Genomic DNA, 53,378 nt, shown 5'->3' with positions numbered 1-53,378 from the left:
TTTCAGGATGCGGTCTGCGAGTCGCTTTGTGCCTTACCGTTCGAATAAGCGCGGTAGCGGGCGGGCGACATGCCTACATGCGCTTTCACGTACTTGCCGAAGAATGACTGGTTGGGGAAGTTGAACATCTCGGCAATCTCCTTGACAGACTTGTCCGAGTGCTTCAACTGATATTTTATCTGTTCGATGGCGTATTCGTTGATCCATTCGGTAGGTGTGCGTCCGCTGACCTCTTTGATAGCGCTGGAGATGTATTTGGGCGAGTAGCACAACCGGTCGGCATAGTGGCTCACGGAGCGGTGTATTCCGCCGTCTTCTGCCACTTCCTCCATAAATTGTTTGAAAATCCGTTTGCTGCGGTCGGCTTCCATTCCGGTTTCTTCGATTGTATCGGAATGTTTTTGGATGCCTACCAGCATTTCGTAGAACAGGGCAGAGAAGAGATGTTCCAGAATTTCCTGCCGGTAGCGGTGCGAAGTATCGCTTATTTTGTCCATGATCAATTGGGAGTACTGGCTGAAAGTACGGCTGTTTTTGGTCTTTTCTTCCGATGCTTTGGCAAAGACGGGGTTTTTATAGATGTAATACAGCGCCTTTTCGGTCGCTCTTCCCCGCTTTATGGTCTGCTGCAGAAATTTGGTAGAGAAGCCTATCATGCCGACCTTGTGCTGGGGGCTGAGCAGCATATTACTTACAATCATGGTGGGGAGGCATATAAATGTTTCTCCTTCCTGCAGCTGATAATCCTTTCCGTTGACGGTTAGCTGCATTTTTCCCTCGATGCAGGTTACGATGATGAACAGGTTCAGTCTTATCATCCGGTTGGAGTTGGGCAGGTTGTCTATGTTCCGTGCCACAATGACGTTGTCATCTACGTAGTCTACATATTCTCCTTGCATTTCTTCTTTGTATTTTTTGAAGTCGTCAATGTCTACTGCGATAATCGTTTCTTCTTTCGTATACATATTCTATATGAATTATTTAAGTTCCGTTTTTTGTTTTAGTAGTCAGGCTGATGTTCTGGATTCAGCCGGACACTGCGCTGGCAGATGTGTTCTTTTCTTCCGCTGCAAAGGTGTAGAATATTGGGAAATATAGACTGTTCTATTTCTCATAAAAGTTGTTCTTTATGTAATATTTTTTAAGAAAATATGCCTATTCGTGGGAAATATAAAACATCCATTCAGGCATATAGATAACATCCGGATTGTTCTATTCGTCTATCTTTGCGCCAATTTCTAAACAAACAAATTGAATATGAAAAAGGTACAAAGTAAACAGATACGACTGATGACAATTGTCGGTTGTACGTTTTTGGGATTGGTATCGTGCAAGCAGGCACCAAATGCCGCTATGCAATCTTCTTCTTACGAGACTATGACGGTGGCTACCGCCGATAAAGAACTTTCCACCTCCTATTCCGCCACTATCCGCGGACGGCAGGACATTGACATCTATCCGCAAGTATCGGGTACGATTGTACGGCTCTGCGTGACCGAAGGTGAAGCCGTGCGTCAAGGTCAGTTACTTTTCATTATCGATCAGGTTCCGTATAAAGCAGCCCTGAAGACGGCCGAGGCCAATGTAGCGACAGCCCGTGCCTCTTTGGCTACAGCCGAGCTGAACTATGGTAGCCAGAAGGAACTGTATGCGCAGAAAGTCGTATCAGAGTTCAGTCTGAAGACGGCTCAGAACAATTACCTCACTGCCAAGGCACAACTGGCACAGGCCGAGGCACAGGAAGTGAATGCCCGTAATAACCTCTCATATACCGAAGTAAAGAGTCCCAGCAACGGCGTTGTGGGTGCTTTGCCTTATCGTGTAGGTGCATTGGTCAGCTCGGCCATGGCACAACCTCTTACTACGGTGAGCGACAATAGCACGATGTACGTCTATTTCTCCATGACCGAAAATCAGTTGCTCTCCCTCACCCGTCAGTACGGTTCGATGGACGAGGCACTGAAGAACATGCCCGAAGTAACGCTGACCCTGAACGATAACTCCGTATATGCCGAGAAGGGAAAGATCGAATCCATCAGTGGTGTCATCGACCGCCAGACGGGTACGGTCATTGCACGTGCCGTTTTCCCCAACGAATCACATCTGCTGCACAGTGGAGCCTCCGGCAGTGTATCTATCCCCAGTGTCTACAAGGATTGTATTGTCATCCCGCAGGGAGCAGCCGTACAGATGCAGGACAAATATCTGGTGTATAAGGTAGTGGACGGAAAGGCCGCTTCTACACTGGTTTCGGTAGCACCGATAAACAACGGTCGCGAATTTGTAGTAATGGACGGCCTGAAGCCGGGCGAGGAAATCGTGGCGAAAGGAGCCGGATTGTTGAGAGAGGGAATGCAGATAAAATAACCTAAGTTTTGCTTTCGGCAAAACCTGCAGGAGCTGAAGGAGTTGAAGGGAACCGTTCCCGGACTTCTTGACTCCCATAAACAACGAACATTATGAAAGGAAACATATTCATTAAACGGCCGGTGATGGCCATCTCCATCTCCGTCCTTATTTTTGCTATCGGCCTGATTTCGCTGTTCACGTTGCCTGTGGAACAATATCCTGATATTGCACCACCTACAGTATACGTATCAGCCACTTATACGGGTGCCGATGCAGATGCCGTGATGAACGGCGTTATCATGCCGTTGGAGGAGAGTATCAACGGTGTGGAAAACATGATTTACATGACCTCGACGGCTACCAATAACGGTTCAGCTACCATACAGGTCTACTTCAAGCAAGGTACCGACCCCGATATGGCGGCAGTGAACGTGCAGAACCGTGTGACGCAGGCACAAGGATTGTTGCCTGCCGAGGTAACACAAATCGGTGTGACCACGCAGAAACGTCAGACCAGCTTTCTGCAAATCAATTCACTGGTCTGCACCAACGGGCGTTACGACCAGGCATTTATCGGAAACTACCTTGACATCAATGTTGTGCCCCAGATCAAGCGTATTGCCGGTGTGGGCGACGTGATGGCGATGAACGCCCCTTACAGTATCCGTATCTGGATGAAACCTGACCGAATGGCGCAGTATGGGCTGGTACCTTCGGACATCAGTGCAGTATTGGCTATGCAGAACCTGGAGGCACCTACGGGCTCATTGGGCGAGAATTCGGATAATGTATACCAGCTCACCATGAAGTATCGTGGCCGTCTGAAAGAAGTATCTGACTTTGAGAACATCGTCGTACGTGCACAGGAAGACGGTTCTGTTCTTCGTCTGAAGGATGTAGCCGAAGTAGAGCTGGGTGCATTGAGCTATAGTTACCAGGGCGAGATGGACGGTAAGACAGCCATTGCCTTCATGGCCTTCCAGACAGCAGGATCGAACGCTACTGCCGTGAATGCCGAAATCTCGGCTTTGCTCGATGAGTTGTCGAAAGATCTGCCCGAAGGATTGGAGTTTGTCAATCTGATGAGTTCTAATGACTTCCTGTATGCTTCGATTTACAGTATTGTAGAGACGTTGGTGATTGCCATTATTCTGGTTATCCTGGTGGTATACTTCTTCCTGCAGGATTTCAAGAGTACGCTTATTCCTTCTATATCTATCATCGTTTCTCTGGTAGGTACGTTTGCCTGCCTGATTGCCGCAGGCTTCAGTCTGAACATTCTGACCATGTTTGCGTTGGTGTTGGCCATCGGTACGGTGGTGGATGATGCCATCGTGGTGGTTGAGGCGGTGCAGGAGAAGTTCGACTCTGGCTACAAGTCGCCTTACCTTGCTACCAAAGATGCGATGGGCGATGTGACGATGGCCATCATTTCCTGTACTTGTGTGTTCATGGCCGTGTTTATTCCTGTGACTTTCATGGGTGGTACGTCCGGTGTTTTCTACACACAGTTCGGTATTACTATGGCTACTTCCGTAGGTCTCTCCATGATATGTGCCCTGACACTGTGTCCGGCATTGTGCGCCTTGCTGATGCGTCCGGCATCGGGTACGAAGAGTGCCAAGAGTATTAATGGTCGTGTCCGTGCCGCTTACAATGTTTCTTATACCGCTTTGTTGGGTAAATATAAGAAAGGTGTGATGTTTGCCATCCACCATCGTTGGATGTGTTGGGCAGCTCTGGTTGCTGCTGTTGTGCTGCTGGTATTCTTTATGAACACCACCAAAACAGGACTTGTACCGCAGGAAGACCAGGGTACCATCATGGCCAATGTCAGCACTGCTCCGGGTAGCACACTGAAGGAGACCACTCAGGTGCTGGATAAAGTAGATGCCATTCTGACCAATACTCCCGAAGTAGCCCACTTCCAGCGTGTAGCCGGTTACGGTTTCCTTTCTGGACAGGGTACGTCGTATGGTATGATTATCATCCGTCTGAAAGACTGGAGCGAACGTAGTGGTAGTGAACATTCGGCAGAAGCCGTGATGGGTCGCCTCAATGCTCAGTTTGCCCAGATAAAGGATGCACAGATATTCTGCTTCCAGACGCCTATGATTCCGGGCTACGGTATGGGTAACTCGGTAGAATTGAACATGCAGGACAAGACGGGTGGTGACATGACCACTTTCTATCACGCTGTGCTGCAATATCTCGGTGCGCTGAACCAACGTCCGGAGGTGGCAATGGCTTATACGACCTATGCCGAGAACTTCCCGCAGATTTCGGTAGATGTAGACGCTGCCAAGTGTATGCGTGCCGGCATTTCACCCAACGAAGTACTGAGCGTATTGGGTAGCTATTGCGGTGGTTCGTATGTGTCCAACTACAATAAGTTTGGCAAGATGTACCGCGTGATGCTTCAGGCCGATCCAAAATATCGTTTGGACCAGATGGATCTGAGCAATATGTTTGTGCGCAACGGTACGGAGATGGCTCCTCTCAGCCAGTTCGTTACGTTGAGCAAGACCGAAGGTGCCGAAATCAAGAACCGTTTCAACCTGTTCAGCTCTATCTCTGTCAACGTGAATGTGGCCGAAGGATATTCTACCGGTGAGGTACAGAAAGCGATTGCCGAAGTGGCCGAACAGATGTTACCTTCGGGCTACAGTTACGAGTACGGTGGCATTTCGCGTGAGGAGGCCAATACCAGCCAGTTCCAGACAGTGTTTATCTACAGTATTTGTGTCTTCCTGATTTACCTGATTCTGGCCTGTCTTTACGAGAGCTTCCTGGTACCGTTTGCCGTTATCCTCTCTGTGCCGTTCGGTATGTTCGGATCGTTCCTGTTTGCCAAGCTCTTCGGACTGGAGAACAACATTTATATGCAGACAGGTATGATTATGCTGATCGGTCTGTTAGCCAAGACAGCCATCCTGATTACGGAGTTTGCCATCGAGCGTCGGCGCAAGGGTATGGGTATTATTGAGTCGGCCTATGCAGCTGCCCAGGTACGTTTCCGTCCTATCCTGATGACGGTGCTTACCATGATATTCGGTATGCTTCCGCTGATGTTCTCCAGTGGTGCGGGTGCCAACGGTAACTCGTCATTGGGTACTACCGTCGTGGGTGGTATGCTGATCGGAACCCTTGCATTGTTGTTCGTTGTGCCGGTATTCTACATTATCTTCGAATATATGCAGGAGAAGATTCGTCCGCACCAGGAACTGGAAGCCGATGCTCAAGTGTTGTTGGAGCGCGAAAGAAGCCTGGCAGAACGTAGTGGGTTTAATGAGGAGAAATAATCATTCTTAAAAAATTAATCCATCAACTAATATGAAGAAACTTATTTTATTGTCAACCGCCGCTGCTCTGCTGAGCAGCTGCGGCATATATACCAAATATAAGCCGGCCGAAAGCGTGCCCGACAACCTTTATGGGGAAGAGTTCAGCACTGAAGACACTACCAGTCTCGGCAGCATGGACTGGCACGAGCTTTTTACCGATCCGCAGCTGCAGGCCTATATCGAACAAGGTTTGCAGAACAATACCGATTATCTGTCCGCACAGCTTCGTATCGAGGAGGCCGAGGCTACCTTGCTTTCCTCCAAGCTTGCATTTCTGCCCTCGTTTGCATTGGCTCCTCAGGGGACGGTAAGCAGCTTCGATGGCGGAAAAGCTACACAGACCTATTCGCTGCCCGTTACTGCCAGTTGGGAACTGGATATTTTCGGTAAGATGCGAAACAGCAAACGGCAGGCACAGGCTCTTTATGCCCAAAGTAAGGATTATAAGCAGGCTGTACGTACACAGCTTATTGCCGGTATAGCCAATACCTATTATACTTTGCTGATGCTCGACGACCAGCTTGCCTGTGCGCAGGATATGGCCCGGTCGTGGGAAGAAACCGTTCGCTCTACCCGTGCCCTGATGAATGCAGGACAGGCCAACGAGGCTGCCGTATCGCAGATGGAAGCCGCCTGTTACGAGGTACAGGCATCTGTGCTCGACCTGAAAGAGCAAATCAACCAGGCAGAAAACAGCTTTGCATTGCTGCTGGCCGAGACACCCCGTTCCTACGAACGCGGCACACTGGCTGGCGTGCAGATGCCCGATGAGTTATCTGTAGGCATCCCCATGCAGATGCTTGCCAATCGGCCCGACGTACGCATGGCCGAACGGTCGTTGGAGTCGGCCTTCTATGCCACCAATGCGGCACGCTCGGCTTTCTATCCCTCCATTACGTTGAGTGGCAGTGCAGGCTGGACCAACTCGGCCGGATCCATGATTATTAATCCTGCCAAGTTCTTGGCTTCGGCCGTAGGTTCGCTCACCCAGCCGCTCTTTGCACGCGGACAGCTGTTGGGACAGCTTAAGATCAGTAAGGCGCAACAGGAAGAAGCCGCCCTTTCTTTCCAACAGACTCTGCTGAATGCAGGCAGCGAAGTGAACGACGCACTGACGGCCTGGCAGACCAGCCGCGACAAGAGCCTGTTGCTGGACAAGCAGGTAGCTTCGTTGCAGAAAGCCGTGAAGAGTACTTCCTTGCTTATGGAGCATGGCACTACGACTTACCTGGATGTGCTTACGGCCAAACAGAACCTGCTGAGTGCCCAACTTACGCAGACCGCCAACCGCTTCAGCGAAATACAGAGTGTAATCAGTCTTTATTGCGCATTGGGTGGAGGACAGGAATAAATACTAATCTCTCTTTATACTCTTTTTTATAAGAAGACGAGCCATCCCGGGAAGTGATTTCCAGGGATGGCTTTTTATATAGAAACAAGGGATAAAGAAGATGGATTTCGTAGCATCCACTTCTTTATCCCTTGTCGTTTATTCGCTTATCAACAGGTTATGTCCCGTTGGAGAATGTCTGTTAATACTGTGACCAGTCAACGTTGCGCATGTCGCCACTCTTAGCCAACTCGGTATGCATACCCAGGGCAGCACGGATGGCGTGCGGAGTCTGTGACTTGCCGTCGGTCAGTTTCAGGTAATCCCACATGATGTTCTTGTAGTCGGGGTGAACACAGTTCTCGATGATAGTCTGTGCACGTTCCTTCGGGCTCTTGCCGCGGAGGTCGGCCACACCTTGCTCGGTAACGATGATGTTGACGTCGTGTTCGCTGTGGTCGGCGTGCGATACCATCGGAACGATGGCGCTGATCTTGCCTTCCTTGGCTACAGACGGGCAGGTGAAGATAGAGATGTAGGCATTGCGTGTGAAGTCGCCGCTGCCGCCAATACCGTTCATCATCTTCGTTCCGCCGATGTGGGTAGAGTTTACATTACCGTAGATGTCGGCTTCGATGGCAGTATTGATAGAGATAACGCCAAGACGACGGATAACTTCGGGGCTGTTGGAGATTTCCGACGGACGGAGTACCAGTTTGTCGCGGAAGAAGTCCATGTCCTGATATACACCGTTCAGACAGTCGTTGGTAACGGTGAGCGAACAGCCTGAAGCAAACTTCACGCGGCCGTCGCGGATCAGGCCGATAACGGAGTTCTGGATAACTTCGGTATATACGTCGAAGGCGGGGATTGTGGTGTCGCGTCCCAGTGCGCCGAGTACGGCGTTGGCAATGTTACCCACACCACTCTGCAGCGGCAGGAAGCTTTGCGGAATGATGCCACGTCTCATGTCGTGTACCAGGAAGTCGGCAACGTTCTGTCCGATCTTGTCGGTTACGGGGTCGGCAGCAGCAAACGAACGTGCTTCGTCTGGCCAATTGGTCTCTACTACGCCTACAATCTTCTTCGGATCTACCTGGATGTAGGGCAAGCCGATGCGGTCGTTGGGCTTGGTAATGGGTATTTCGCGGCGGTAAGGCGGGTCAAGGGGTTCGTACACGTCGTGCAGGCCCATAGCAGCCTTGCTGTGTGCAGCGTTCAGCTCGACGATGATCATGTCGGCCAAGCGGCATACGGTAGGAGCGATACCACCGGCAGCAGTCAGATAGATTTTACCGTCTTCGGTCAGCTCGCAGGCTTCGATGATGGCTACGTTTACTTTGCCCATGAAGCCATAACGCAGTTCCTGTGCCATTTGCGAAAGGTGGATGTCGTTGTAGGCAATCTCACCGTTGTTTACGGCTTTGCGGAAGTCGGGGTTGGTGGTGTAGGGAGCACGGTAGCGGATGGCTTTGGCGCGCGACAGGATACCGTCGCAGGCATCACCTGTAGAGGCTCCGGTGAAGATACCGATCTGGAAGGGATTGCCCTTTGCATGTTCTTCTTCTGCGATGGCAGCCAAAGCATGTGTAACGGCTTTGGCAGTTCCTGCGGGAGTAAATCCGCTCAGACCAATGTTGTAGCCATGTTTGATGAGGCTTGCAGCTTCTTCTGCTGAAATGTAATTAAATGCCATAATTGTTCTTTTATATTTTTGATGTTAAAGATTTCAGGGTCAAGTCTGTCCGTTCGTGAGTCTTTTAGCCGTTCAGTTGAAGAAAGGTAATATCTTGCCAACTTGCAAACGTAAAAGCGAAGGAACCGAATGCTTATGTACCGACAGCAGGTTTCAGTATTTCCTGTTCAGTATTTCTGCCCAAAGGATGCCTCGCCGTACTTCCTCTATCGACTGCAGGTCGAAGTCGGTTGCAGCGTGGTCTGTTTCTTGCCCGGCAGGGGCCGGAGGGGCGGTCGGTTGCGAAGTCGGGCTAATCCGGTGCGATGATGTCTGCCGGTCTCTTCGCGGGATGAAAGGTTCGGGTCTGGAAGTCTTCTGTTGCTTTTTCGGGGTATGGAGCTGTTCGGCTGGTTTGGGACCTTCGGGAATGTATCCGCCATAGGTTTCTCCTCCCCAGTTTTCGGGAAGCGGATTGGCTTCGTGGGGTAGGGGCATGCCATGTTCATCACTGGGAGGAGCTTCGCTACTTTGGGCTTCCTTCCTGAACTGCTTGATGATTCCGACCACGATGATTCCTGCCACCAACAGAAACTTGAAGATATCTTCCATACGCATGCTTGTTTTTCACCGCCAAAGGTAGTTAATTAATCTGATAGCCCCTAACATTTGGGCAATAAAAAAGGGCAGCTTCACAGCTCCCCTTAATTTTTTTAACCTAAACCTTAACTATGAAAAAATCTAATGTTTCTTTCATTGCACAAAAATGTAAAATAATTCTTTTTTTACCAAATTAACAGTCAGAAAAAGCTTTTTACGTTAACATTAATTAGTAGAATCACTGTCAAACAGGCTATTTCTGTTGCATTTTCTTTTCGTTTAAGGTGTTTTAGGCCAAAAATGGCGTTTGTTTTTCGGTTTATCTGTGGTGTGGGCGCGCACGTTTGATGTGTTACTTCAGAAAACACTGTTTTCATTTTCCCCGGCACTGTCCTTTCATTATCTTTGTCCCCGAAATCAATAAACTTTAGGAATAATGGAAAATCAAACGGGAGCAGACTTAAAATCTGCAACTGCCGGTGACAATAAGAAATTGTTCATCGAAACGTACGGCTGCCAGATGAATGTGGCAGACAGTGAACTGGTTGCGTCGATTATGAAAATGGCCGGATATACGATGGCCGAGACGCTGGACGAGGCCGATGCCGTGTTTTTGAATACTTGTTCGGTGCGCGATAATGCCGAGCAGAAGATTCTGAACCGCCTGGAGTTCTTCCACTCGATGCGGAAGAAGCATCGCGGGCTCATTGTGGGCGTGCTGGGCTGTATGGCCGAGCGGGTGAAGGAAGACCTTATTGCCAACCATCATGTAGACCTGGTGGCAGGCCCCGATGCCTACCTGACCTTGCCCGACCTGATTGCGGCGGTAGAGGCGGGCGAGAAAGCCATCAACGTGGAACTGTCTACCACGGAGACCTACCGCGATATCGTGCCTTCGCGCATCTGCGGCAATCACATTTCAGGTTTTGTGTCCATCATGCGCGGATGCAATAACTTCTGTACTTACTGCATAGTCCCCTATACGCGAGGCCGCGAACGCAGCCGCGATGTGGAAAGTATCTTGCGCGAGGTGGCCGACTTGCAGCAGAAAGGCTACAAAGAAGTGACCCTGCTGGGGCAGAACGTCAATTCGTACCGTTTCGAGCGCGCCGACGGGGAGGTAGTGACTTTCCCGATGCTGCTGCGCCAGGTAGCCGAAGCTGCTCCGGATATGCGTGTACGCTTCACTACGTCGCACCCCAAGGACATGAGCGACGAGACACTGCACGTCATTGCCGACATGCCCAACGTGTGCAAGCACATCCACCTGCCCGTGCAGAGCGGAAGCAGCCGCATACTGAAGCTGATGAACCGCAAGTACGACCGTGAGTGGTATCTGGAGCGTGTAGCAGCCATCCGCCGCATCATCCCCGACTGCGGGCTTTCGACCGACATCTTCTCGGGCTTCTCCAGTGAGACCGAGGAAGACCACCAGCAATCGCTGTCGCTGATGGAGGAGTGCGCCTACGACGCGGCCTTTATGTTCAAGTACAGCGAACGCCCGGGCACCTATGCCAGCAAGCACTTGCCCGACGACGTTCCCGAGGAGGTGAAAATACGCCGCCTGAACGAAATCATCGCTTTGCAGAACCGTCTTTCGGCCGAGGCCAACGCACGTTGCGTGGGTCAGACCTTCGAGGTGCTGGTCGAGGGAGTGAGCAAGCGCAGCCGCGACCAGCTGTTCGGACGGACGGAACAGAACAGGGTAGTGGTGTTCGACCGCGGCACACACCGCGTAGGCGACTTCGTGCGTGTGCGAATCACCGAAGCCAGCTCGGCCACGCTGAAGGGCGAAGAGGTGTCTGCCTGACGCCCCACTGCTTCGCAGGCAGTTATTTTTCTTTATAACATATCCATACCGACCGGGGGAGCCTATCACAGTCGTATACTTAGGCACCCTCGGTCGTATACTTAGACCCCCTCAGTCCTATACTTAGGTACCCTCAGTCGTATACTGAGATAGACAGGAACTAACAGCACTTATATTCAAGAAGTTACGGAATCGGATGAGGGCTGTTTCCTGATTAAGAATATTCCTTGCAGAGCGCCGTTGTGCGTTCTTTTCTCTTAACTTTTGTAGAATATGCCGTGCCTGTGCAGGCAAAGGTTGAATAATGTATAAAATCGTTTCCGTCAGCATGAGGGAAACGGGAATTTTGCTACTTTTGTAAGTAGAGCCCGCGACGGAAACCTTTGTCCCGACGCGCTGCGGCAGTGGTGTCTTCGCCCGCCGGCGCCGGAGGTGGTTGGTAGTGGTCCGGGCTGTCCGAAACAAGAAAGGAGGAGGATATGTACATCGTACGGAGAGTCTGTCTGAAAGTGATGGTATGCAGCCTGTTGGCAGCGTTGCTCCCACACGGCGTGTGGGCACAGGCTGGGGCAGAGGATACGCCCCGCGACACGCTTCGCCTGGATATGGGGAACGGCGAACTGCCGTATGTTCCGCCGGTAAATACCCCGAAAATCGTGGCTCCCGACCTGATGGAGCTGGTGAAGGCTGCTCCGGATCTGCCTTCGCAGCAACGGTTCAGCGTGCCCGAAGTGCCCGAGCCGACACCCCGCTTCTCGCTCGATGCGATGCCCGTCATCCCTTACTACACCCATCCTTCGCCGCTCTACCGGGGCGACTACAGCACCGGTGGCGTGATGACACGCCTTGGCAAGGGCTATCTGATGGGGGCAGGCAGTCAGACTTCACTGCCCGGCATCGGCCGGCTGAACGAGGCTTCGATAGGTTATGGACACAAGTTAAGCGACCGGCTGGACTTCCAGATCCAGATGAATGCCATGAAGATGACGATGTCGCACCTCAGCCGTCAGATGTTCAACACGTCGGGCATGCTGAAATATCAGGTTTCCGACCGCCTGGCCTTCCGTGCCTTCGGCTCGTATGTGATGGGCAATTCGTACGGTATGGCCACGAACAGATACGGCGCCACCATGGTGATTGACATGACCGACCGTTTCGGCATGGAGGTAGGTGTGCAGCGTTACTACGACTCCATGCGCGGAGGTTGGCAGATGGTGCCTGTGGCCATCCCTTATTACAAGTTCGACAAGTTCACGTTGGGACTCGACGTAGGCGGCATCCTGTACGAAATTCTCCGTACAGCCGTCTTCGACAGCAAAAGAAGAAGTGACGGGCCTACGATACTCCCGCCACGTCCGTCGCTGCCCATGCGGTAAACCGTGGCGGGCACAGGTGTCAGCGCCCCTCCGTCAGGGTGTTGAAGGAGTGCGGCGCCAGTTCGATGTTCAGGTAGCGGTTGCCCAGTTTCAGGCTGACAGTGCGCGCTTCGTCGTTGAAGTTTCCGGCTACGACTACCGTCTTTCCTTCGGCTGTTTTGGCCACTAATACCGGTGTGTTACCTTCCGAGGCCGGATGGTAACCTACGATTTGTGTATCCCGGCCGATGAAATGGCTGTAATGTTTCGCGGCATAATATTCGGGGGTATAGGTGTAGGTGCGCGTCTGGCTGTCCACCCTGATCAGGGCATTCTGTTTCCAGCCCCAGGGGCTTTCACCGTTGTCGGCCAGGATGAAGTTCCAGAAGATGTATTCGTTGCAGCCGTTGCCCAGGTAGTGATTCATCAGCTCGAAGGTATGTTCGGCTGCTTTCCAGTCGAAGCTGCCCCATCCGCATTCGCTTTCCGAGCAGATGTAGCTCCAGTCGGGATGCTGGCGGCGTATTTCAGGCAGTATTTCGCGCCCTTCCCATTGGAATCCCATGCCCGAGATGCAGGACTGTAGCTGCGGGTCGGCAAGTATCTTCTCCACATAGTCCTGACGGTTGGTGTTGAAGGTGCCCAGGTAAAGCTTCACGTCGGGGTGCAGGCGCTTCAGGGTAGGTGCCAGGTAGTCGCGGTTGAAGCGTATGGTGCCTTCGGCTGTCCAGGCACAGCCGGGATAGGGAGTGTAGCTGTAGGCTTCGTTCTGGTACATCACCATGTCGATGCGTATGCCCTGCTCGCGGTAGGCGTCGATGAACTTGCAGAACATGTTGGCATAGGTTTGCAGGTAGCGCGGGTCTTGTATCATATAGTCGGTAGTGGCCAGCTTCTTGGGGAACTTGCCGTTGCGCTCGCCGGTCAGCTTCATTTCGTCCGGGTCGGTTTCTCCTCCCGTCTGACCATAGAGCAGGTAATTCATCTTTTCGGGCAGGTTGTTGTAAGGGCTGCTTAGTACGGGGTAGTCACCGTTGATTTTCATCCAGCTTGGCGGGCACCAGGGCGACACCCAGCAGGTAAGGTCGGGGTTGTACTTCTGCGCGGCGCGTATGAAGGGGATGATGGCCTGCTTGTCGCGGTCGATATTGAAGTAGCGTAGTTCGAAGTCACCCTCCATCTCGTCGCAGCTGTACCACGAGCGGGCATAGTCGTTGGCTCCCATCGAGATGCGTCCGCGGGCAATGCGCAGGTCGCCGTCGGGGGCAAAGACGTTGTGAAGTATTTCGTCCTGCTCGTCGCGGGTGAGCAGACCCAGTGCGTCCCAGTCCAGTTCGTTGAAGGTGGCTCCCCATGCCCGGAAAGTGGTGATGGGAGCGGCGGCGTCTGTCACGTCGAGCAGAGGTGTCTGTCGGGGCGAGGATTGCATTCGTACTTTGGCTTGTTGCCATGTGTTGCCTTCGCTGCTGCTGATGTGGGTGAAAGTCTGTGCTTCGAGGTGTGCCGACAGCAATAAGGCTGTGCACGACAGAAATAGTCTGGCTGATGTTTTCATGTCATTCGTATGATTATGGGTTTGATGTTTACTTTGTATGTTGTTACGTTTCTGCGGAGCGTTACGCCTAATGGCGACTTCGCGTACGGACATAAAAAAAGGAGTACCGCTGTACTCCAACCTTCTTGTTAACCTTAAATCTAATACTATGAAAAACACGCTGCAAAGGTACGGCCTTTTCCGGAATCTGCAAATTTCCCGACCGGAAAGTGCTGTTTTATAACACGTTTTAAATCTGTTACAGATTTGTTAAGTATTTGGACCATCTGCTTAGGCTTTCAGGTTACGGATTGGTTTGCAGCAGTTGGATGAGGAACTCGCGCTGAAGCGAGTAGTTGCCGCTGTTTTGCTGGATGTATCTCAGCAGCTGTGCGCCTTCCTGGCGCAGTCGCGACTTTAGCAGCAGGTTGTCTTTCTCTACTTCTTCGGATAGCTTCAACATGCTGACGGCGGCCAGCTCCAGCTTGTTCATTCCGTCGGGCGTGTCGGCATAGCGTGCCGTTAGCTCTTCGGCAGTGGTGTTCAGCAGGTCGCGGGTGTCGGTGCCCAGTATCTGTCGGGTCAGGTGGTCGTATTCTTCCCAGTCCTTCTCGCGTATTCTTTTCCGGTGGAGCAGGGCATCTACAATCATCGAGATGATTTCCTGTATCATGCGTATCAGGTAGTCTTGCTTTATCATAAGCCTATGTTGGGGTTTTATGCACCGCTGCCGTAGCAGAGGGTTTGCAGGTGTTGTCTGTAGGATGAAAGGGTAAAGGTTAACAGGGTTGGGGTACGGGTATAAAAAAAGGAGTACCGCTGTACTCCAACCTTCTTGTTAACCTTAAATCTAATACTATGAAAAACACGTTGCAAAGGTACGGCCTTTCTTGAAATCTGCAAATTTCTGGCCGGAGAATGTGTTTTTTCTAACACGTTTTAAGGCTGCTATAGGTTTGTTAAGCATATCAATACGTTTTCTTCTTCCTTAACCTTCTTCCTCTATCTGCTTGAGTTCACGGTTGGCACTCATCATCTCTTTTACCCGGTCGTGCGTGTAGTGGAAGGTAAAGTAGTCGGCTATGATACAGGCAGCCAGTAGCAGCGACATGAAGAGGATGTTGGACCGTGTGCCGTAGTAGCAGAGGAAACAGATGAAGAACAGGGCGACGAGCGGATAGCCTATCAGCAGCATACGGTTGTAACGGCTCTTGTATTGCAGGATGTGGCGTACCTGGTTTTCCAGATTGGTTTCCCGTCTGATTTTGCTCAGTTTGTTCAGGCTGAAGATTTGTGCAAGAAGACCGTATAAGATCAGTATGGCTCCTGTAATGCCGGGCACGATGTGGAAACCGGGCTGGGCAATCCAGGCAGACGCGAATACGATGCAGACGATCAATACCATCGCCAGTCCCATTTTTTCCACGCGTGTCATCTTTTCCAGGCTGTTTTCCCGTCGTGTGTTCAGTATTCTTTTCACTTCTTCGCGGTGCAGAATTTCGTTGCGTGTGACCCGTTCGTTGAGTTCCTTCCACGCTTGTTGCATTTCTTCCAGATTCATAATAAAGGGTATTTAAAGATTGGACATTGTTTTCAGTTTCTCTTTGATGCGGTGCAGTCTGACGGCTACCTGATTGCGGTTGGTACCGACGATTTCGGCTATTTCGTCGTAGGTCTTTTCGTCCAGCCAGAGGACGATGTACATGCGGTCCAGCTTGTTCAGGCAGCGGACGAGGCTGTACAGGGTGTTCAGCATTTCGGCTTGCGGGTCGTTGTCGGGCAGGTCGATGTCCGTCAGTTGCAGGGGCACGTACTCGTGGTGCTTTCGGCGGCGCAGATCGCTGATGCAGGTATTCAGGGCGACACGGTAGAGCCAGGTGCTGAAACTGCTTCTGTTTTCGAATGTGGTGTAACTTTTCCACAGGTTGTACACCGTCTCCTGGTAGAGGTCGGCGATATCTTCCTTATCCTGTGCATACATCAGGCACACTTTGTAGATGATGTGTTGGTTTTGCAGCAGCAATTCGGTGAATTCTTTTTCTTTGTTAGTATCCGTCATATCCTTGTCTTTTTGTTTCGTTAGTCGTACAAGGCTTCGGCATAGTTACAGGTAGGGCGTTATTTTTTTCCAGTTAGGAAAAAAATGCTGGGCAATCAGGAAAAATCTGTGGCCTGACTGAAGAATCATCGGGAGCAGCCTGACGAGGAGGGCGGAGCAGACGTATGGGCATAAAAAAAGGAGTACCGCTGTACTCCAACCTTCTTGTTAACCTTAAATCTAATACTATGAAAAACACATTGCAAAGGTACGTACTTTCCGGAGATTTGCAAACAATCCGAGTAAATAAGCATGTTTTATAACATGTATTAGCGGTTTTATATACTTTTTAAATGTTTACAGGCGGTATTTTGCTGTAAAACTCTATTTTTGCACTATCCATAATAAGCCTCTATAACTATGCGATACTTTATGATTCTTTTTTGCCTGATTGCGTCGGTTGCAGTCGGTTCCTTTGCCCGGCCGGCTTCGGACGGGGGCGAGGTAGTGATATGTGGGAAGGTGCTGAACCGTGACTTCTATCCCAACGAACGCGAATTCCGTTTGTCGTTGTCCTATTTCAGCGGTCAGGATATCTGCTATACGACGCCTTTGCGCGACGATGGCAGTTTCTTTTTCCGTTTCCCTTTGTGCGATGCGCTGTGCGAGGTGTCGCTGGCCAATTATGCGCCCCGTCTCTATGTCAGTGCAGGCGACAGCCTTTACTTGCAAATCGATTTCAAAGACTTGCTGCATCCCGTGGTAAAGGGTTCGCGGGCAGCTCTGAATCAGGGCATGCAGCATTTTGTCGGGGAAGGTTATTACCTGCCGGATTATTATTATGCAGAGGATGTTCGTGCTTCCGGCGAGGCATTCGACAAAGCTGTGGAGAAAGGGTATGAGGAGCGGAAACAAAGGCGGGCCGACTTCCTGACCCGATATTCGCCCGGCGACGATGTGGCAAAGCTGACGGAGCGCATGTTGCTGGCCGACTACTGTGCCGAGCGTTTCCGATATGCGCGCGAACACTTACGGCAGATACTTATTGAGAAACGGATGGACTGGAAACAGGAGATGGCAGGTTACGAAGCCCTGTTGCCGGAAGTGAATGCGCTGTTGTCCGACGAAGTCATTACGTCGGCTCATTTCCGGTTGCTTTATCATCTGAACTTTTATCTGCAATACCGGCGCTATGCCGTGGGCGATGAGTCTTTTACCGACATGGATTTGGTGGACGAGCAACAGGGTAACATGCTGTCGCAGTTCCTTTTGGCCAATATGCTGGGCAATTCGTTGGTTCATAACGATACGGTAGATTTTACGGCTGCCCGTCCGAAATACGACGCGCTGGTGCAGGTGCCTGTGTTGCGACATGCGGTGGATCTGCTGTACAGGCGGACCATGGAATATCTGCAGCATCCTGAGGGTTACTCCCGTTATCTGCTCTATGGCGACGCCTCCGACAGCGAGGCAGAGCAGTATATGGCCCCCTTGCGCTCGCTGATAGACAAGCATCGGGGAAAGGTGGTTTATATCGACTTTTGGGGAGTTCATTGTCCTCCCTGCCTGGCAGAGATAGAACCGATGAAGAAGTTGCGTGCGCGATACAGTACGGACGATGTAGTCATAATCAGTATCTGTGGTAGCGGGAAACGTGCCGACTACGAACGGATCTTGCAACGTTTCTCCTTGCGCGACACAGCGATCGAAAGCCTGTTTCTTGAAGATTGGGTAGACAGCAGCAACTGGAGTAAGATACGCAAGCATCTGGACATCGACGGCATTCCCTACTTTCTGCTGGTGAATAAAGAAGGAGTGATTGTGAATTACGGTTCGATGGTGCGGCCCTCCTGGCCTCAGACACCTGTCCAGATTGACAGGCTGATAGCCAAATAAACAGCCCGCACGACGAATGCACTTCGCGTACGGGCATAAAAAAAGGAGTACCGCTGTACTCCAACCTTTGTTAACCTTAAATCTAATACTATGAAAAACACATTGCAAATGTACGGACTTTCTGGAAATCTGCAAATAATCCAAGTAAAAATGCATGCTTTATAACATGTATTAGCTGAATTACAGATTTGTTAAGCCTTTGGGGCGTATTCTATGCTATTACTCTTTAATACGGGCACCAGACGGTAGAGGTTTTTCCGGGTCATAATTTTATGATTGAGGAAGCTGACAATGTAGCCTGTCAGGCAGGCGGCAATCAGCGAACCTTCGCGTACACCTTCGATGGTTTGTGTGAAAGCCAGTGAAGTAAGTACGGCCAGTGTGACCAGAGTAATGTCGAAGCAAACCTTTGTGCGACCGAATTCGCGGTTATAGCGCGAAGAAGCATACTTCACGAAAGCTTCGGCGCTCATCATTGCCACACGAGGTTTCAGTTCGAGTACCACACCTACCGACTGTATAATGCATCCTACCAGCAGCAAGCCGATGGAGGCAGCATAGTTTACCGGATGTATGTCGGAAGCCAAAACCATATTGAAGTCGATAAAAGCCGAGAAGATGAACGAGAAGGGTATTTGCAGCAGTATTTCCATAACGTCTTGCCGACTTCCTCGTCCGCGTATTAGCCAGAACTGACCTACGATGAGCAACATGTTGATGATGAACGTACAGGTGCCCAATGTGAGCGGTGTGTTCAGACTCATTACATAGTTGATACTCGAAATAGGGGTAGTACCTAAGGCCGAACGGACAATGAGCACTACGCCCGCAGCCAGAAAATACAGTCCCAATACAAAAACTAAATACCTTTTGATAATACTTTTCATTTCCATCTTTTTACCTCTTTCCTAATTATATTCTAATACCTGTTTTTTCCGGCGGCAAAGTTCGTTCTTTTCTGTTGCATGGATATTATCCGATATGACATAATTTTTGTCGATTACGAAACAAGTGCTATCTTTGTAGCTGGTATAATGCTCGAAAATGGTAAAATCGTGTATATTTGACAATGCGGGAATGCTGAAAAAGCATCCGGATATTCCTCATTACGGTGAAGATGTGGTGTGCTTCGAGAGCGTCTATGGCGACCGAAACTATCCCGAGGGCGAAGCCTACTTCAACCGCGAACTGTATCTGATATTCATCCTGGAGGGTCGTTCGGAGATTCTGCTCAATGGTGAACACATTGTGATGGAAGCCGGAACCCTGCTGGTGCATGGAGCAAACTTCCTGACCGACCATCTGTTTTCTTCCGAAGATATTCATTTCATTACGCTTTCCATTTCGGAAACCATGTTTACCAACGATTCCTATCTGACGCAGATAACGGCTATGGTATTGGCTACGATGAGGCAGAACAGGCAATATACGATACTGCTGACTGCGGATGAATCAGACGTCGTGCGCGGCCAGTTGGAGTTTCTGATGCAGTTGCTTCGGTCCGATCATAAGTTTCTTTTCCGTCGCGTCCAGGCAGTGTGCAACGCTCTGTTTCTGGACATTGCCGACTTTCTGTCGCGCAAGACGCCGATACGCAAGCATGTCAGTCCTAAAGACCATGTATTGCAGGAGTTTTATGCGCTGGTTACCCGTCATTTTCGTGAAGAACATTTTGTCTCTTTCTATGCTCGCGAACTGGCCATCAGTGAGCAATATCTGTCGCGCATCGTAAAAAGCGGCACAGGAAAGACGGTGAATGCCATTATCAGCGAATTGTTGCTGATGGAGGCATGCATGCTGCTGGGCAACCGGAAGCTGACGGTGAACGATGTCTCAGCCAAGCTGAATTTCAGCGATACATCAGCATTCTGCAAGTTCTTCAGGCGTTGTTCGGGCGAGACTCCTTTGGGATTTCGCAAGAAGTTGTGGATGGAGATGGACAAGACGCCTGCCGCAGACGGAAAGAAGTGACAGAAGCAATGTTTGCGTACAGGTATAAAAAAAGGAGTACCGCTGTACTCCAACCTTCTTGTTAACCTTAAATCTAATACTATGAAAAACACGTTGCAAAGGTACGGACTTTTGGGAAATCTGCAAATAAAACAAATAAAAAAGGCTGTTTTATAACATGTTTTATGATAATCCGGTAATTTGTTAAGGGTTGCTAAGGATTTAAATGCTCTCCGCATCTGTTTTCTAAAAAAGAGGTATCTTTGCAGAAGTTGCCGAAACGGATGGCAGGGTGGGGCATACTCCGGCAAGTCATCGTGCGTCCGGCACTTGGATATTTCAATAAACAGAGAATTCAAAAAAACATATCATGCAAGAAGATATTGTCCTTACTCCGATGATGAAACAGTTTCTCGACCTGAAGGCGAAGCATCCCGATGCTGTGATGCTGTTTCGTTGCGGGGACTTCTATGAAACTTATTCGACCGATGCCATTGTTGCTTCGGAGATATTGGGTATTACGCTGACCAAGCGTGCCAATGGCAAAGGGAAGACCATTGAGATGGCCGGATTCCCCCACCATGCACTCGACACCTATTTGCCCAAGCTGATTCGTGCCGGCAAGCGGGTGGCGATTTGCGACCAGTTGGAAGACCCGAAACTGACCAAGAAGCTGGTGAAGCGGGGAATCACGGAGCTGGTAACTCCGGGCGTGTCGATCAACGACAACGTGCTGAACTATAGGGAGAATAATTTTCTTGCTGCCGTACATTTCGGAAAAGGTGCCTGTGGCGTGGCCTTTCTGGATATTTCGACCGGAGAGTTCCTTACGGCCGAAGGTCCTTTCGACTATGTAGACAAGTTGCTGAATAACTTTGCTCCGAAGGAGGTATTGTTTGAAAGAGGTAAGCGTGGTATGTTCGAAGGGAATTTCGGGAACAAGTTTTTCACGTTCGAGCTGGACGACTGGATTTTTACGGAAACGACCGCCCGTGAGAAGTTGCTGAAGCATTTCGAGGTGAAGAACCTAAAAGGTTTCGGTGTGGAGCATCTGAAGAATGGTATTATTGCTTCGGGAGCCATCTTGCAATACCTCATCATGACGCAACACACACAGATTGCCCACATCACTTCGCTGGCGCGGATTGAGGAGGACAAGTATGTCCGCCTGGACAAGTTTACGGTACGCAGCCTAGAGTTGATGGGTTCGATGAACGATGGAGGAAGCAGTTTGCTGAATGTTATCGACAAGACCATCAGCCCGATGGGAGCCCGCCTGATGAGGCGTTGGCTGGTATTCCCGCTGAAGGACGTACAGCCTATCAACGACCGTCTGAATGTGGTGGAGTATTTCTTCCGCCAACCCGACTTCAAGGAACTGATTGAAGAACAGCTTCACCTGATCGGCGACTTGGAGCGCATTATCTCCAAAGTAGCCGTCGGTCGTGTCTCTCCGCGTGAAGTGGTAGCATTGAAAGTGGCTTTGCAGGCCATTGAGCCTATCAAAACGGCTTGTCTGGAAGCCGATAATGCCAGTCTGAACCGCATTGGCGAGCAACTGAACATCTGCCAGTCTATCCGCGACCGCATCGATCACGAAATCAACAACGATCCTCCGTTGCTGGTGAACAAGGGAGGGGTCATCAAACAGGGCGTAAATGCCGAACTCGACGAACTCCGCGAAATAGCCTACAGTGGCAAAGACTACCTGTTGCAGGTGCAGCAACGCGAGAGCGAGCTGACCGGCATCCCCAGTCTGAAAATCGGGTACAACAACGTTTTCGGCTATTACATCGAGGTGCGCAACGTGCACAAGGACAAGGTTCCGCAGGAGTGGATACGCAAGCAGACGCTGGTCAATGCCGAACGTTACATCACGCAGGAGCTGAAGGAATACGAGGAAAAAATACTGGGAGCAGAAGACAAGATACTGATTCTGGAAACGAAGATCTATACCGAACTGGTGCAGGCACTTACCGAGTTTATCCCTGCCATTCAGATCAATGCCAACCAGATAGCCCGTCTGGACTGTCTGCTTTCGTTTGCCAACGTAGCTCGCGAAAACAATTATATCCGCCCCGTCATTGCCGACGACGATGTGCTGGAGATTCATCAGGGAAGGCATCCGGTCATCGAGAAGCAGTTGCCCATCGGCGAGAAGTACATTGCCAACGACGTAATGCTGGACAGCAGCACGCAGCAGATTATTATCATTACGGGTCCGAACATGGCCGGTAAGTCGGCGTTGTTGCGTCAGACGGCGCTGATCACACTGATGGCACAGGTTGGCAGTTTTGTTCCGGCCGAGAGTGCCCACATCGGACTGGTGGACAAAATCTTCACCCGTGTAGGAGCCAGCGACAATATCTCGGTGGGCGAGTCGACGTTTATGGTCGAGATGAATGAGGCGGCCGATATTCTGAACAATCTTTCGGCGCGCAGTCTGGTATTGTTTGACGAGCTGGGTCGTGGTACTTCGACCTACGACGGTATTTCGATAGCCTGGGCCATTGTGGAGTACATCCACGAGCATCCCCGCGCCCGTGCCCGCACGCTGTTTGCCACGCACTACCACGAACTGAACGAGATGGAGAAGAGCTTCAAACGGATCAAGAACTACAACGTGGCGGTGAAGGAAGTGGATAATAAGGTGATTTTCCTTCGCAAGTTGGAGCGTGGCGGAAGCGAGCATTCCTTTGGTATCCACGTGGCCAAGATGGCAGGTATGCCGAAGAGCATTGTGAAACGTGCCGACGAAATACTGAAGCAGCTGGAAGCCGAGAACCGACAGACAGGATCGGTGGGTGGAAAGAAGATTACCGAAGGTGCTTCTTCGGCAGCCGGCATGCAGCTCAGTTTCTTTCAGCTCGACGATCCGGTGTTGTGCCAGATACGCGATGAGATTCTGAACCTCGACGTAAATAATCTGACGCCACTCGAAGCGCTGAACAAGCTGAATGACATCAAACGAATAGTGAAAGGGAAGTAATCAGACTTCCCTTTTATTATATTGATAAACTTTCTTTTTGATACGTTTTAATCTGGTTTATTAGGGTTGATAGGGATATTTTCTTTCTTTTTGAACGATTTTTCCCCGTTTCTTTGCATTATTCATTTTTTTAGTCTATATTTGCCGCCACATGAACCCGATGTGATGGGATGCAGGCAAATTAGAGAGAGGCATTTATTTTTTGAAAGACAGACGTAATCGGTTTTTAAAGGCATTTGTACTTTTTTCTATAGCTTATTTTCTGCACGTTCTCTCCTAAAGGAAAAGAGCCGGTTTCTGTATCGATGATAATTGTAGTAGCTGACACTTTTTTATTAACCCTAATATTTATTATTATGAGAAGCAGTACAATGCTAAAATCCGCTGTACGCGGTTTTTCTTGCCTGGCCGTACTCTGTCTGTCGGCGGCATGTGTCAATCAGATTGGTGATGAAGACGTTGCAGAAAGCAATATCCCAATCAGTTTCTCTGCAAAAGTAAGTAAGGCATCGACTGTCACCCGTGTGGGTAACAGCGGCTTCGAGGCGGGCGACCGTATCGGCTTGTTTGCCACTATGGGCGGAGCGTCTATCGATGGTTATCGTTACATCGACAACCTGCGGCTGGAGCATAACGGTACTTCGACACTTATCCCCGAACGGGAAGTGTTTTATCCCGAAGGCGACGGATCATTGGACTTTCTGGCTTACTATCCTTACAGCCAGGCGGGTGTAGAAGCGGGATCGACGGTAATTCCGGTATCTGTACTGGCTGACCAGAGTACTGCGGAAAACCGTTCGGCTTCCGACTTTCTGGTGGCTACCAAAACTGGGGTGAAAAGCAGCAGTGCGGCGGTTTCGCTGACCTTCAAACATCGCATGAGTAAGCTGAACATTGAACTGATTCCCGGAGAAGGTGCGAATTTGGACGAAATCTATCAGGACAATCCGAAGGTGATTGTAACCGGATTTTACACGAAAGCCCATTACGACCTGAAGTCGGGCGAGGTGAGCAGTCCGGAAGGGAAGTCGGACATCGTCGTTTCTGGCAAATGGAAAAAAGATAGTGACCGGCTGACCGGCAAGGATGTGATTGTGATTCCGCAGGAAGCAGACCCGGAAAGCCAGTCGGTTGTCATCGAGTGGAAGGGCATTCTGTATACTTGTCCTATCTCGGCCGTAACCCTTGAGGGTAACACGCAGCGGGCCATTCAGATTAAAATGGCGGAAGTGGAAAACCGTACGCTTGCCGGAATTGTAGGCGAAGTGGAAGAGTGGGGCGAAACGACCAAACAGGAAGAAACCGAAGGATCGCTGCAAACGGGCGAGGTACATATCGCTGCATTGTCGTTCGGTACCTCTAGTGTTTACCGGCTTTATAACAACGGAAGAACCGTGGCCGAGATTTGTAAGGAATATCTTGTTTCCGAAGCTGACGAGATTGCTTCGCAGGCTATCGTTGCCTATCCGGTGAAGAACGAAGTGACAGACCTTACGCAGGGCATTGTCTTGCAACTGATAGGTCAGACCGGCGAAGTGCATGGAGGTAAGGTCAGCTGGGATGCGGAGCGCAATACATTCGCTTATACGGCCGGAACTTCGGCGCCTGTCGAGACGTTGTATTTGGACGAAAAACAGTCGATTGTTGTTGATGTCAAGCCAGAAACCTGTATGAAAGTCAACGTAGTAGGCTATCGTTTGCGTGATATGCGGGCCGGTAAGCTGGATACTTATTCGGTAGTAAAGATCGGTACGCAGTATTGGATGAGGCAGGACTTGTGTGCCGTCAGCTATAAGGACGGTACGCCCATTGAGCGGCAAACTAACCTGGAGGACAAAGTGACGGGTTATTTTCAGCCAGACGACAAGGACGGTATTCGCTTCTACAACGGCGAAGCCCTGTTAGCCAACGACATCACCCCGGACGGATGGCGGATACCTTCGACCGAGGACTGGACGAAACTGAAAAAATACCTGAACGGCAAGGCCGGATTGCTGAAAGCCGCTTCCAGCAAATGGGAACCGCTCGATTTGGGAGAAACGACTGCTTCACATTCGGGACTGACTGGCTTCAATGCCTATCCGGTAGGAACTTGGATTAAGAGCAGCCATCAGTCTGCCTATAAGATGGTGGGCTACTGGACAATGGAAGCGGACGGAACGCTTCCCGAACAGACTGTTTTCCTGACGGGCAGCGATGAAGGGTTTGTGATGTCTTCCACTCTTTCCACCCGTGGCGACTATTATAAGGCACTTTCCATCCGTTGCGTCAAAGAGTAATTTATGCTTTTCTAAAGGCTTGTTTGTAAGGCGTTTGTAGGACACTTGCAATACATTTGTGGGACACTTGTGTGGCTCGCGAGCCGTGCAAGTGTTGTTCGTAGGGGCTGTTAAAGATAGTCTGTCAGGGGATGTAAGCAGACGCAGTTTGTTATTTCTTTTCGTATCAGTTCCGGCTTTTCTTCAGAGCAGTTCTTCCAGCGACGACATGATGCAGACGTGCGGATAGCAGGCCAGCTCGTGGGCTGTGGTTACTCCGTGTGTCACTCCGGCAAAGTCTACTCCTGCCGACTGGGCTGTTTCGGCATCGACGGTGCTGTCGCCGATGTACAACACCTGTGTTTTGTCGGCCTGCAGCCGCTCGATGGCATACAGCAGTCCTTCGGGCGAGGGCTTGGGCTGTTTCACGTCTTCGCCGCCTACGATGATGTCGATTACTCCGTCGGGCAGGTGATGGTCGAGCAGTTCTTTGATGCGGTAGCGATATTTGGTCGAGATGATTCCAACATTGGCGCCTGCGTTTTTCAGGGCAGTCAGTGTCTGGATGGTTTCGGGGAAAAGAAACGTATTGGCAGTCATGTAGACATCGGCTTCCTTGACATACTGTTTCCTGAATTCGGCCAGACGTTCGCTGTCGGTTACGCCGGTCAGGATGGTGAACGATTCTTCCAGCGTTTTGCCGATGGTCCGTTTGATGGTCGTGTTGGCTACCTGAAGGTAACCGTTCCGTTGCAGCACATGCTGAAAGCAGGTGACGATGCCGCGCGAGGAGTCGGCAAGTGTATAGTCGAAGTCGAACAGATAAGTAGAGTAATTCATTGGTCGCTTTTTGTGGCAAAGGTAGTGATTTTGTTTTTCTTTTGGCAGATTAGCTTTATCTTTGTCTGCCAGACGGACCATTTCGTCTGTCCAGTGGCATCTGTATATATAATAGGTGCTGGCTTTACTATAACCTGTAATTATCTATATTTGTTATGAAAAAAATCTTTCTTTTTGTGTTGGCGCTTTGTAGCTTGTATGCCGGTGCCCAGCAGGTGGATCGCTTTCCGTTACATCAGTTCGATGAATTAACCGATACCAAGCCTCACGACGATGCAACAGTGTGGGAACAGCTGAAACAGACTGCTTGTTTCAGTTGGGGCAGTACAGATGTGCGTTACCGAAAACTGGATGTTCCCGACATCAGTCGGAAGAGTTCGCTCCGTCTGAAAGGCTGGCGGGGCGAAAGAGTGAATGCGCAGGCTGTGCTTTGGACAAAAGCAGACTTGGGCAAGGTCAGGATAGAGGTATCCGACCTGACAAACGGCAAGCACCGGATTCCGGCATCGGCGGTCAAGGCAGGCTTTGTCAGATATGTCATGACCGACGAATTGAATAAGGATGGACAGGGCGGATGCGGTCATCGGCCCAATAAAGCAGACTGGGACTCGTCTCTTGTGGCCGATATGATTGATATCAACCTGGAACTTCCGGTCAAAGCACGTACCACACAACCCATCTGGATGAATGTCTGGATTCCGTCCGACAGTCAGCCGGGCATCTATCGCGGTAAGTTGTCAGTGTCGGGCGAAAAGTTGGCCAAGCAGTCTCTCGTGGTCGAGATAAAGGTGAGCAACCGGGTGTTGCCGGCTCCTGCAGACTGGAAGATGTATGTCGACTTGTGGCAGAATCCTTATGCCGTAGCCCGTTACTATCAGGTTCCGTTGTGGAGTAAAGAGCATTTCGATGCCATGCGTCCCATTATGCGGATGTTGGCCGATGCCGGGCAGCGGACTATTACTGCCAGCATTATGCACAAGCCTTGGGCCGGTCAGACACAAGACCATTATGACAGTATGATATTCCGGATGAAGCAACTGGACGGAACCTGGAAGTTCGATTATACGGTATTCGACAAGTGGGTCGATTTCATGATGAATGAGGTAGGAATTGATGACCTGATAAGCTGTTACACAATGGTTCCCTGGGACTTGAAGTTCGATTATTATGACCAGGCTACCAATCGGGTGCTTTTCGTTGAGGCTAAGCCGGGCGACCGTGCATATGCAGACTATTGGGGAACCTTCCTGAAAGATTTTGCGCGCCATCTTAAGGCAAAAGGATGGTTTGAAAAGACGGCCATTTCGATGGACGAGCGTCCTTTGAAAGACATGCAGGAAGCTATTAAAGTAGTGAAGGCTGCCGATCCCGGCTTCAAGATAATGCTTGCCGGCAACTATCATGCAGAGATTCAGTCCGATCTTTATTACTTGTGCATTCCTTACGGACAGGTATTCCCTCAAGAAGTCAAAGCCGAGCGCGAGCGGAAAGGTCAAATCAGTACATATTATACTTGTTGCACGGAAGCTTTCCCAAATATCTTTACGTTTTCGTCGCCGGCCGAGGCAGCCTGGACTGCCATTCATGCAGTTGCAGGAGGTTATGATGGCTATTTGCGATGGTCTACCATGAGCTGGCCGCTTGACCCGTTGCGCGATTCCCGTTTCCGTACTTGGGCAGCAGGCGATACATACTGTCTGTATCCGGGGCCTCGCAGCAGCATACGTTTCGAACGTTTGGTCGAGGGCTTGCAGTGCTGTGAGAAAATCCTGTTATTACGCGAAGAGCTGACTCGCCGGAAGGCGACCCGTGCGCTGGACAAACTGAACAGACTTGTCGGAAACTTCATGCCCGGTAACAGCACGGCCAAGACTGCTGCCGCAGTGGTGAACGAACTGAACGATTATGTGAATAGTCTCTGACGCTTGAAACGTTTTTCGGGGATAGCATCGTCTGAGAGTTTGGTTGCAAAAGACTATTGTGTTATTGCATCAGTCGTAACAAACCGGTACATGGGGAAATGCAGAGATTCGTACCGAAACAGGCAGATGGTTTACTTTATCCTTCCGCCCCGAAGCCAGTGTCGGGAATAATAGTCTTCTTTCAGACTGCTTACGATTACCCCGCGACTGGTGCTGGCATGAATAAACTTGCCGTTTTTCAGATAGATGCCTACATGAGTCACTTTTTTGCGCGAGGTGCGACTGGTGAAAAATACAAGGTCGCCCTCGCGCAAATTGCGTCGTGACACTTTCCGGCTTTCTTCCAGTTGGCCGGACGTGCTGCGTGGCAAACGTATGTGGTAGACTTTTTTATAGAGTTGCGCTACCAGTCCCGAACAGTCCGTTCCACGCTTGCTGGTGCCGCCGGCACGATAGGGAGTGCCTATCCATTCGGCGGCTTGTATGTACAGCTGGTGGTTGTCGGTCCGTTCGATGTCCATACCCAGTTTGAGGGAAGCGCGGGCCAGAGATTGATAGTTCAGTCGGGGAGCCGACGTGTGGCACGAACTCACTCCGATAGCCAGAAGCAGGAGGCAGAGGGCATGGACGATGGACTGTTTCATTGCAATTCGGTTTGGTTATCTTGCTTTTCTTCGTTTTGCTGGCTGGCTTCTTCTTCCAGTTCTTCTTCGACACGGACATTGAAGTAGTCTTCCAGTTCTTTTTCTGCTGAATTGTTTTCGTTGTGAATGTCGCGGATGATGACACCGTGTTCCAGCAAAGCGATGCGTGGGCAGATGTCGACCGTGTGGTTCAGGTTGTGGCTGGAGATGATGACTGTGGCCTGATGTTCGTCGCTATACTTTTTCAGCAGATGCTTGATGACAGCCTGCGAACTGGGGTCGAGGAAGTTGAACGGCTCGTCGAGTATCAGCAACTGGGGATAGTGCAGCATGGCAGAGATGATGCCTATTTTCTGCTTGTTTCCCATGGAGTAGTTGCGTATGAACTTCTTCTGTCCCAGCACCTCGTTGTTCATAAAGCGTTCGAATGGTTTCAGCCGTTCGTCTACCTCTTCCTTCTTCAGGCCGTACATTTTGCCGATGAAGTAGAAGTATTCTTCAGGAGTCAGGTAGTCGATCAGGAAACCGTCGTCGATGTAGGCTCCGGTTATGCTTTTCCAGTCCTCGCTTCGGGCTACGTTGATGTCATTGATGGTGACTTCACCTTGGTCGGCTTGCAGCAGGTCGAGGATAAGGCGGAATAAAGTAGTTTTTCCGGCGCCGTTGTTACCTACGAGACCCAGCATTTCGCCCTTCCCGATGGTGTAATTGTCTATGTTGACGGCTATTTTTTCGCCGAATTTTTTCTGTAAATTGGTAATCTGAATCATAGTTTGTTTTTAAGCTGGATAGTTGATGATGGGGATATCCGAAGAACTGTTTACTATGGGATAGCCCGGTTATTTCTGTCGGCTGTCGCGGAAGCCTTCCATGTTTTTATACCGCCGTTTCATGAAGCGGTTGTAGACGTTACGCAGCCAGTATCTCGAAGTAAGTATAAAGGCGAGTCCGATGGCTATGAATATCCATGCGGTTGTCGTTTCGCCTGTCAGGAAGTGCAGCAGGAAATATAGCAGCAAGGGGACTATGAATACAGCTGACGAAATCAGGTTCTGCATGCCTGTACCGACGTTTCGCTGAGTCATCTTGTTGTTCATGTCTACTGTCCGGTTGTTGTATACAGCCATCTGGAACATACCGAAGTACACAAAGCCGGGGATGAAGAAAAACCATGAAATGGCGGTGAGCAGTGTTACTTTGCCCATAATGATGGCGGGAATGATCATAACCAGCGGAATAACCTGTCCAATGCTGTAGATGGCGTATTTGGCTTGCAGAAGCGAGTAAATGCTTTCCTTGCGGCTCATCAGCCCGTCTATATAGTTTCCTTCGTAGCCCATGATGGTGCTCAGGAACAGAATGCCGAATAATGCAAAGTTGTACATAACCAGAAAATCTTTCATTCCTCCCTGATAGGCATCTGTGAAAGCAATGAGAGCACTGAATACCAGTACCACGCCACCGGCCGAATAGAGCCCGCGCTTACAGATTTTGTTGCGTAGCAGCATCTTCAGTTCCAGCTTCATGTATTCGCCCACCTGGCCGTAACGTTCCAGGAAACGGTATTCCGATACATGTTTTACCTGCACAGTCGTATCTTCTACTTTATTGATTTCGCCGTAAATCATCTTTCCGATGATGTAGCGGTCTAACAGGTAGAACAGAGCAATGATGGCCAAAGTTACGGCAAACGTCAGCCAGTTACCCAAAATGAAACTTTCGCCCACATTGATGCAGAAGTCGAATAGCGGACTTTCATCAGGAATGAAGAAGGCTGCTCCCAATGCGCCATAAACCAAGACCGGGAGTAAAAACCACCAGAAGCGTTCTCCCATAAGCATACGGCAAAGCAGGAACCAGTAGTTGTTGAGCAGCATTAGTAGCCAGATACCTATCAGATAGGTTAAGACTCCTGTTACTCCGTAGAAACGGGCAATGGTCAGAATGGCAAACGGGACAAAGAAAAAGAACCAGAACAGATTGAATGAATCCAGACCGGAACGTATCAGCAGACAGTCGATGAGCCGGCTGCGCTTGATGGGGAGCAGCATGTAGGGTTTGACTTCCTGCGAAGGTGTTTTTTGAAAAGGCAGGCGGATAACGAAATCGAGTGCAAGGATAAAAAGCAGTCCGCCGTTCAGTACATGATAGGCTTCCTGTGCTCCTTCACTGAAAGCAAAGGCAAATGTTATGCCGAAAAAGATGAGATAGCCGGCCCAGAATACTACCATCAGATAGATCCAGAATTTGGCGAAGCGGCTTTTCTCGTACATGGGATTGCGCTGATTGGCAAGTTTGCCGTGGCGTCGGAGTTCTAAGAAAAGGTTCATTGTTTTTTAATAGGCAGTTATATACGATTTTAGAAAGAAGAAGGTGTGCCGAAAACGGACAATATTTTGTTGTTTCGACACACCTTCGTATGTTTGTGCTTGATTATCTTTTCAGATTACTCAACTTTCGCAAGCTCAAGTTACAGTTGACGAGTAACAAGTTGACGAGTTGACAAGGCATTTCCAACCCTGTAGACTTGTTGACTGAAGCCTTGTCAACTACTAAGTTGAGCATTTGCGAAACTTAAATTAGATTATTACTTCTCAGGCACTGTCATCACAACTGTAATCTTGTTACCTTGGTTAACCAAGTCGGCAGCAAATTTCTGTACGTCTTTGACGGTGATGCTGTTTACAGCTTCTTCGTAACCCTGAGTGTAATCTACACCTGTATAGAAGTATTCGTCCAGATTGTTCAGCCAGTAGCCGTTTTCTTTCTGGTTGTCTTTGTACTTCTTCAGCATGTATTCTTTAATCTTCTGCAGATGCTCTTCAGTCGGACCTTCGGAAGCCATCTTCTTCATTTGTGCGTCGATGATACCGTTCAGGTGATCTTTCTTGGCAGGGTCTGTCTGATAAACGATTTGCAGCATGAATTTCTCATTCGGATGTTTGGACAGTTGTCCGTAGCTGCTTACGCCGTATGTACCACCTTCTTTTTCGCGAACTTCTTCAGTATAAACCATGTCAAGAGCCTGAGTCAGGAAGCTCATCAGAAGATTGTCTTTCAGATCATACTTGCATTTGCCGGAATAAAGCATGAATACGGTAGCCATCGGGGTTTGTTGTTCTTTGGCATAAGTATTTTCCAGCATACCTTTGGCTATATCCATGTGGTTGTCGCGGAAGGTTTCTTTGCGTCCGGTCGAAGGCAGTGCGCCCAAATATTGCTCGATCAGCGGTTTTACCTTTTCGATGTCAACGTTACCTACCAGGAAGAAACGGAAGTCGCTGGCATCGGCAAAACGGTCTTTGTACATCTCGATGATGCGATCGTAGTTGATCTGGTCTACCATTTCGGGCTTCATGCTGAAGTAGCGTGGGTGGTAACCGTACATCATCTTCTGGATAGTATCGTTGATGCTGCTCAACGGATTCGATTCAGCACTTTCCAGTTGGGCTTTAATTCGGCTTTTCAGTGATGCAAAGGCATCCATATCCTTGCGGGGAGCTGTGAAGCTCAGGTAAGTAAGCTGCATCATGGTTTCGAAATCTTTGGGCGAGCAGCTTCCGGTGATGCCTTCTGTATTGGCACCGACTGCGGCGTTGACAGATACTTTCTTACCAGCCAACATCTTGGTCAGGTCTACTTTGCTGAAGTTACCAAGTCCACCAGCTTGTATGACACTGTTCAGGTAACTCATTTCGAGTTTATCATTATCGGGGAAGAGGCTTGTACCGCCCAGGCTTACGCCCTTCATCTGGATTTCGTCAGCTTTGAAGTCTGTCTTCTTGATGTAGACTTTCACACCGTTCGACAGGGTCAGTTCTGTTGTTCCGTAAATGGCATTCGTGTTTTCCGATACGATTTTACCACCTTTCGGAGCTTCTTTCATCAGCGGTTCGTTGGATACTTTGTCAACATAAGCTTCTACCTTGAGGTCTTTCATGCCTTTCAGCTGTGCGACAACCTCTTCTTTGGTAGGACAAACAATTCCTTCTTTTTCAGGAGCAGCAATGAATACTACCTGGTTGTTGTCGGGCAGCAGACCGCCTTGTTGGATTGCCTGGTTGATGGCCATTACCGGGATATTCGGAGCAATCTGATTCATGGTCGTATATTCGAATTCGATGCCGGGGATCGGTTCTGCCATCAGGAAGTGGTTGATATATTCGTTGACGTAAGAATCGTTTTTGGTCTTCTCGCGTTCATTGTAAGCCGATTCCAGACGTTGCAGGTAGTTGGCACGTGCGCGTTCGTATTCGCTTTCGGTGAATCCGTAGCGGCGTACGCGTTCCAGTTCGGTCAATCCGGCTTTCAGGGCTTCGTTAATGCCTTCTGCCTTGCTGCTGATGCTTAAAGTAAAGGCATCTTTGGTCTGTGCAAGGAAGTAATTTCCATAATAGCATCCGGCATAGATGAACGGAGGATTGGCAGACTGACGCAATTCGTTCAAGCGGGAGTTGAGCATGCTGGTAGTCATGCTAAGCATGTATTGCTGCAGCAGGTAAGCCATGTTCCCTTTAATGGAGTCGGGTGTCGGGTCTTGCTTGAAGTAGATTTCGATAGTCGGGTCGTCAATTTCTTTATCCTTACCGATGTAAACCAAAGGTTCCTGGTTGTCGGCTACCGGATAATAGACACGTTCGGCCGGGTTGACGGGCTTCTTCACGTCAGCAAATACTGACTTGATTTTGGCTTCCATCTGGTCAACGTCTATGTCGCCCACAATGATGATTCCCTGCAGGTCGGGACGATACCATTTGGCGTAATAGTCGCGGATAGCCTGATAGGGGAAGTTATCAATGACATCAATGCTTCCGATAGGCATACAGTCTGCATATTTGTCTCCCGGGTACATAACTGCCTGGGCTTCGGTGTACAGACGCATGATACCGCTGTTCCGGCTACGCCATTCTTCGTGAATGACGCCGCGCTCTTTATCGATTTCTTTGTCTGACAGCAGTACGGCGTTGCTCCAGTCGTGCAGAATGAGCAAGCAGGAGTCTACTACGCTTTGATCATCAGTAGGCACGTTGCTGATGCGATAAACAGTCTGGTCTACTGAAGTATAGGCATTGAGGTTCACACCAAACTTGATACCTTTGGTTTCGCACCACTGTACGATGCCCAGGCCTTTTTCATCGCCCGGGAAGTTCTTGGTTCCGTTGAAGGCCATGTGCTCCAGGAAGTGAGCCAAACCACGTTGTTGTGGCTCTTCAAGGATAGAACCTACTTTTTGAGCAATGTGGAATTCGACACGATGCTCGGGCAGGGCGTTGTGGCGGATGTAATAGGTCAGACCGTTGTCAAGATGTCCGATACGTACATCTTTATCTACCGGGATGGGAGGCATCTGCATCTGAGCCGATGCCAGTTGGAAACTGCCGCATAACATGATAACGGCAAATCCTAATTTACGAAATAGATGTTTCATTTCTTTTTGTAATTAAGTTGTTTTCTGACTTATCTGTCGGAAAGAAAAGCGATAAATCACACAGAAACCTAAAAATATTTTGGAATTTAGTCTTCTGTTTCTTTAATGGCTTTCCTTATTCTTACTAATTTGGTGAGCAGCCCTTCCAGCAAGTCCAGCTTCAGCATGTTCGCACCGTCGCTCTTGGCTACAGCCGGATTCTCGTGCGTTTCGATGAACAGCCCGTCTACTCCTACTGCAATGCCTGCTTTAGCCACTGTTTCAATAAGCTGAGGCATTCCTCCGGTTACTCCACTGGCTTGATTCGGCTGCTGTAAGGAGTGGGTAGCGTCAAGGATTACAGGGAAGCCAAACGATTGCATTTCAGGAATACCCCGATAGTCTATTACCAGATCCTGATAGCCAAAGGTAGTACCGCGTTCGGTCAGCATGACGTGTTTATTGCCGGCCTCAATCACTTTCTCAGCGGCAAAGCGCATGGCAAGCGGCGACAGGAATTGTCCTTTTTTGATGTTGATGGTCTTGCCCGTCTTGGCTGCAGCTATCAGCAGGTCTGTTTGCCGGCAAAGGAATGCAGGAATTTGCAGAATGTCAACGTATTCGGCTGCCATTTCTGCTTCGTCGGCTGCATGGATGTCTGTTACAGTCGGTACGCCGAACGTATCGTGTACTTTTTTGAGTATCTTCAGGGCTTTTTCGTCGCCGATTCCCATGAATGAGTCCAAACGCGAGCGGTTGGCTTTCCGATAAGAGCCTTTGAACACGTAAGGTATCTGTAACTTTTCGGTGATGCCCACAATGCGTTCTGCAATGCGCAAGGCCATTTCTTCTCCTTCAATTACACAAGGACCGGCAATCAGGAAAAAGTTGCCGGCAGGATTGTTTTTTAGTTCTATCATAATAAGTTCTAATATCTGTCTTTGTAATAAGACTTATTTAATTTGCTTTTTTATTAACTTATTTAAGTTTCGCAGGTGCTCAACTTATCAGTTGACAAGGCTTCAGTCAACAAGGTCGGAACACCTGCTTGATAAAGTATCGTTTTGAAACGGCTCGCAACCAACTCCTTGTTAACTCGTCTACTTGTTGCTCGTCAACTGCAACTTGAGCTTGCGAAAGTTGAGTCAGCTGAAATAGTATGGCTTACTGTCAATTGGGGATAATCAGCGTGATCGCTTCATGCATCACTCCGATATCCAACGGGAAGTGGCGGTCGAGAATTCGTCCGTCCAAATCGACAGAAGCGTTTTGAGCCCGCAATACTTTGACTTTCTGAGTCCGGTAGGGCCTGACTACTTTGTGGTTGAGGATTCGTCCTTGGATAAGCATCCACAATCCGGACCAAAGTTGCAGTAACTCCGGACGATAGATGACCGATACATCCAACCATCCGTTATAAGGAACGGCACTTGGGGCTTGTCCATATCCCCATGCGCTGCCTATGCATACGGTCATGATGCGTCCGCGGATGTGCTCGCCGTTGATTTTCAGATGCATCCGATAGAGCTTGCGTTCGAATATGATGGAAAGCAAGGCCATGAAGTACGACAGGGCTTTTACTCCCCAGAAACGCTTACACTGGTCGGTGATTTTTACGATACGTGCTCCCAGTCCGATGTTGATGGCATTCAGAAAATAGCGGGTCTGATGCTTTTCACCATCATAATAGCAGCAGGTACCGACGTCTATCTTGCGTCGTCTGCCTTCGATGAGGTAGTCCACGGCTTCTTTGAACTCGGAGCCGATGTCCCAATATTTGGCAAAGTCGTTCCCGATGCCATTGGGGATGATTCCGATGGCAATGTTTTCCTTGTTTTCTGCGTCGGAGTGCATAATGCCGTTGATGGCATCGTTCAGTGCGCCGTCTCCCCCTACGATGACAATGGTGCGGTAGCCATTGTTTGCCAGTATGCCAGCCAGTCGTTCCACGGACCCGAATCCTTCGGATTGTACATAGTCGTAAGACACACCCTTACTGTCCATGTACTCTTTGATTTCTTTCCATCGTTTTTGAACTTTCCGTGTTCCGGCTTTGGGGTTATATATGATTCCCCATTTATTGGGTTCTACGCTCATGAGTCTCTTTTTTATTGTTCGATTAATTGGGTTACAAATGCTATTTTCTCTTCCATACTCCATTGGGCATTCATCCAGTGGATGGTAAATCCACGGCGTTCCATGCCTCTGAACCATGTCATCTGCCGTTTGGCAAACTGATGGATGGCTATTTCCAGGTCGTGGAACATCTGTTCGTAAGTCAGTTCTCCTATAACGTACAAAGTCAGGTATTTATATTCCAGACCATAATAAATGAGGTCCTCAGGTTTGATGCCTTTCTTTATCAAGTCGCGTACTTCTTCCACCATTCCTTCTTCGAGCCGCTGTTGCAGGCGTCGTGTTATTTTTTCACGGCGCAGTTCGCGGTCAATGTCTATTCCTACAATCAGACTGTTCAGTTGCGGAAAAGCTCGTTCGTCTACTGGTGTATGTGCGTAATACTCTTCTATTTCGATGGCGCGTATGGCACGTTTGGCGGTGTCAACGTCGGTCGTATTGTGCAGGGTTTTATATTGTTTCAATATCTCGGTCAGTTCATCGAGCGATTTGCCGTTCAGCCGTGCGCGCAGTTCCGGGTTCTCAGGAACAGGGAGCAGGCGGTAGCCTTTTAATACCGACTCCAGATACATGCCTGTACCTCCACACATGATGGGCAATTTGCCTTTGAGCCTGACGGTTTCGTATGCTTTCAGAAAATCGCGTTGGTATTCGAATACGTTATATTTATATCCCGGCTCGGCTATGTCGATAAGGTGGTATGGGATCTGCTTGCCGTTTACGGTATAGTCGGCCAGATCTTTTCCGGTGCCAAGGTTCATTTCTTTGTAAATCTGGCGCGAATCGGCACTAATGATTTCCGTATCCAGTCTGCTGGCCAAAGCGGCTGCAAATTGGGTTTTTCCGGAAGCGGTCGGGCCTAAAATGGCTATTAAATCATAATCGGACATATTTGATTACATAGTTTAGGCTTCAAAGATAAGCAAAAGGACGTGAAATCAGTGTACTTGACTGTTAAAAAGGTGTTATGCGAAATATTTTCTTATTTATATGAAGAATGGAGGTGTTTGTTTTGTGTATTCGAAAAACTCAAAATCTGTGAGAGGAATTATATATCCTAGCCAAGGCCATTCAACACATAATTGTTCATAGTGTTTGCAGACTACCAACTCTTCATTGGGTGACAGGTTTTTCAGAAAAGAATAAGCATCCAACTTTATCCTGAGGATAGCCATTTCTTTTTTTTGTTTTACTAAGATGAAGAAATACTTGCGGGTAAGGCCTGCGTCCAAAATTGTGTATTCGTCTTCTAAATATTCTACGTGTAAAGCCTGGCAAAGGCTGTTCGAAAAAATTTCCATTGCACCATTTTGGTCAAACTTGTTTATTAAGTGTGTCCATACTTTATCCTGTTGGTTGGTTGTTCGCTTCAATCTGATTCGTTTCAGCTTATGGGGGAGGTGGTAGATGTTATCACGTTCTTCATCGAAAGCTATAAATATTTCGTCTGAATCTTCCTTATATTTATATAAGGCATAGCTGATTGGAGAATTATCTTCTTCAGGAATAGGGAGTAGAGAGATTTGTATAATGGCATCATACTCGTCGTTTTCCCATTCTTTGTTCCAAAAGGCTATTGTGTAAAACTTTTGTGGAATAAATGTTTCGTTGTCTTTCCCAATTTTCAGTTCCTGTACTATGTAGCCGCCGTGATAAATGGAGTCCGATTTCCGGCACATGAATATCCACAGCTTTTCTCCTTTGGCAAAGTCCTTACCGGATTGGCGCCAATAACTGATGTCGCCCCATTCGGCAAACACTGTGCTCTGTCGGAGAGCTGTATTTATGAACAGAGGGTTAGCATAATATTGTAATATCATCATAGGGTTATCTATCAATCCCCAAAGACTTGCCGGAACAATTTTTAGTAGCGGTTCGGTTTTAAGAGCTTGTATAGCTTTATAGGCTGTTTCATTTTCTGGATGTACAGAATGGAAGAATTCATTCAGATCTATGATGAGGTCGCATAGTGCCTGTTTGAAGTTGAGGCGATAGGGGTCTATCTCTTTTATCGTCACATAAAATAGCATCAGCATGCCATAGTATATGTTTTCATCCAAAAGTTTCAGTTCTTTCAGCTGTGGAACGACTTCATCTTTAAATCTAATTGGAAACAAGGAATAATCTTCGTCAACCAATGCACAAAGTAAATGCTCTGCCCACATGGGATTCTGTTTTTCAATCGGGTAATCTGCCATTAAATTACATAGCCATTTGCCTTTTTCGGTGATTAGGGCGATTTCTACCATTCGTTCGTCCGATAAGCCGAAAACTTCGCAAATGTCTTTCCATACTTGTCCGACAGTGTCGGCTTTTACCGTATTGTTTAATAGCCTGTATAGGGTGGTTCGTCCTTTGTAGCCCAGTTTTGCGGCTAGAGCGGATGGTGAAGGTGCGAATAACCGTTGTTGTATCAGATACTTCAGTATGTCCAATTGGTTGTCAAACATGGCAGGTTTTGTTTCAATATATCTGTGTTTTGTTACAAAAAAGTGGTGGTGGGAAAATGTAGGATAAAATCTTTTGGTGGGCTTTGCTAATTCCTATACTTTTGCACCGACGGGTGTAAAGGTAAATAAAAATCCCTAAAGAGCGTCATGTGAAACAGAAAAAATGTATCTTTGCAAAGCAAGGGAAGAGAAATACCCTTGCGAAAGTGGAAAGTGCGTTTTATCAACTTTGGTCTTAAGAAACGAAATCGCCAATTTCTAAGTCACTCAGACAGACTAAGGGAACATGACGCTCATCTGTATTGTCAATGCAAACAAGTGTATGGCAAGTGTTTGTCGTATGCTTATTGCAACTGTGATACGGCGTGGGATTCTTGTTTTTGCTTGTCTCTGAGTTGGCGTTTGGCGATGCCTGTTTCTTGATGAGTGGAAGAGAAGTCCTCACGCCTTTCTTTGTAATAATAGGGTTTGTTTAAGAGGAAAAAGTAAATAGAGAGTTGGATGAACAATAAAAATAAGAACATTTATGGAAGAAAAAAATCTGTTAGAAACGAGTGGCGAATTTTTACTTAAAAATAGCGGAAGAGCATTTTTTATGGGAAAAGACCCTATATCAGTTACGTTTGGAATTGAAGCAGCAACTACACAAGTCGTTGTTGGAGCATCTTTATTGGGTACTGGAAAATTGATAAAGAAATATCAAGGAAACAGAATAATATAATGAATCATGATATGGCAAAAAGATAAAATTAATAATTATGATACAACGTTGTAAAAAATGTGGAGAATGGGTTGAGGCTGAGGAAAGAGATGCCTTTGATAGAGCTCTTAATCCTGTGGATGAAGCTTTCGAAGCTGAGGGAGGGCTTATGGAGAATATTGGAGGTTGGTTTGGATTTAAAGGTTTAGGAAGAGCAATAGATAGAGCAACACGTTTACCATTGGATATTGTTAGAGGAACAACTGATTTGTTTTTTGGTGATAAATATCATTTTTCTTGTCCCAATTGTGGAGAAAAATGGTCAACTGATAATGATTGGGAGGATGAAACAGTTATTTACGAAGAGGAACAACGGCAAATCAATATAGTAAAGGAGTGTAGAGATAAGAGTATAAGATTGATTGATGCACCTGAAAACGAAAAGGTAAAATTTGTGAACGAATTGGTTGCTTCTTTACCTTCTGTTTCAGAAGAAGGTCTAAGAGCTACTTTGTTTGATACGCTTGCTTTTTCTCAATTCAAATTGTTGGGAAATGTAAATGAGGCTTTAAATGCGATTTCTGAGTCACTTAAATTGTTTGACGACCCTAACACTCATGTTTTACGTGGAATTATTTTGGGAGAGGGACGTACTCCTAATGATAAATATAAAACTTTACAAGAATTGATTTATTGTAAAGAACCTGAGAAAAGAGAACCCTTTTTCTTTACTCAACAAGAATATCTGATGAAGTTAGAAGAACAAAATTTGCACTATGCAGAACATTTTTTGGAAATACCACAAAATCAAAGGAAATTTTTGGTAATAGACAACGAACTTCATTATTTACCAGATTCTTTTAAAGTTTTGACTATAAATAGTATTCCTACTGAACTTCAATTTCCTGTAGGACATCCGATTGATAAACAAATGTATATTTGTCACCCTTTAAAGCCTAAGATGTATCTTCCTGTTGAAGATTATCAATTGGAGCTGTTTAGGGATGAAGTAAAAGAACTTGGTGTACTATTGCAGGCATTAGGAGCTAGAAAGTTTTCAATAACTGATAATAGGAGTAATGAAAAAAGCTTAGATCAGAAACGAAAGCTGGATTTTGAAGCAGAAGGTGGTATAAAAACTACAGGAGCGAATGTAAAAGGATCGACGTCTTCGGAAAGTGAAGAGTATTTGAGAATTAAAAATGAGTTTGTTCGTAATCAAGAGTTTGAAAGGGCTTCTAAACTTCCATGTGTACCTGAAGGATTGATTTGGTATAGTCATAGAGCGGATTGGCAACAAATGGCTTTACAAAGGAATCAAGGGACATTAATACATCATCATGATTACCTTTCTATTCAGAAAAATACTTTAGTCAATGAAAATGAAAAAAAACAATTAGAGGCAGATTTTAAGACTCTGTTGGCAAAAGGTAATGGAAAAGTTGAGATGGAAAAGAATCGGTTGTTTAAAGAGAATAGTGATTATACTTTTGAATTGAACGTTGATTTTTATCCGTTGTCTGCTTATGAAAAGAATAACACTGTGTCTATAGAATCCTTAAAGCATAACAAAACAAAATCTCTTTTCGTAATAGGATTTATATTGGCATTGCTTGGAATCATATTATATTTTTTGTGTGCGTAAACATTGAGATTATGCCATTATTCAGAATAACCGTGAAGACCGCGAAAAACAGTAACGGGATTCGTATTGAGAAAGGAATGGTTGTGGAAGTAGTTACTTCCTCAACCAGTAGTAATCCATTAACTACAAACGGAGGGCAGTTGGTAGCTGATGCCTTTATGCGTATTTATGGCATTGATGCCAAGAAGGCCGGCATTTTGTCAACAGTTTATTTGGATGTACAGCGGATTGGTTGATTGAGTATTTTCAGCCTTACCATTTCCCTCCCGTTCTCTAACCATGAGAATAATCCTCACTAGCTTGTCAATGCTGAATATCTGCTTTGATTCTTATCCGGACTGTTTGATTCGCTTGGAAAAGTGTGTGGTGAGTGATGATATTCGTTCCAAAAAGTGTAGCCAATTCTATTTATTCGCTTGAAAAAATGTAATGGAACGGTTGCCAGGATATGTTATGAACAGTCGGAAGGGGGGCGGATTAGTGGAAAGAAGCTTATATAAAACGCTTGCATTGCTCCTGAACAACACTTGTACGGCTCGCGTTCCACACTTGCACGGCTCGCGAGCGACACTTGTGTGCTAGAAATATTTACTCGTGGTGGGTGAAACATCGCCTGTTGCCGGAATGTGGCAGACTGTGGTTTCACCCACCACTTGATTTTATTTTTCCCGAAATTGCTTTCACGCCTTCACGCACGGTTTAAGAATTGATATACAGTATGATATGGTGAAACTTCATCTTTCACAATTGTTGCATTGAGGTTTTCACCACATGATAACAGGATGGTTGTATAACCCGTCTGTTTTTTCCCAGTTAGGAAAAAATTTTTTTCTAACTAGGCAATTATTTTTTCCTAACTGGGAAAAAATAATTGCAAGACTGGCATCAGCTTTCACCTCTTTTGAGGAAATTCGTTCTGTCCGTATTTTTTTTGCCATAACCAAGTCGGTTTCCCGTATATCTTTCACCACAATCCATTCATACCTATCTGCTTAAGGTGAAACTTCAACCCCCAAAACTCAGCCAAACGAAATAATAAAAAATAAAATCCGCGTTCATCCGCTCCATCTGTGTCGTCCGCGTATCCATCTTTCACCGCAAACAGTTCATTATTAAAATATTACGGTGAAACTTCACCTTGCAAGCTGGTGAAAAAAGAATACAACTTGCTCTGCTGGTGATACCAAACATGAAACCTTGCTTTCACCGGAACACGTTTGTAATGAATGCCTTACGGTGAAGTGAAAGCGTGAAGGCACTTTCGGGAAAATGGAATCTAAAGTAGGGTGAAAGCATGAGTAATGTGTCCGTTGAACATGATAAAGTCCCTCTTTAGCAGGCTAAAGTGGCACTTTAGATGCCTTGCTGATAATCGATGAACAGATTTTTAGAAAATTGATTTTTGTCGCGTCGGAGTGGAAAAACAAAGATTTTTGCGTAAGTTTGCTGCATCAAATGGAAAATAAAATATGTTGGTTATAACAGGGAAAAAAGGGGAATGTGTGGTAGCAGGCAGTCGATGGTGTGCCGTATGGAGATTGGTATGCCTGGCATGTCTGCTTGCTGTTGCCTTACCCGTTTTCCCAGAGAAGCATTACGCTTTTACTCCGATAGGTGCTTCGCAAGGGCTGTCGAGTAATAAGGTGAGAAACATTGCCCAGTTGCCCGACGGACGTATGATGATTATGACGGAAGGCCAACTGAACATTTACGATGGAACAAGCTTCAGCTATTTGCACTATGACCAAAGGCACTTTTGCCGTTTGTCCGAGTATTCGGGATTTCACCATTCTTATATAGACGATAGCGGTTACGTCTGGATCAAGAATCAGTATACATTCATGGTGGTTGATATTGGGCGTGAACAGTTTGTGGAACGTCCGGACAGTTTGCTGGCACAGTGGGGAATAGATACTCCGGTGAAAGATCTGTTTATGGATAAGGAACAGACGTTGTGGCTGATAAACGGACGTGACGAGCTGCTTCGGCTTGGCAAAGACAAGCGGGAGCCATCTGTTTTCATGCGGAATGTTTCAGGAAGTGACGATCAGCTTTATGATTTGGGTGTGCTCGAAGGCAAGCTGTATCTGTTTTACCGTTCCGGTACGCTGGTCTGCCACGATCTTGCATCAGGGAAAGAACTTTATCGGCTCGAACAGCCCGAGGGGCTGCCGGCGGGGCACTATGGAAATACGTCGTATGTTGTGCAGGGTGAGCATTCTTTCTATCAGTTATGCAACGGATATTCGGGTGGAATAATGCTGAATTATGATGTGGACAAAAAGAACTGGGAAGTGGTGATGAGTACGGATGCCTGGTTCAACTATCTGTCTATTGACCGTGACAAAAGCATCTGGGTCAGTGGTCCGGAAGGTCTGATCAATATCTCGGCTGATTTGAAAAAGAAACAATATATCCCTACCTTAAAGCTGGTAGACGGACAGAAGATTGATACAGAGGTAAGTACATTTTATAACGACCGTCAGGGAGGCATGTGGATAGGCACGCTGAACCGCGGTCTGTTCTATTATCATCCAAACCGGTTCCGCTTTCAGAATATCGGTAAGGCTTTGTTTCCTCTGTCGGACGAGGAAGCGGTGGCTGTGAAGGGATTTGCTGAGACTGCTGCCGGGAAGATAATAGTCAGATCCGACGATCAGGATTATCTTTTTGCTCCCTCGCTTGGGGAATTGTCCGTTTGTCGGGAAAGACTTCCTTTTGCCGATGCAAAACCAGACCTGAAGATACAGGAGACTGACGAAGCTATCCTTCAGACGGTCGTTGCAGGCCACGATACATTGGCCGGCATTACGCGTCACGGATGGTTTGTCAGTGACAGGCAAAGCGGGAAGACCGATTTCTATCCGTCTTGTCATCCTTGCCATGCGATTGCCGATGCCGGACAGGGATGTTTCTGGATAGGATTGGAAGACGGACTTATGTTGTGGGAGGCGGTTACGGGTCGGCAACGTATCTTTTATACGTCGGATGGTCTGGTGAACAACTCCGTACGTTCTGTTATCCGTACTTCCGATGGTGCGGTGTGGATTTCGACGGCTAACGGCATCAGCAGATTGACGGTTCAACGGACGGCCAATGACACGCTGTACACTTTTGTGAATTTCAATAGCTTTGATGGGGTTATAGCCAATGAGTTTTGTGAGCGTTCTGTTTTTGAAGCCTCGGACGGAACGTTGTACTGGGGTGGAATTGATGGCTTCAACCGTCTGAATCCTTCGTCCGTGGTAGAAGAACCGACAACATATTTCCCTTTGTTCGTGGGTTTTAGCCTGTTTGGTGAGCGGATAGAGAGTGGCAAGGCATATCATGGAAATGTGATATTGGAGCGTCCTATGACGGTGACTCGTGATATTGTGTTGGAGCATGACCAGAACTTCTTTACCATAGAGTTTTCGGCCATGAACTATGCAAACCCTACACAGACCTATTACCGCTATCAGCTGGAGGGCATCGACAAGGCGGAACGCGAGATTCACTCGGCCGACGGCAAGGGATATGCGACGTACACCGATTTGCCTTCCGGAGATTACGTCTTCAAGGTGCGTGCGGCAGGTAATGACAAGACTTGGACGGAGCATTATGCCCAGCTTCATATTCTGGTGAAAACTCCCTTTTGGCGTACCGGATATGCTATTACGATCTATGTGCTTCTGCTGGCAGGAAGTATCTGTCTGCTTCTCATGGGGTATATCAAGCGCAAACGTCGTATTCTGGTACGCGAACAGAAAGAACGGTTGGACGAGATGAAGACTACATTCCTCCAAAACATCAATCAGGAACTGGAAGAGCCGATTAAAAAGATTGCTGTCCCGTTGGATTCTTTATTAAAACATACGGATGAGGGGAGGGACAAGATTCAGTTGCAAGTCATACAGCAGAATGTCTCCGAGTTGAAGTCTGTAGTGAGTCAGCTTTCCGAAGGTGTATTGTTGCCGCTTCCTGCCGATGAAAGTTCGTTGAAGCTGGAAGAACTGCTGGTTGATATGCGGCGGTTGCTGGAGCAGCAGGAAGTTCGGAAGGAGCAGTTGCGTACGGCATCGGAGGAGCAGACGGACGAACAGACGCTGCTGACCGATGTTGACGAAGCGTTTATACGAAAGGCATTGCACTTTGTCGAATTGAACCTGAATAATCCGGAGTATTCCGTAGAAATATTGAGCCACGACATGGGAATGGATCGCACAGGATTGTATCGGAAGTTGGTGGCTGTGGTTGGAAAAACTCCGACAAACTTCATCCGTTCCGTTCGTTTGAAACGTGCCGCTCGATTGCTGGAACAGGGCTATACGGTGGCCGAAGTAACCGATAGCGTAGGTTTCAGTACATCGAGTTATTTCAGTAAGTGTTTTCAGGAAGAGTTTGGTGTGCGGCCTTCGCAGTACGTCAATAGCATAAGGAATAAGTAAATAAAGTGCCTTTTTCAACGAGAGTGTTGTTTGTTTCAACATTTGTATCCCCCTTCTACAGCTGTTTTTCACTAATTTTGCTCCAGTTGTTAAATCAATTACATCTATATCATGGAAAGAGTAAAATTAGGAATTGCCGGACTGCTTTTAGGTGTGTCCGGGTTGATGATGGCACAAAATGCCAATAGTGAGTGGCCCAAATTGAATATGCCCATTATTCAGACTAAATATACGGCCGACCCAGCACCGCTGGTTTATAACGATACGATTTATCTTTACACAAGTCACGACGAGGACGATGCCGAAGGCTTTAAGATGCAGAACTGGCTGCTCTATACTTCGACCGATATGGTGAATTGGCAGGATCGTGGTCCGGTTGCTTCATTGCGGGATTTTAATAAGTGGTATAAAGGCGATAACGGCGCTTGGGCTATCAGCGTGGTACACCGTAACGGAAAGTGGTACATGTATTGCCCGATTCACGGTCATGGTATCGGCGTATTGGTGAGCGATTCTCCTTACGGACCGTTCAAAGATCCTATTGGAAAACCACTGGTTTGGCAGAAGGAACATTGGGACGATATCGACCCGAGTGTATTTGTCGATGATGACGGTCAGGCTTATATGTACTGGGGAAATCCTAATACGTATTATGTAAAGCTCAACGAGGATATGATTTCTTATTCGGGCGACATTGTGAAACTTCCGAAGATACAAGACTATCAGGAAGGCCCCTGGTTCTACAAGCGCAACGGACATTATTACCTGGCTTTTGCTTCCACCTGCTGTCCCGAAGGTATTGGTTATGCCATGAGCGACAGTCCTACAGGTCCGTGGGAGTATAAGGGTCACATCATGGATCATACGCCTCGCACCCGTGGCAATCACCCCGGTATTATTGATTACAAGGGCAAATCCTATTGCTTTGGTCAGAACTACGACATCTTCCGTTTCCAGACCAGCCGTCATGCCGAGCGTCGTTCGGTGTCGGCAGCCGAAATGGAATATAATGCCGATGGTACAATCAAGGAATTGCCTTACTTCCAGGATTGTAAGCTGGAACAGATAGAAAACTTCAATCCTTATCGGAAGGTTGAGGCTGAAACCATGGCATGGGGATATGGCCTGAAAACTACTCAAAAGAATCCTTGGGCACGCGATCATTGGAATCAGCTGGTGACCGACATTGACGAAGGCGAATATCTGATGGTGAAAGGCGTTGATTTCAAGAAAGGTGCTTCTTCGTTTAAGGTTTCAGCTTCCTGCCATCTTTATGGCGGCTTTATGGAAATACGTCTTGACTCCAAGGACGGTACTTGCATCGGTACTGTAAAGATTGACCATACCAAGGGCGAATTGCGCGAATTCGAGACTAAGCTGAAGAGTGTGCAAGGCGTACACGACCTGTATTTCGTATTCAAAGGTTCACCCATGCAGAAAGGTAACCTCTTTATGTTGGATTGGTGGGAAATTAAGTAATATATAAATAAGGTAAAAATATGAAGCGAAACATTGCAACAATGGCTTTCTGTCTGTGTGCAGCCTGGAGCTGGGCGCAAACCTATCAGCAGACAGAAAACGGAATCAAGACTTCCATTCCCGGCAAGCAGGTGGATGTGGAAGTACAGTGGTTCAATCCCAACAGCTTGCGGGTGTTGAAGACTCCGCAGGGCAAGACGGTAGAAAAGAAGAGTCTTTCGGTGATTGCTCTTCCAGAGAAGTCGGACGTAAAAGTGTCTACATCGGGCAATGGCGAGATTGTCATGAAGAGTCCCGTGCTGGTGGTGACGCTTGATACGAAGACGGGTGTATTGTCGTATGCAAAGACAGACGGTAGTCTGTTGCTGAAGGAGCAGGAGAACAACAAGGCTTTTACTCCCTTCAACGATGCAGGAAAGTCCACTTACTCCGTGTATCAGGGCTTTACGGTAGATAAAGAAGAAGGCCTCTACGGTCTCGGACAGTTGCAGAACGGTCAGATGATGCAGCGCAATATGACCAAAGTACTGGTACAGGGCAATGTGGAAGATGTATCTCCCATTTTCCAGTCGACCAAAGGCTATGGCGTATTTTGGGACAATTATTCAGCTACTACCTATACCGATAACGAAAAGGAAACTTCTTTCCGTTCGGAAGTAGGCGAATGCATTGATTACTATTTCATGTACGGCGGTTCGGCCGACGGTGTTATTGCACAGGTACGTGCGCTGACGGGCGAAGTGCCCATGATGCCGTTGTGGAGCTACGGTTTCATGCAGAGCAAGGAACGCTATAAAAGCCAGGAAGAAACAGTAGGAGTAGTAAAGAAGTACCGCGAACTGGGCATTCCTTTGGACTGTATTATTCAGGACTGGCAATATTGGGGACACAATTATCTGTGGAACGCCATGGACTTCCAGAATCCGACTTTCAGCCGTCCGAAGCAGATGATTGACGATGTACATGCGCTGAATGCACACATGATGATTTCTATCTGGTCTTCTTTCGGACCGGCCACGAAACCTTACCGTGCATTGGATAAGGAAGGCTTGTTGTTCGACATTGAGACATGGCCGCAATCCGGAGTAGAAGGCTGGCCGCCCAATCCAGAATATCCGTCGGGTGTACGTGTATACGATGCTTACAGTCCGAAGGCTCGCGACATTTATTGGGATCATCTGAACAAAGGTATCTTCCAGTTGGGTATGGATGGCTGGTGGATGGATTCTACTGAACCTGACCACTTCAACCATAAGGACAGCGACTTTGACCGTCAGACTTATCTGGGCTCTTACCGCAGTGTGCGCAATGCCTATCCGTTAGTGACGGTAGGTGGTGTTTCTGATCACCAACGCGAAGTAACCAAAGACAAACGTGTGATTATCCTGACCCGTTCGGGCTTCCTGGGACAACAGCGTTATGGTTCTAATGTATGGTCGGGCGATGTTCAGTCGTCGTGGGATATGTTCCGCCGTCAGGTGACTGCCGGACTGAACTTCTCGCTGACTGGTATGCCGCACTGGAATTCCGACTTGGGTGGCTTCTTTGCCGGTTCGTACAATGCAAGTTTTGGCGACAACAGTGCTACAAAGAATCCTATGTATCAGGAATTGTATGTCCGTTGGGTACAGTTCGGAGCTTTTTGTCCGATGATGCGTAGCCATGGTGCCGACGTGTCTCGTGAGTTTTACTGGTATGGCAAGGCCGGCGAGCCGGTTTACGATGCGTTGGTCGATGCCGTGAAACTGCGTTATTCGCTGTTGCCCTATCTGTATTCTACAGCATGGGAAGTCAGCCATCGTCAGTCAACTTTCATGCGTGCGCTCTTCATGGACTTCCTGAACGACAAGAAGACATGGAACATCGGCAATGAATATATGTTTGGTAAGTCGCTGCTGGTAGCACCGGTTCTGCATGCCCAGTACACTCCCGAACAGAAGCAGAAACAGCTGAAAGAGAATGAAGGCTGGGGACAAGGAAACAAAGGTAAGGGAACTCCCGTCCTGAATGCCGACTTTACTCAATCCAAGGAGATGGAGGTTTACTTGCCTGCCGGATGCGGATGGTACGATTACTGGACCAACGACTTCTCGGAAGGTGGCCAGAACCTGAAAATTAAGACAACTCTTGGCCGTATTCCTCTCTTTGTACGTGCCGGAAGCATTGTTCCTATAGGTCCTGATGTGCAATATACTGGCGAGAAGAAATGGGATAATCTGGTAGTACGCGTCTATCCGGGTGCTAATGGTGACTTTGTTCTTTACGAAGACGAAGGCGACAATTACAATTACGAGTCGGGTGCTTACACCGAGATTCCTATGACTTGGAACGATGCCAAACGCACCCTGACCATTGGTGCACGCAAGGGTGCTTACGAAGGAATGCTGGCTGAACGCAAGTTTACGGTTCGCACTCCGGACGGAAAAGAAAAGGTAGTTGATTATAAGGGTAAGAAGGTGACGGTAAAGTTCTGATGCCTGTTACTTTCTAAAAGTTAGTTGTTTGACAGGAGGAATGTGAACTGGGCAAGCCGGAAGAAAACGTGGCTTGTCTGGTTTGCATTCCTTTTTTGTTTGGGATTTTGCTCTGCGCTCACTTTTCATATCTTTAGATAAGATAGGATGCGGTTCGGCATAGACAAATTTGAAAACTTTGGTTTTCATTTGTCTCTACACTCACCTTTCACTATCTTTAGATAAGATAGGATGCGTCTCAGCAAAAAAATTAAGCAAGCTTATTTTTTTGCATTCGACTTTCACTATCTTTGCGGGGTCAAGCGATATAAATTAAGAAAAGAAAATGAAGAGATTCCTCTATTTGTTTGCATGGGTTGCGATTGGCTTACTGGCCGCCTGTTCGTCTTCCAAGAAAGATAAGGCCGACGATTTACAGGTACTTACCCAAGATAGTCTGGACGCAAAAGGACCGCAGCGCATGCAAGTGTCCGATATAAAGACTCCGATTGATTATCGGGGGAAGAAGTATGTTTCGGTCGTCAAGCGTCAGCCCGACGAAAGCCTTCCGCTGGTTGTCAACGAGCAGGGCGAGAAGTTTGTAGACAATCGCATCAGGCTGCGCCTTACCTGTGGCGAACGTACGGTGCTCGACAAGGAATTCACCAAAGAGACCTTTGCCTCGCTGGTCGATGCAAAGTTCCTGAAGAACTCCATTCTCGAAGGGCTGGTGTTCGATCAGACTACTTCTCAGGGGTTCATTTATGCGGCCAGTGTTTGCTATCCGCAAACCGATCTTTATATTCCTTTGAGGATTACGGTAACTCCCGACGGGAAGGTGTCGATGGTACAGGAGGAACTGTTGGAGGATTTGTATCAGGATGAAGATGCACAGTAATTCCTAAAAGATTCCAGAATTGTGAATTTCCTTTGTGGCCATGAAAATACTGATTGTTGAAGACGAACAGGACTTGCGCGAAACCATCCGTGCCTCGCTCCTGAAAGAAAAGTTTGTCGTAGAGACTGCTGCCGACTACTACTCGGCACTCGACAAAATCAATGATTACGACTACGACTGCATCCTGCTGGACATTATGCTGCCCGGCGGTAGCGGCCTTGACCTGCTTCGTGAGCTGAAACGCCTGCGTCGCAGCGACAGTGTACTTATTATCTCGGCCAAGGATTCGCTCGACGACAAGGTAGACGGGCTGGAGCTGGGAGCTGACGACTATCTGACCAAACCTTTCCATCTGGCCGAACTGAACGCACGCATCAAGTCGCTGATACGCCGGCGGCAGAACAATGGCGATACCAGTGTGTCGATAGGCAATCTGTTGCTTTATCCCGACAAGCGTCAGGCTACGGTTGAGGGTGTTGCCCTGCAACTGAACCGGAAAGAATTCGATTTGCTCTACTACTTCGTGGTCAATCCCAACCGCGTCATCAACAAGATGAGCCTGGCCGAATCGGTGTGGGGCGACAATATCGATCAGGCCGACTCGCTGGACTTTATCTATTCGCAGGTGAAGAATCTGCGCAAGAAGCTGAAGCAGGCTGGCGCCACGGTGGAACTGAAAGCTGTTTACGGCTTCGGATATAAACTGTCGGAAGTATGAAGCTACTGCACTATACCTATCGCAAGCTGTCGCTCTGGCTGCTGGGGCTGATGGCTGTGTGGGGTGTGTTGTTCTATTATACCATTATTTACGAGGTGATGGACGAGACCGACGACACCCTGGAGAATTATGCCCAGATAATCATCAACAATGCCCTGTACGACCCTGCCACTCTTCAGACCGAGGGCGATAATCTGATGTCTTTTTACTATTTCCGTCCTATCTCGGTGAAGGAAGGTGAGCACTATCGCGACATGTTCTACGATTCGTTTGTCTATGTGGAAAGCGAGAACGAGGACGAACCGGTGCGTGTCTACCGTACTGCTTTCCGAATGCCCGACGGACAGTTCTATGAACTGGAACTGATGATTTCGACCCTCGAACGCGACGACATGGTCAATGCCATGCTGTGGTATCTGCTGGCGTTGTTTGCCCTCTTCCTGTGCTGCACTACGATTGGTACCCGCCTTATCCTGCAGAAAATATTCAAACCGATGAACCGTCTGATGGACTGGCTGCAACGCCTGCAACCCGGTGGTGAGGTTCCTCCGCTGGAGAACGAGACCGGCATACGCGAGTTCCGCCTGCTGGGCAATGCAGCTTTCGACATGGCTTCGCGCAGCCATAAGGCTTACGAGGAACAGAAACAGTTCATTGAAAACGCGTCGCACGAACTGCAGACGCCGTTGGCCATTGCCCGCGGCAAGCTGGAACTGCTGGCCGAAAGTGAAGGCATGAACGAAGAACAGCTGAAGGAACTCGATGCAATTTACTCTACACTGGGTCGTGCCGTGAAGTTGAACAAAGCATTGTTGCTACTGTCGCGCATCGAGAACGGCCAGTATGCCGAGACGGAAGACGTGTCGGTAGACGATATTCTGGACGAGTTGCTTCCCGACCTGATGGACATCTACGAGCATAAGCAGATTGTGTTGGAGCGGGTGAAAGGGGAGAGTCCTTTTATCGTTCGCTGTAATGCCTCGCTGGCACATATTCTGGTGAGCAATCTGGTGAAGAACGCACTGCTGCACAACGTAGACGGTGGCCGGCTGGTGGTCGAAACGACGCCTTTGTCACTTGTAATAAAGAACACTGGTACAGTCCCATTGAATGCCGATACTTTATTCCGCCGCTTTGCCCACAGCGTGGATCGCAAGAAGGAGTCGAACGGATTGGGCCTTGCCATCAGTCAGGCCATTGCTTCGAACAGTTCGCTTCGGCTGACGTATCGTTGGGAAGAAGGTTTGCATGTCTTTTCGTTGGTTAAATAGTGTAAAAGGACAGAAAGTGTTCTGTTTTTCCCAATTCTTTCCTAAATCGTATACTTTCTTTGCAGTATCAAAATTAGTAAAACAAGTATTTAACCCTACATTAAAAAACAAAGCGTATGAAAAAGATTTTTGCATTCTTAGTGATGGCTCTTCTGACAATCCAATTCTCTGTAGCCAGTGACGTGATAACCATGAACCCGAAGGATCTTCCGGCTGCGGCCCAGACTTTCATCAAACAGTATTTCGGCGACAGAAAAGTTTCGTATATTAAAGTGGAAAGCGAGCTGTTTTCGAAGACTTATGAAGTAGTGATGACCGACCGTACCAAGATCGAATTCGACGGTAAGGGCAGTTGGGAAGAAGTAGACTGCAAACGGGGTGTTTTGCCGGAAGCGTTAGTTCCTTCGTATGCCAAGACGTTTATCGGAACACAGTATCCGGGCGTAACCTGCAATAAGATTGAACGCGACCGCGGCGAAGTGGAAGTGGGATTGAGCAACGGACTTTCTCTGAAATTCAACAAGAAAGGTCAGCTGATCGATATTGACGACTGATGGTAATACCGGCCATCGGTGTGTGAGGGTGTGTCTCTTGATTTGACACACCCTTTTTGTTATATTGTCTGTCGGCAAGCCTTTGTTCCGCCAAGCTTACGGGTTGCGGTTACTGCATACACGTTGCACTGTCGCTGCATGCAGGTTGCACAGTTACTGCACGCAGGTTGCAGCGTTACTGCACACAGGTTGCAGCGTTACTGCATCCTTGTTTGCAGTGCGACTGCACACGGCTTTGCAGTGTCACTGCATCCCCGTTTGCAGTGAAGCTGCAAGCAGGATGCAGTAAGTTGTACACTGGTTGTTGTCGGCGACAAGTCTTATTTCAGGCAGGCGGACTCCTGTTGGGAAGGGGCCGAACAGTCTGTTCACCGTGTGTTTACATCGGGCGGTAATCCTTGGCCAGTCCGCCTTCGCTGGTTTCCTTGTAGAGTGAAGGCAGGTCGTTGCCCGTTTGCTTCATTACGTCGACTACCTTGTCGAACGAAACGCGGTGCATACCGTCGGTGAACGACGAGTAGAGATTGGCGTCCAACGCACGGGCGGCGGCATAGGCATTGCGCTCGATGCAAGGAATCTGAACCAGTCCGCACACGGGGTCGCACGTCATGCCCAGGTGGTGTTCCAGTCCCATTTCGGCAGCATACTCTATTTGGGCGGGGCTTCCTCCGAACAGTTGGTTGGCGGCTGCCGATGCCATCGAGCA

At 48.2% G+C, this 53,378-nt stretch carries 39 protein-coding genes and 1 pseudogene; 20 read left to right on the top strand and 20 right to left on the bottom strand.

Annotated features, from left to right (window positions below; genetic code table 11):
• Positions 1 to 2: 2 nt before the first annotated feature.
• Positions 3 to 965: an AraC family transcriptional regulator gene (locus tag QVP67_RS05730; protein ID WP_022162607.1), complete on the bottom strand. Its 963-nt coding sequence runs from the start codon at positions 963 to 965 to the stop codon at positions 3 to 5.
• 292 nt (positions 966 to 1,257) lie between these two features.
• Between QVP67_RS05730 and QVP67_RS05725 the strand changes: the two genes are divergently transcribed.
• From QVP67_RS05725 to QVP67_RS05715, 3 genes are all read left to right on the top strand, one after another.
• A complete protein-coding gene (locus tag QVP67_RS05725; protein WP_288179945.1) occupies positions 1,258 to 2,367 on the top strand; it encodes an efflux RND transporter periplasmic adaptor subunit in 1,110 nt (369 codons plus the stop codon).
• 92 nt (positions 2,368 to 2,459) lie between these two features.
• Positions 2,460 to 5,651 (top strand): efflux RND transporter permease subunit, encoded by a 3,192-nt coding sequence (locus QVP67_RS05720; RefSeq protein WP_022162605.1) that lies wholly within the window; start codon positions 2,460 to 2,462, stop codon positions 5,649 to 5,651.
• A 31-nt stretch (positions 5,652 to 5,682) separates the two neighbouring features.
• Positions 5,683 to 7,044 (top strand): TolC family protein, encoded by a 1,362-nt coding sequence (locus tag QVP67_RS05715; RefSeq protein WP_022162604.1) that lies wholly within the window; start codon positions 5,683 to 5,685, stop codon positions 7,042 to 7,044.
• Positions 7,045 to 7,225: 181 nt separating this feature from the next.
• Here the strand turns inward: QVP67_RS05715 and QVP67_RS05710 are convergent, their stop codons facing one another.
• Together QVP67_RS05710 and QVP67_RS05705 are read right to left on the bottom strand one after the other, a co-directional pair.
• Positions 7,226 to 8,719: an acetyl-CoA hydrolase/transferase family protein gene (locus QVP67_RS05710; RefSeq protein ID WP_022162603.1), complete on the bottom strand. Its 1,494-nt coding sequence runs from the start codon at positions 8,717 to 8,719 to the stop codon at positions 7,226 to 7,228.
• A gap of 153 nt (positions 8,720 to 8,872) precedes the next feature.
• Positions 8,873 to 9,310 carry a hypothetical protein gene (locus QVP67_RS05705; RefSeq protein ID WP_022162602.1) on the bottom strand — a complete coding sequence of 146 codons (438 nt, stop codon included), beginning with the start codon at positions 9,308 to 9,310 and terminating at the stop codon, positions 8,873 to 8,875.
• A 424-nt stretch (positions 9,311 to 9,734) separates the two neighbouring features.
• Between QVP67_RS05705 and miaB the strand changes: the two genes are divergently transcribed.
• The gene (gene miaB / locus QVP67_RS05700; protein WP_022162601.1) at positions 9,735 to 11,108 is read left to right on the top strand and encodes a tRNA (N6-isopentenyl adenosine(37)-C2)-methylthiotransferase MiaB; all 1,374 of its coding nucleotides are present in this window, start codon (positions 9,735 to 9,737) and stop codon (positions 11,106 to 11,108) included.
• Between the two features lie 479 nt (positions 11,109 to 11,587).
• Entirely contained in the window at positions 11,588 to 12,484 is an 897-nt protein-coding gene (locus QVP67_RS05695; RefSeq protein ID WP_022162600.1) for a hypothetical protein, read from the top strand.
• Positions 12,485 to 12,503: 19 nt separating this feature from the next.
• Here QVP67_RS05695 and QVP67_RS05690 read toward each other — a convergent pair whose 3' ends face one another.
• The 4 genes from QVP67_RS05690 to QVP67_RS05675 all read right to left on the bottom strand — a co-directional run bounded on the left by QVP67_RS05690 (position 12,504) and on the right by QVP67_RS05675 (position 16,056).
• Complete coding sequence (locus tag QVP67_RS05690; RefSeq protein WP_288179944.1) at positions 12,504 to 14,018, bottom strand: glycoside hydrolase family 30 protein; 1,515 nt, start codon at positions 14,016 to 14,018, stop codon at positions 12,504 to 12,506.
• 283 nt (positions 14,019 to 14,301) lie between these two features.
• Entirely contained in the window at positions 14,302 to 14,697 is a 396-nt protein-coding gene (locus QVP67_RS05685) for a hypothetical protein (RefSeq protein ID WP_022162598.1), read from the bottom strand.
• 288 nt (positions 14,698 to 14,985) lie between these two features.
• Positions 14,986 to 15,558, bottom strand: coding sequence for a hypothetical protein (locus tag QVP67_RS05680; RefSeq protein ID WP_022162597.1), 573 nt, complete (start codon positions 15,556 to 15,558; stop codon positions 14,986 to 14,988).
• A 12-nt stretch (positions 15,559 to 15,570) separates the two neighbouring features.
• Positions 15,571 to 16,056 carry an RNA polymerase sigma factor gene (locus tag QVP67_RS05675; protein WP_022162596.1) on the bottom strand — a complete coding sequence of 162 codons (486 nt, stop codon included), beginning with the start codon at positions 16,054 to 16,056 and terminating at the stop codon, positions 15,571 to 15,573.
• A 411-nt stretch (positions 16,057 to 16,467) separates the two neighbouring features.
• On the opposite strand from QVP67_RS05675, the gene QVP67_RS05670 reads away from it, so the two are divergent.
• Complete coding sequence (locus QVP67_RS05670) at positions 16,468 to 17,931, top strand: TlpA family protein disulfide reductase (RefSeq protein WP_288179943.1); 1,464 nt, start codon at positions 16,468 to 16,470, stop codon at positions 17,929 to 17,931.
• Positions 17,932 to 18,122: 191 nt separating this feature from the next.
• On the opposite strand, the gene QVP67_RS05665 is transcribed toward QVP67_RS05670, so the two are convergent.
• Positions 18,123 to 18,824 carry a YczE/YyaS/YitT family protein gene (locus QVP67_RS05665; RefSeq protein WP_288179942.1) on the bottom strand — a complete coding sequence of 234 codons (702 nt, stop codon included), beginning with the start codon at positions 18,822 to 18,824 and terminating at the stop codon, positions 18,123 to 18,125.
• Positions 18,825 to 18,975: 151 nt separating this feature from the next.
• Here QVP67_RS05665 and QVP67_RS05660 point away from each other — a divergent pair, with 151 nt between their 5' ends.
• From QVP67_RS05660 to QVP67_RS05650, 3 genes are all read left to right on the top strand, one after another.
• A complete protein-coding gene (locus QVP67_RS05660; protein WP_022162593.1) occupies positions 18,976 to 19,902 on the top strand; it encodes a helix-turn-helix domain-containing protein in 927 nt (308 codons plus the stop codon).
• Between the two features lie 349 nt (positions 19,903 to 20,251).
• Positions 20,252 to 22,870: a DNA mismatch repair protein MutS gene (gene mutS / locus QVP67_RS05655; protein ID WP_022162592.1), complete on the top strand. Its 2,619-nt coding sequence runs from the start codon at positions 20,252 to 20,254 to the stop codon at positions 22,868 to 22,870.
• A 356-nt stretch (positions 22,871 to 23,226) separates the two neighbouring features.
• Positions 23,227 to 25,149: a fimbrillin family protein gene (locus QVP67_RS05650; RefSeq protein ID WP_022162591.1), complete on the top strand. Its 1,923-nt coding sequence runs from the start codon at positions 23,227 to 23,229 to the stop codon at positions 25,147 to 25,149.
• Positions 25,150 to 25,335: 186 nt separating this feature from the next.
• On the opposite strand, the pseudogene QVP67_RS05645 reads toward QVP67_RS05650, so the two are convergent.
• Positions 25,336 to 25,968, bottom strand: a pseudogene (locus QVP67_RS05645) (HAD family hydrolase); the annotation flags it as partial.
• A gap of 155 nt (positions 25,969 to 26,123) precedes the next feature.
• Between QVP67_RS05645 and QVP67_RS05640 the strand changes: the two are divergent.
• A complete protein-coding gene (locus QVP67_RS05640) occupies positions 26,124 to 27,890 on the top strand; it encodes a DUF4091 domain-containing protein (RefSeq protein ID WP_022162589.1) in 1,767 nt (588 codons plus the stop codon).
• A gap of 131 nt (positions 27,891 to 28,021) precedes the next feature.
• Here QVP67_RS05640 and QVP67_RS05635 read toward each other — a convergent pair whose 3' ends face one another.
• The 8 genes from QVP67_RS05635 to QVP67_RS05600 form a co-directional block, all read right to left on the bottom strand.
• Positions 28,022 to 28,534 (bottom strand): C40 family peptidase, encoded by a 513-nt coding sequence (locus QVP67_RS05635; RefSeq protein ID WP_022162588.1) that lies wholly within the window; start codon positions 28,532 to 28,534, stop codon positions 28,022 to 28,024.
• The gene (locus QVP67_RS05630; RefSeq protein WP_022162587.1) at positions 28,531 to 29,304 is read right to left on the bottom strand and encodes an ABC transporter ATP-binding protein; all 774 of its coding nucleotides are present in this window, start codon (positions 29,302 to 29,304) and stop codon (positions 28,531 to 28,533) included. Before QVP67_RS05630 ends, QVP67_RS05635 begins: the two co-directional genes overlap by 4 nt.
• Positions 29,305 to 29,373: 69 nt before the next feature.
• On the bottom strand, positions 29,374 to 30,864 hold the full coding sequence (locus QVP67_RS05625; RefSeq protein ID WP_022162586.1) for a DUF5687 family protein: 1,491 nt from the start codon (positions 30,862 to 30,864) through the stop codon (positions 29,374 to 29,376).
• Between the two features lie 257 nt (positions 30,865 to 31,121).
• Entirely contained in the window at positions 31,122 to 33,962 is a 2,841-nt protein-coding gene (locus tag QVP67_RS05620; protein ID WP_022162584.1) for a M16 family metallopeptidase, read from the bottom strand.
• 86 nt (positions 33,963 to 34,048) lie between these two features.
• Complete coding sequence (gene kdsA, locus QVP67_RS05615; protein ID WP_022162583.1) at positions 34,049 to 34,861, bottom strand: 3-deoxy-8-phosphooctulonate synthase; 813 nt, start codon at positions 34,859 to 34,861, stop codon at positions 34,049 to 34,051.
• Between the two features lie 250 nt (positions 34,862 to 35,111).
• A complete protein-coding gene (locus QVP67_RS05610; RefSeq protein ID WP_022162582.1) occupies positions 35,112 to 36,038 on the bottom strand; it encodes a diacylglycerol/lipid kinase family protein in 927 nt (308 codons plus the stop codon).
• Between the two features lie 11 nt (positions 36,039 to 36,049).
• Positions 36,050 to 36,967, bottom strand: a complete 918-nt coding sequence (miaA, locus tag QVP67_RS05605; RefSeq protein WP_022162581.1) for a tRNA (adenosine(37)-N6)-dimethylallyltransferase MiaA — start codon at positions 36,965 to 36,967, stop codon at positions 36,050 to 36,052.
• Between the two features lie 96 nt (positions 36,968 to 37,063).
• Positions 37,064 to 38,527 carry a hypothetical protein gene (locus tag QVP67_RS05600; protein WP_022162580.1) on the bottom strand — a complete coding sequence of 488 codons (1,464 nt, stop codon included), beginning with the start codon at positions 38,525 to 38,527 and terminating at the stop codon, positions 37,064 to 37,066.
• 526 nt (positions 38,528 to 39,053) lie between these two features.
• Between QVP67_RS05600 and QVP67_RS05595 the strand changes: the two genes are divergently transcribed.
• From QVP67_RS05595 to QVP67_RS05585, 3 genes are read left to right on the top strand one after another with little or no spacing between them, the layout of a single operon-like run.
• The gene (locus tag QVP67_RS05595) at positions 39,054 to 39,248 is read left to right on the top strand and encodes a hypothetical protein (RefSeq protein ID WP_022162579.1); all 195 of its coding nucleotides are present in this window, start codon (positions 39,054 to 39,056) and stop codon (positions 39,246 to 39,248) included.
• Between the two features lie 37 nt (positions 39,249 to 39,285).
• Positions 39,286 to 40,872, top strand: a complete 1,587-nt coding sequence (locus tag QVP67_RS05590; protein WP_022162578.1) for a hypothetical protein — start codon at positions 39,286 to 39,288, stop codon at positions 40,870 to 40,872.
• A gap of 11 nt (positions 40,873 to 40,883) precedes the next feature.
• On the top strand, positions 40,884 to 41,108 hold the full coding sequence (locus tag QVP67_RS05585; RefSeq protein WP_022162577.1) for a DUF6140 family protein: 225 nt from the start codon (positions 40,884 to 40,886) through the stop codon (positions 41,106 to 41,108).
• A gap of 528 nt (positions 41,109 to 41,636) precedes the next feature.
• On the opposite strand, the gene QVP67_RS05580 is transcribed toward QVP67_RS05585, so the two are convergent.
• The gene (locus QVP67_RS05580) at positions 41,637 to 41,810 is read right to left on the bottom strand and encodes a hypothetical protein (RefSeq protein ID WP_287642115.1); all 174 of its coding nucleotides are present in this window, start codon (positions 41,808 to 41,810) and stop codon (positions 41,637 to 41,639) included.
• Between the two features lie 531 nt (positions 41,811 to 42,341).
• Between QVP67_RS05580 and QVP67_RS05575 the strand changes: the two genes are divergently transcribed.
• From QVP67_RS05575 to QVP67_RS05565, 3 genes are all read left to right on the top strand, one after another.
• Positions 42,342 to 45,299: a ligand-binding sensor domain-containing protein gene (locus QVP67_RS05575; RefSeq protein WP_022162576.1), complete on the top strand. Its 2,958-nt coding sequence runs from the start codon at positions 42,342 to 42,344 to the stop codon at positions 45,297 to 45,299.
• Positions 45,300 to 45,464: 165 nt separating this feature from the next.
• Positions 45,465 to 46,778, top strand: coding sequence for a glycoside hydrolase family 43 protein (locus QVP67_RS05570; RefSeq protein ID WP_288179946.1), 1,314 nt, complete (start codon positions 45,465 to 45,467; stop codon positions 46,776 to 46,778).
• Positions 46,779 to 46,798: 20 nt separating this feature from the next.
• On the top strand, positions 46,799 to 49,252 hold the full coding sequence (locus tag QVP67_RS05565) for a glycoside hydrolase family 31 protein (protein WP_022162574.1): 2,454 nt from the start codon (positions 46,799 to 46,801) through the stop codon (positions 49,250 to 49,252).
• Between the two features lie 6 nt (positions 49,253 to 49,258).
• Here QVP67_RS05565 and QVP67_RS05560 read toward each other — a convergent pair whose 3' ends face one another.
• Entirely contained in the window at positions 49,259 to 49,441 is a 183-nt protein-coding gene (locus tag QVP67_RS05560; protein WP_288179941.1) for a hypothetical protein, read from the bottom strand.
• 136 nt (positions 49,442 to 49,577) lie between these two features.
• Between QVP67_RS05560 and QVP67_RS05555 the strand changes: the two genes are divergently transcribed.
• The 4 genes from QVP67_RS05555 to QVP67_RS05540 all read left to right on the top strand — a co-directional run bounded on the left by QVP67_RS05555 (position 49,578) and on the right by QVP67_RS05540 (position 52,672).
• Positions 49,578 to 50,129 carry a DUF4738 domain-containing protein gene (locus QVP67_RS05555; RefSeq protein WP_022162573.1) on the top strand — a complete coding sequence of 184 codons (552 nt, stop codon included), beginning with the start codon at positions 49,578 to 49,580 and terminating at the stop codon, positions 50,127 to 50,129.
• A gap of 40 nt (positions 50,130 to 50,169) precedes the next feature.
• A complete protein-coding gene (locus QVP67_RS05550; RefSeq protein ID WP_022162572.1) occupies positions 50,170 to 50,847 on the top strand; it encodes a response regulator transcription factor in 678 nt (225 codons plus the stop codon).
• Complete coding sequence (locus QVP67_RS05545; protein WP_022162571.1) at positions 50,844 to 52,118, top strand: type IX secretion system histidine kinase PorY; 1,275 nt, start codon at positions 50,844 to 50,846, stop codon at positions 52,116 to 52,118. Before QVP67_RS05550 ends, QVP67_RS05545 begins: the two co-directional genes overlap by 4 nt.
• A 116-nt stretch (positions 52,119 to 52,234) precedes the next feature.
• Positions 52,235 to 52,672, top strand: coding sequence for a PepSY-like domain-containing protein (locus QVP67_RS05540; RefSeq protein WP_022162570.1), 438 nt, complete (start codon positions 52,235 to 52,237; stop codon positions 52,670 to 52,672).
• Positions 52,673 to 53,051: 379 nt separating this feature from the next.
• On the opposite strand, the gene QVP67_RS05535 is transcribed toward QVP67_RS05540, so the two are convergent.
• The coding region (locus tag QVP67_RS05535) for an L-serine ammonia-lyase, iron-sulfur-dependent, subunit beta (RefSeq protein ID WP_288179940.1) at positions 53,052 to 53,378 on the bottom strand (327 nt) is incomplete at its 5' end.

The organism is Bacteroides sp. CAG:633, assembly GCF_000435115.1.
GTDB classification, from domain to species: Bacteria; Bacteroidota; Bacteroidia; order Bacteroidales; family Bacteroidaceae; genus Bacteroides; species Bacteroides ndongoniae.
This window is presented reverse-complemented; position numbering and strand designations above follow the sequence as displayed.

Excerpts from the sequence above, each read along its gene's own strand:
- QVP67_RS05730 (WP_022162607.1), bottom strand. The coding sequence starts at position 965 with ATGTATACGAAAGAAGAAACGATTATCGCAGTAGACATTGACGACTTC.
- QVP67_RS05725 (WP_288179945.1), top strand. The coding sequence starts at position 1,258 with ATGAAAAAGGTACAAAGTAAACAGATACGACTGATGACAATTGTCGGT.
- QVP67_RS05720 (WP_022162605.1), top strand. The coding sequence starts at position 2,460 with ATGAAAGGAAACATATTCATTAAACGGCCGGTGATGGCCATCTCCATC.
- QVP67_RS05715 (WP_022162604.1), top strand. The coding sequence starts at position 5,683 with ATGAAGAAACTTATTTTATTGTCAACCGCCGCTGCTCTGCTGAGCAGC.
- QVP67_RS05710 (WP_022162603.1), bottom strand. The coding sequence starts at position 8,719 with ATGGCATTTAATTACATTTCAGCAGAAGAAGCTGCAAGCCTCATCAAA.
- QVP67_RS05705 (WP_022162602.1), bottom strand. The coding sequence starts at position 9,310 with ATGGAAGATATCTTCAAGTTTCTGTTGGTGGCAGGAATCATCGTGGTC.
- miaB (WP_022162601.1), top strand. The coding sequence starts at position 9,735 with ATGGAAAATCAAACGGGAGCAGACTTAAAATCTGCAACTGCCGGTGAC.
- QVP67_RS05695 (WP_022162600.1), top strand. The coding sequence starts at position 11,588 with ATGTACATCGTACGGAGAGTCTGTCTGAAAGTGATGGTATGCAGCCTG.
- QVP67_RS05690 (WP_288179944.1), bottom strand. The coding sequence starts at position 14,018 with ATGAAAACATCAGCCAGACTATTTCTGTCGTGCACAGCCTTATTGCTG.
- QVP67_RS05685 (WP_022162598.1), bottom strand. The coding sequence starts at position 14,697 with ATGATAAAGCAAGACTACCTGATACGCATGATACAGGAAATCATCTCG.
- QVP67_RS05680 (WP_022162597.1), bottom strand. The coding sequence starts at position 15,558 with ATGAATCTGGAAGAAATGCAACAAGCGTGGAAGGAACTCAACGAACGG.
- QVP67_RS05675 (WP_022162596.1), bottom strand. The coding sequence starts at position 16,056 with ATGACGGATACTAACAAAGAAAAAGAATTCACCGAATTGCTGCTGCAA.
- QVP67_RS05670 (WP_288179943.1), top strand. The coding sequence starts at position 16,468 with ATGATTCTTTTTTGCCTGATTGCGTCGGTTGCAGTCGGTTCCTTTGCC.
- QVP67_RS05665 (WP_288179942.1), bottom strand. The coding sequence starts at position 18,824 with ATGGAAATGAAAAGTATTATCAAAAGGTATTTAGTTTTTGTATTGGGA.
- QVP67_RS05660 (WP_022162593.1), top strand. The coding sequence starts at position 18,976 with ATGGTAAAATCGTGTATATTTGACAATGCGGGAATGCTGAAAAAGCAT.
- mutS (WP_022162592.1), top strand. The coding sequence starts at position 20,252 with ATGCAAGAAGATATTGTCCTTACTCCGATGATGAAACAGTTTCTCGAC.
- QVP67_RS05650 (WP_022162591.1), top strand. The coding sequence starts at position 23,227 with ATGAGAAGCAGTACAATGCTAAAATCCGCTGTACGCGGTTTTTCTTGC.
- QVP67_RS05640 (WP_022162589.1), top strand. The coding sequence starts at position 26,124 with ATGAAAAAAATCTTTCTTTTTGTGTTGGCGCTTTGTAGCTTGTATGCC.
- QVP67_RS05635 (WP_022162588.1), bottom strand. The coding sequence starts at position 28,534 with ATGAAACAGTCCATCGTCCATGCCCTCTGCCTCCTGCTTCTGGCTATC.
- QVP67_RS05630 (WP_022162587.1), bottom strand. The coding sequence starts at position 29,304 with ATGATTCAGATTACCAATTTACAGAAAAAATTCGGCGAAAAAATAGCC.
- QVP67_RS05625 (WP_022162586.1), bottom strand. The coding sequence starts at position 30,864 with ATGAACCTTTTCTTAGAACTCCGACGCCACGGCAAACTTGCCAATCAG.
- QVP67_RS05620 (WP_022162584.1), bottom strand. The coding sequence starts at position 33,962 with ATGAAACATCTATTTCGTAAATTAGGATTTGCCGTTATCATGTTATGC.
- kdsA (WP_022162583.1), bottom strand. The coding sequence starts at position 34,861 with ATGATAGAACTAAAAAACAATCCTGCCGGCAACTTTTTCCTGATTGCC.
- QVP67_RS05610 (WP_022162582.1), bottom strand. The coding sequence starts at position 36,038 with ATGAGCGTAGAACCCAATAAATGGGGAATCATATATAACCCCAAAGCC.
- miaA (WP_022162581.1), bottom strand. The coding sequence starts at position 36,967 with ATGTCCGATTATGATTTAATAGCCATTTTAGGCCCGACCGCTTCCGGA.
- QVP67_RS05600 (WP_022162580.1), bottom strand. The coding sequence starts at position 38,527 with ATGTTTGACAACCAATTGGACATACTGAAGTATCTGATACAACAACGG.
- QVP67_RS05595 (WP_022162579.1), top strand. The coding sequence starts at position 39,054 with ATGGAAGAAAAAAATCTGTTAGAAACGAGTGGCGAATTTTTACTTAAA.
- QVP67_RS05590 (WP_022162578.1), top strand. The coding sequence starts at position 39,286 with ATGATACAACGTTGTAAAAAATGTGGAGAATGGGTTGAGGCTGAGGAA.
- QVP67_RS05585 (WP_022162577.1), top strand. The coding sequence starts at position 40,884 with ATGCCATTATTCAGAATAACCGTGAAGACCGCGAAAAACAGTAACGGG.
- QVP67_RS05580 (WP_287642115.1), bottom strand. The coding sequence starts at position 41,810 with ATGGCAAAAAAAATACGGACAGAACGAATTTCCTCAAAAGAGGTGAAA.
- QVP67_RS05575 (WP_022162576.1), top strand. The coding sequence starts at position 42,342 with ATGTTGGTTATAACAGGGAAAAAAGGGGAATGTGTGGTAGCAGGCAGT.
- QVP67_RS05570 (WP_288179946.1), top strand. The coding sequence starts at position 45,465 with ATGATGGCACAAAATGCCAATAGTGAGTGGCCCAAATTGAATATGCCC.
- QVP67_RS05565 (WP_022162574.1), top strand. The coding sequence starts at position 46,799 with ATGAAGCGAAACATTGCAACAATGGCTTTCTGTCTGTGTGCAGCCTGG.
- QVP67_RS05560 (WP_288179941.1), bottom strand. The coding sequence starts at position 49,441 with ATGAAAACCAAAGTTTTCAAATTTGTCTATGCCGAACCGCATCCTATC.
- QVP67_RS05555 (WP_022162573.1), top strand. The coding sequence starts at position 49,578 with ATGAAGAGATTCCTCTATTTGTTTGCATGGGTTGCGATTGGCTTACTG.
- QVP67_RS05550 (WP_022162572.1), top strand. The coding sequence starts at position 50,170 with ATGAAAATACTGATTGTTGAAGACGAACAGGACTTGCGCGAAACCATC.
- QVP67_RS05545 (WP_022162571.1), top strand. The coding sequence starts at position 50,844 with ATGAAGCTACTGCACTATACCTATCGCAAGCTGTCGCTCTGGCTGCTG.
- QVP67_RS05540 (WP_022162570.1), top strand. The coding sequence starts at position 52,235 with ATGAAAAAGATTTTTGCATTCTTAGTGATGGCTCTTCTGACAATCCAA.